The 45,366-nt window shown below is 69.3% G+C and carries 36 protein-coding genes; 13 read left to right on the top strand and 23 right to left on the bottom strand.

From position 1 onward, the window contains the following. Positions 1-193 precede the first annotated feature (193 nt). From MLGJGCBP_RS35490 to MLGJGCBP_RS35435, 12 genes are all read right to left on the bottom strand, one after another. On the bottom strand, positions 194-1,828 hold the full coding sequence (locus MLGJGCBP_RS35490) for a solute symporter family protein (protein WP_160101649.1): 1,635 nt from the start codon (positions 1,826-1,828) through the stop codon (positions 194-196). After that, positions 1,825-2,187: a DUF485 domain-containing protein gene (locus tag MLGJGCBP_RS35485; protein ID WP_160101647.1), complete on the bottom strand. Its 363-nt coding sequence runs from the start codon at positions 2,185-2,187 to the stop codon at positions 1,825-1,827. The genes MLGJGCBP_RS35490 and MLGJGCBP_RS35485 overlap by 4 nt, the downstream gene beginning before the upstream one ends. Before the next feature lie 184 nt (positions 2,188-2,371). Next, complete coding sequence (locus tag MLGJGCBP_RS35480) at positions 2,372-4,129, bottom strand: sodium/solute symporter (RefSeq protein ID WP_160101645.1); 1,758 nt, start codon at positions 4,127-4,129, stop codon at positions 2,372-2,374. A 7-nt stretch (positions 4,130-4,136) separates the two neighbouring features. Beyond that, positions 4,137-4,496 (bottom strand): cofactor assembly of complex C subunit B, encoded by a 360-nt coding sequence (locus MLGJGCBP_RS35475; protein ID WP_160101643.1) that lies wholly within the window; start codon positions 4,494-4,496, stop codon positions 4,137-4,139. Further along, the gene (locus tag MLGJGCBP_RS35470; RefSeq protein ID WP_160101641.1) at positions 4,493-5,287 is read right to left on the bottom strand and encodes a LytR/AlgR family response regulator transcription factor; all 795 of its coding nucleotides are present in this window, start codon (positions 5,285-5,287) and stop codon (positions 4,493-4,495) included. The genes MLGJGCBP_RS35475 and MLGJGCBP_RS35470 overlap by 4 nt, the downstream gene beginning before the upstream one ends. 33 nt (positions 5,288-5,320) lie before the next feature. Further along, positions 5,321-6,529, bottom strand: a complete 1,209-nt coding sequence (locus MLGJGCBP_RS35465; protein ID WP_087556875.1) for a histidine kinase — start codon at positions 6,527-6,529, stop codon at positions 5,321-5,323. A gap of 85 nt (positions 6,530-6,614) precedes the next feature. After that, complete coding sequence (locus tag MLGJGCBP_RS35460) at positions 6,615-7,880, bottom strand: lipase family protein (protein ID WP_160101639.1); 1,266 nt, start codon at positions 7,878-7,880, stop codon at positions 6,615-6,617. After that, positions 7,877-9,493, bottom strand: a complete 1,617-nt coding sequence (locus MLGJGCBP_RS35455; protein WP_160101637.1) for a Na+/H+ antiporter — start codon at positions 9,491-9,493, stop codon at positions 7,877-7,879. Before MLGJGCBP_RS35455 ends, MLGJGCBP_RS35460 begins: the two co-directional genes overlap by 4 nt. Before the next feature lie 106 nt (positions 9,494-9,599). Continuing rightward, positions 9,600-9,791, bottom strand: coding sequence for an antitoxin (locus MLGJGCBP_RS35450; protein WP_015888853.1), 192 nt, complete (start codon positions 9,789-9,791; stop codon positions 9,600-9,602). A gap of 126 nt (positions 9,792-9,917) precedes the next feature. After that, positions 9,918-12,368, bottom strand: a complete 2,451-nt coding sequence (locus MLGJGCBP_RS35445) for an HAD-IC family P-type ATPase (RefSeq protein ID WP_160101635.1) — start codon at positions 12,366-12,368, stop codon at positions 9,918-9,920. 50 nt (positions 12,369-12,418) lie between these two features. Beyond that, positions 12,419-13,534, bottom strand: a complete 1,116-nt coding sequence (locus MLGJGCBP_RS35440; protein ID WP_442972135.1) for an MBL fold metallo-hydrolase — start codon at positions 13,532-13,534, stop codon at positions 12,419-12,421. A 44-nt stretch (positions 13,535-13,578) separates the two neighbouring features. After that, positions 13,579-14,310 carry an enoyl-CoA hydratase gene (locus tag MLGJGCBP_RS35435; RefSeq protein ID WP_005244016.1) on the bottom strand — a complete coding sequence of 244 codons (732 nt, stop codon included), beginning with the start codon at positions 14,308-14,310 and terminating at the stop codon, positions 13,579-13,581. A gap of 144 nt (positions 14,311-14,454) precedes the next feature. Here MLGJGCBP_RS35435 and MLGJGCBP_RS35430 point away from each other — a divergent pair, with 144 nt between their 5' ends. Beyond that, positions 14,455-15,552, top strand: a complete 1,098-nt coding sequence (locus MLGJGCBP_RS35430; RefSeq protein WP_160101633.1) for an NAD(P)-binding domain-containing protein — start codon at positions 14,455-14,457, stop codon at positions 15,550-15,552. On the opposite strand, the gene MLGJGCBP_RS35425 is transcribed toward MLGJGCBP_RS35430, so the two are convergent. Then, a complete protein-coding gene (locus MLGJGCBP_RS35425; RefSeq protein WP_160101631.1) occupies positions 15,545-16,645 on the bottom strand; it encodes a lipase family protein in 1,101 nt (366 codons plus the stop codon). The genes MLGJGCBP_RS35430 and MLGJGCBP_RS35425 overlap by 8 nt on opposite strands. A gap of 114 nt (positions 16,646-16,759) precedes the next feature. Between MLGJGCBP_RS35425 and MLGJGCBP_RS35420 the strand changes: the two genes are divergently transcribed. Then, a complete protein-coding gene (locus MLGJGCBP_RS35420; RefSeq protein ID WP_160101629.1) occupies positions 16,760-18,253 on the top strand; it encodes a phospholipase D-like domain-containing protein in 1,494 nt (497 codons plus the stop codon). Here MLGJGCBP_RS35420 and MLGJGCBP_RS35415 read toward each other — a convergent pair. Then, positions 18,226-18,900, bottom strand: a complete 675-nt coding sequence (locus MLGJGCBP_RS35415; protein WP_160101627.1) for a hemerythrin domain-containing protein — start codon at positions 18,898-18,900, stop codon at positions 18,226-18,228. The two genes, MLGJGCBP_RS35420 and MLGJGCBP_RS35415, sit on opposite strands and share 28 nt — an antisense overlap. 48 nt (positions 18,901-18,948) lie before the next feature. Here MLGJGCBP_RS35415 and MLGJGCBP_RS35410 point away from each other — a divergent pair, with 48 nt between their 5' ends. Then, positions 18,949-22,251, top strand: a complete 3,303-nt coding sequence (locus tag MLGJGCBP_RS35410; RefSeq protein ID WP_236581545.1) for a BTAD domain-containing putative transcriptional regulator — start codon at positions 18,949-18,951, stop codon at positions 22,249-22,251. Between the two features lie 57 nt (positions 22,252-22,308). Continuing rightward, entirely contained in the window at positions 22,309-24,426 is a 2,118-nt protein-coding gene (locus MLGJGCBP_RS35405) for an MMPL family transporter (RefSeq protein ID WP_160101625.1), read from the top strand. On the opposite strand, the gene MLGJGCBP_RS35400 is transcribed toward MLGJGCBP_RS35405, so the two are convergent. Together MLGJGCBP_RS35400 and MLGJGCBP_RS53340 are read right to left on the bottom strand one after the other, a co-directional pair. Beyond that, positions 24,386-24,757 (bottom strand): hypothetical protein, encoded by a 372-nt coding sequence (locus tag MLGJGCBP_RS35400; RefSeq protein WP_087556884.1) that lies wholly within the window; start codon positions 24,755-24,757, stop codon positions 24,386-24,388. The genes MLGJGCBP_RS35405 and MLGJGCBP_RS35400 overlap by 41 nt on opposite strands. A 4-nt stretch (positions 24,758-24,761) precedes the next feature. Beyond that, positions 24,762-24,890 (bottom strand): hypothetical protein, encoded by a 129-nt coding sequence (locus tag MLGJGCBP_RS53340; RefSeq protein WP_009478066.1) that lies wholly within the window; start codon positions 24,888-24,890, stop codon positions 24,762-24,764. A 151-nt stretch (positions 24,891-25,041) separates the two neighbouring features. Between MLGJGCBP_RS53340 and MLGJGCBP_RS35395 the strand changes: the two genes are divergently transcribed. Further along, positions 25,042-25,482 (top strand): cupin domain-containing protein, encoded by a 441-nt coding sequence (locus tag MLGJGCBP_RS35395; RefSeq protein ID WP_160101623.1) that lies wholly within the window; start codon positions 25,042-25,044, stop codon positions 25,480-25,482. Positions 25,483-25,540: 58 nt separating this feature from the next. On the opposite strand, the gene MLGJGCBP_RS35390 is transcribed toward MLGJGCBP_RS35395, so the two are convergent. Then, positions 25,541-26,389 (bottom strand): aldo/keto reductase, encoded by an 849-nt coding sequence (locus tag MLGJGCBP_RS35390; RefSeq protein WP_160101621.1) that lies wholly within the window; start codon positions 26,387-26,389, stop codon positions 25,541-25,543. Between the two features lie 139 nt (positions 26,390-26,528). Here MLGJGCBP_RS35390 and MLGJGCBP_RS35385 point away from each other — a divergent pair, with 139 nt between their 5' ends. Together MLGJGCBP_RS35385 and MLGJGCBP_RS35380 are read left to right on the top strand one after the other, a co-directional pair. Further along, on the top strand, positions 26,529-27,122 hold the full coding sequence (locus tag MLGJGCBP_RS35385; protein ID WP_087556886.1) for a class I SAM-dependent methyltransferase: 594 nt from the start codon (positions 26,529-26,531) through the stop codon (positions 27,120-27,122). A gap of 68 nt (positions 27,123-27,190) precedes the next feature. Continuing rightward, positions 27,191-28,831, top strand: a complete 1,641-nt coding sequence (locus tag MLGJGCBP_RS35380; RefSeq protein ID WP_160101619.1) for an ABC-F family ATP-binding cassette domain-containing protein — start codon at positions 27,191-27,193, stop codon at positions 28,829-28,831. Here MLGJGCBP_RS35380 and fdxA read toward each other — a convergent pair whose 3' ends face one another. Beyond that, a complete protein-coding gene (gene fdxA, locus MLGJGCBP_RS35375; RefSeq protein WP_005244047.1) occupies positions 28,832-29,158 on the bottom strand; it encodes a ferredoxin in 327 nt (108 codons plus the stop codon). A gap of 145 nt (positions 29,159-29,303) precedes the next feature. On the opposite strand from fdxA, the gene MLGJGCBP_RS35370 reads away from it, so the two are divergent. The 5 genes from MLGJGCBP_RS35370 to MLGJGCBP_RS35350 all read left to right on the top strand — a co-directional run bounded on the left by MLGJGCBP_RS35370 (position 29,304) and on the right by MLGJGCBP_RS35350 (position 35,544). Next, positions 29,304-29,609 carry a helix-turn-helix transcriptional regulator gene (locus MLGJGCBP_RS35370; RefSeq protein ID WP_160101617.1) on the top strand — a complete coding sequence of 102 codons (306 nt, stop codon included), beginning with the start codon at positions 29,304-29,306 and terminating at the stop codon, positions 29,607-29,609. Next, complete coding sequence (locus MLGJGCBP_RS35365) at positions 29,602-30,156, top strand: hypothetical protein (protein WP_160101615.1); 555 nt, start codon at positions 29,602-29,604, stop codon at positions 30,154-30,156. Before MLGJGCBP_RS35370 ends, MLGJGCBP_RS35365 begins: the two co-directional genes overlap by 8 nt. A 29-nt stretch (positions 30,157-30,185) precedes the next feature. Beyond that, positions 30,186-31,082: an ABC transporter ATP-binding protein gene (locus MLGJGCBP_RS35360; RefSeq protein WP_087556890.1), complete on the top strand. Its 897-nt coding sequence runs from the start codon at positions 30,186-30,188 to the stop codon at positions 31,080-31,082. After that, positions 31,079-32,272: an ABC transporter permease gene (locus tag MLGJGCBP_RS35355; protein WP_160101613.1), complete on the top strand. Its 1,194-nt coding sequence runs from the start codon at positions 31,079-31,081 to the stop codon at positions 32,270-32,272. Before MLGJGCBP_RS35360 ends, MLGJGCBP_RS35355 begins: the two co-directional genes overlap by 4 nt. 89 nt (positions 32,273-32,361) lie before the next feature. Next, positions 32,362-35,544, top strand: a complete 3,183-nt coding sequence (locus MLGJGCBP_RS35350) for a multicopper oxidase family protein (RefSeq protein ID WP_160101611.1) — start codon at positions 32,362-32,364, stop codon at positions 35,542-35,544. A 9-nt stretch (positions 35,545-35,553) separates the two neighbouring features. Here the strand turns inward: MLGJGCBP_RS35350 and MLGJGCBP_RS35345 are convergent, their stop codons facing one another. Genes MLGJGCBP_RS35345 through MLGJGCBP_RS35335 form a run of 3 tightly spaced genes read right to left on the bottom strand, consistent with a single transcriptional unit; the run spans position 35,554 to position 40,087 of the window. Then, complete coding sequence (locus MLGJGCBP_RS35345; protein WP_160101609.1) at positions 35,554-36,528, bottom strand: antibiotic biosynthesis monooxygenase; 975 nt, start codon at positions 36,526-36,528, stop codon at positions 35,554-35,556. A gap of 17 nt (positions 36,529-36,545) precedes the next feature. Beyond that, on the bottom strand, positions 36,546-39,263 hold the full coding sequence (locus MLGJGCBP_RS35340) for a molybdopterin-dependent oxidoreductase (RefSeq protein ID WP_160101607.1): 2,718 nt from the start codon (positions 39,261-39,263) through the stop codon (positions 36,546-36,548). After that, a complete protein-coding gene (locus tag MLGJGCBP_RS35335) occupies positions 39,260-40,087 on the bottom strand; it encodes an FAD binding domain-containing protein (RefSeq protein WP_160101605.1) in 828 nt (275 codons plus the stop codon). The genes MLGJGCBP_RS35340 and MLGJGCBP_RS35335 overlap by 4 nt, the downstream gene beginning before the upstream one ends. A gap of 180 nt (positions 40,088-40,267) precedes the next feature. Here MLGJGCBP_RS35335 and MLGJGCBP_RS35330 point away from each other — a divergent pair, with 180 nt between their 5' ends. Continuing rightward, complete coding sequence (locus MLGJGCBP_RS35330) at positions 40,268-41,761, top strand: acetyl-coenzyme A carboxylase carboxyl transferase subunits beta/alpha (protein WP_160101603.1); 1,494 nt, start codon at positions 40,268-40,270, stop codon at positions 41,759-41,761. Here MLGJGCBP_RS35330 and asnB read toward each other — a convergent pair. Continuing rightward, positions 41,758-43,599, bottom strand: coding sequence for an asparagine synthase (glutamine-hydrolyzing) (gene asnB / locus MLGJGCBP_RS35325; protein ID WP_160101601.1), 1,842 nt, complete (start codon positions 43,597-43,599; stop codon positions 41,758-41,760). The genes MLGJGCBP_RS35330 and asnB overlap by 4 nt on opposite strands. A gap of 173 nt (positions 43,600-43,772) precedes the next feature. After that, entirely contained in the window at positions 43,773-45,287 is a 1,515-nt protein-coding gene (locus MLGJGCBP_RS35320; protein ID WP_160101599.1) for an HNH endonuclease signature motif containing protein, read from the bottom strand. Positions 45,288-45,366: the final 79 nt, after the last annotated feature.

Raw genomic sequence — 45,366 nt, 5'->3', positions numbered from 1 at the left:
AGTCTGCCTCGACCCGGATCCGCTCCCGACCGAGACCGTTCGTCCTCGCTGACGCTGCGGGCGCTGCGTCCCGCCCCCGCGGCCCGGATCGACGCCGTCCACCCACAGGCCCCGAAACCAAAACACCCAGATGCCAGCACTTGACTACCCGCCCCTTTTCAGGGATGACAAGTACTCACGGGGCCGGAGGCCATTAGTGCGAAACGGCCTTCTCCACACCGACACCGGTGAGCGAGCGGACCTCCATCTCGGCCTGCTTGGCGGGATCCTCCGCCTTGCCGCGACCGAGGTAGGTGCCGACGATCCCGAGCACGAACGCCAGCGGGATGGACACGATGCCCGGGTTGGCGAGCGGGAAGAAGTCGAAGTCGGCGGTCGGGAACATCGACGACGGCTTACCGGACACGGCCGGGGAGAACACGATCAGCAGGAGGCAGCTGATCAGGCCGCCGTAGATGCTGAACAGGGCGCCGGTGGTGTTGAACTTCTTCCAGAACAGCGAGTACAGCAGCGTCGGCAGGTTGGCCGAGGCGGCCACCGCGAAGGCGAGCGCCACCAGGAACGCGATGTTCTGGCCCATGGCGAGGATGCCGAGGACGATCGACACGAGGCCGATCACGACGACCGTGATCCGGGAGACCCGCACCTGGGACTCCTCCGACGCATGTCCGCGCTTGATGACGCTGGCGTAGATGTCGTGAGCGAACGACGCCGACGCCGTGATCGCCAGCCCCGCCACCACGGCGAGGATCGTCGCGAATGCCACCGCGGAGATGATGGCGAGGAAGATGGTGCCGCCCAGTTCGAATGCGAGCAGCGGTGCCGCCGCGTTCTCCTTGCCGGGTGCGGCGAGGATGACGTCGGGGCCGACCATCTTGGCGGCGCCGTAGCCGAGGACGAGCGTGAACAGGTAGAACGCGCCGATCAGTCCGATCGCCCAGGTCACCGAGCGGCGGGCCTCCTTGGCGGTGGGGACGGTGTAGAACCGCATGAGCACGTGCGGCAGGCCTGCGGTGCCGAGGACCAGTGCGATGCCGAGCGAGATGAAGTCGAGCTTGCTCATCGCGCTGATGCCGTACTTGGCGCCGGGGGCGAGGATGTCGCGACCCGCGATCGCCTCGTTCGTGGAGCCGGCGACCGTCGCCTGCGCGTCCGCGAGCAGCTGGGAGAAGTTGCCGCGCACCGCGAACAGGACGAGGAAGAACATGATGCCTGCGCCCGCGACCAGCAGCACGGCCTTGACCATCTGCACGTAGGTGGTGCCCTTCATGCCGCCGACCAGCACATAGACGATCATCAGCACACCGACGACCGCGACGACGATCGCCTGACCGACCTTGCCGTCGATGTTCAGCAGCAGCGCGACGAGCCCGCCCGCGCCCGCCATCTGCGCGAGCAGATAGAACAGCGACACCACGAGCGTGGACAGCGCCGCCGCCATCCGCACCGGACGCTGCTTGAGCCGGAAGCTCAGCACGTCCGCCATCGTGAACCGGCCGGTGTTGCGCAGCAGTTCCGCGACCAGCAGCAGCGCCACCAGCCAGGCGACGAGGAAGCCGACGGAGTACAGGAAGCCGTCGTAGCCGTACACCGCGATGGCGCCGGCGATGCCGAGGAACGACGCCGCCGACAGGTAGTCGCCTGCGATGGCGAAACCGTTTTGCGGTCCGGAGAACTGGCCGCCGCCGGTGTAGAAGTCCGAGGCCTTCTTGGTGGTGCGGCTCGCGCGGATCACGATGGTCATCGTGATCACGACGAACGCCACGAAGATGGCGATGTTGAGGAGCGGGTTGCCGACGTCGGTGGCTGCGGCGAGTGTGGTGGTCACTGGAGCGGTCCTTCCAGCTCTTCGCGGATGGCGGCGGAGCGGGGATCGAGTTCCCGGTTGGCGAACTTGACGTACAGCGCGGTGATCACGAACGTGGTCACGAACTGGCCGAGACCGAGGACGATGCCCAGGTTGACGTTGCCGATCACCTTGGTGGCCATGAATTCGGGGGCGTACGTGGCGAGCAGGACGTAGGCCGTGTACCAGGCGAGGAAGAATGCCGTCATCGGGAAGACGAAACTGCGCAGGCGGTGCCGCAATTCCTGGAACTCCGGGCTCGCCTGCATGTCTACGAAGGCTTGCGCATCAGGGGTGCGCCGCTTCTGCGGTGCGCCCTCACTGAGGTCGGCTGTGGTCACTGCAGACTCCTTGGTCGTGTGAAGTGAACTGAGTGCCGACGTTAGTGAGAGGTGAGTCACAGAAACAGGCTGTGGCGGCTGTCACACGGCGAGCTGCCGGACTGTGCGGCGAACGGTCACCCGACCGCGACGAGCGGCTCCGCCACCCGTGCGCCTTTCTGGTTGTTCGAGCTACCAAAAAGGCTCACGGGGAGCGGAGCTCCCCCTCGCGGTCGGAGCCCACATCGAGCCGCTCGGGGGCATGCATGCGGGTGAAGATCCGGCTGAGGTCGACGGGTATGTGGCGCTTCGTCGCCTTGCTGACCAGCACCATCGTGACGAAGGCCAGTGGGACGCTGACGGCCGCCGGGTAGGCGACCATCGCCGCGGGCCAGCCGTTCCAGACGTCGACGGTGAGGCCGCCGAACACCGACATCCCGGCCGCGCACCCGGCGACGAGCCCGCCCGTCACCATCCCGGCACCGGCCCCGACTGCGGTGAGTCCACGCCACCAGATGCCGAGGACGAGCAGCGGGCAGAGGGTCGACGCCGCGACCGCGAACACCAGCCCCACCGTGCGCGACAGGTCCAGCGACGTCACCGCCAGCGACAGCGCGAGCGGCACCGCCCCGGCGAGGACGGCGGCGATCCGGAAGTCCCGGATCCGGCCGCGCAGCACGTCGGTGCTGAGTACCCCCGCGATGCTGACGAGCAGGCCGGACGACGTGGACAGGAACGCGGCGATCGCCCCGGACGCCACCAGCGCGGCGAGGAGTTGCCCGGCCCACCCGGAGAAGACGGAGCCGGGCAGCAGCAGGACCGCGGCGTCGGACGTGCCGGTGATGAGCAGTTGCGGCACGTACAGCCGCGCGAACACCCCGAGCAGCGTCGGGAAGAGGTAGAACACGCCGAGCAACCCGACCACGGCCAGCGACGTCAGCCGGGCGGCCCGCCCGTCGGGGTTGGTATAGAACCGGACCAGCACGTGCGGCAGCCCGAGGGTGCCGAGGAAGGTGGCGAGGATCAGCGAGTACACCTGGTACATGGGGTGTTCGCCACCGAATCCCCAGCCGGGGGCGATCCAGTCGGAGTTGTCGGCGGGTGCGCCCGCGACCACGGGGACGGGCGCCCCGGCTTCGAGGGTCATCGTCGTGCCCTCGCCGAGGTGGTGTTCGCCCGGTTCGAGCCGGACGTCACCGGTCGCCTCGACGCCGTCGATGGTCCCCGACCCGCCGACCGTCACCGGTTCGGACACCTGGACGACGACGTCGGTGGTGATGTCGACGGTGGTCTGCTCGCCGACCGTGGGTGGTGCGGCGGCACCCAGTTCGTGGTGATCGTTGAAGAAGTACACCGACAGCACCAGCGCCGGGATCGCGACCGCGGTGAGTTTCAGCCAGTACTGGAACGCCTGGACGAACGTGATGGACCGCATGCCGCCGCCGACGACGTTGGCGATGACGATGACCCCGACGACGACTGCCCCGACCCAGCTGGGCACACCGAGCAGGATGTTCAGGGTCAGTCCTGCGCCCTGGAATTGCGGGACGAGGTACAGGGCGCAGACGGCGGCGACGACGAGCATCGACAGGGTGCGGAGCCGGCGGGAGCCGAGCCGGAACTCGGCGAAGTCGGGCACCGTGTAGGCGCCGGACCGTCGCAGCGGTGCGGCGACGAACAGCAGCAGACCGAGGTAGCCGGCGGTGAACCCGATCGGGTACCAGAGGGCGTCCGCGCCGTATTTCGCGATCAGGCCCGCGACGCCGAGAAAGGATGCGGCGGACAGGTACTCGCCGGAGATGGCGGCGGCGTTCCACCGCGGTCCGACGCTGCGGGACGCGACGAGGAAGTCTGAGGTGGTGCGCGCCAACCGCACTCCGTAGATGCCGATGGCCACCGTCGCGACCGCGGCGGCCGCGAGACCTGCCAGGGTCAGCCAGGGAATGGATTGGTCGGTGGGCACGGGACGCTCAGTCGTCCACCAGGTCGGTGAATTCCTGCTCGTTGCGCTCGGCCTGCCGCACGTAGATCCAGCCGGTGGTCAGCAACACCGGATACACGAGCGCGCCGAGGACCACCCACGGCAGCCGGATTCCCAGCACTGCCACGTTCGACAACGCCGGGAACAGGAACATCACGAGCGGTACCGCGCACAGCAGGCACGCCGCGAGAAGCGCCAGCCGGATCGCGAGCACGAGTTGGGTGCGGACGAGGCCGCGGATCATCGCGTCCCCGACTGCGGTCTGTTCCTGCACTTCGACGCGGGTGCGGACGATGCGCGCCCCGCGACGCTGGGCGAGGACGACCCGCACCCGCTCGGGCGAACTCATCGCGCCGTCCACGTCTGTTTCGGCGCCCGGACCAGCCGGTCCTTGAGCATCCGGGTGTGTCTGCGGCTGACCGGCAGTTCGACGGGCGGGTTGTCGCCATGGGCGCGGAGGCACACGACCAGACCGGTGCCGACGGTCCGGATCCCGGTGACCCGCGGCAGCGCGACGAGGTACGAGCGGTGCACCCGCAGGAACCCGGCGTCCGCCCAGCGCGTCTCCAGCGCCGAGATGGGGATGCGGACGAGGTGGGAGCCGTCCGCGGTGTGCAGGCGCGCGTAGTCGCCGTCCGCTTCGACCCATTCCACGGAGGACCGGTGCACGAGGGTGGTGATGCCGCCGAGTTCGACGGGGATCACCTCGTCGGTGGGGGCGGGAGGCCCGGCTTCGAGGCGCCTGCGACGCCCCTCGACGATGCGGCGCACGGACTCCGCCAGCCGCTCCTCGCGCAGCGGTTTGAGGAGGTAGTCCACGGCACCGAGGTCGAAGGCTGCGACGGCCCGGTCGTCGTGGGCGGTCACGAATACTACCTGCGGCGGGGACGCGAAGTTCGCGAGGATCCCGGCCAGCTCGAGACCGTCGAGTCCGGGCATGTTGATGTCGAGGAAGACGGCGTCGATCTCGCCGTCCCGGAGGATGCGCAGCGCCGTGGTGGCGTCGCCCGCGGTCCGGATGTCGCCGACCGCGTCCTGGGCGCGCAGCAGGAACGCCAACTCGTCGAGGGCGGGTTTCTCGTCGTCGACGGCCAGCACGGTGAGGGGTGCGTCCGGAGACCTGTCGTCAGTGTGGTTCACAACGAGAGCAATCGTCGCACGGACGCTTCCCGGTCACGTCGAGATCCCCCGCCGGAACTTCGGGACGCGCATGCTCACCTTGGTGCCTGCGCCGGGCGCGGTCTCCACCACCAGTCCGTAGTCGTTTCCGAACGCGGCGCGCAGGCGGTCGTCGACGTTGGCGAGCCCGACGTGCGCCGCCTCCTTGACCCCGGAGGATTCGGCCACCGAGTCCAGCGACCCCGACCGCAGCAGTTCAGGGTCCATGCCGACGCCGTCGTCCTCGACGCTGATCACGCAGTCGGTGCCCTCGTCGGCGGCGACGATGCTGACGGTGCCGCCGTCCGGTTTGGCGGCGATGCCGTGCCGGACCGCGTTCTCGACCAGCGGTTGCAGCGCGAGGAACGGCAGCACCACGTTCAGCACTTCGGGCGCTACCTGCAATTTCACGGCGAGGGCGTCGCCGAACCGGGCGCGTTCGAGGGTGAGGTACCGGTCGATGTTGCGCAGTTCGTCGGCCAGCTGGGTGAACTCCCCCGCCGACCGGAACGAGTACCGGGTGAAGTCGGCGAATTCGAGGATCAGTTCCCGGGCGCGGTCGGGGTCGGTGCGGACGAACGACGCCACCGTGTTCAGCGCGTTGTAGATGAAATGGGGGCTGATCTGCGCGCGCAGCGCCCGGACCTCGGCGCGGTCGAGGCGGGCGCGGGACGCGTCGAGGTCGGCGAGTTCGATCTGGCTGCACGCGTATCGGGCGACCTCGGTGACGGCGCCGAGCATGCCCGGCCCGGGGTCTTCGGTGGTGACGATGCCGAGCACACCGACCACCCCGGTGGCCTCGATGAGCAGCGGCTGGGCGATCAGCGCGCGGACCGCGTTGTCACCCGCACCCCGGACGAGGCCGCCGTAGGCCACGAGCACCCGGCGTTCCCCGTCGACCGCGCGGGCCGCCGCGTCGCGTAGTTGTTCGGTCATCGCCTCGTGCGGTCCGCTCCACGCGAGCAGGTCACCGGCGGCGTCGAAGACGCCCAGCGCCTGCGCGCCGGTCAGCTGACGCAGATGCGGTGCGGCCTCGTCCGCCGACGTCTCGTCGAGGCCCCGCCGCAACGGGCGCGCCGCCAGCGACGCGGTGTGGAGGGTCGTGTGGACGGCCCGCTCGGTGGGCGTCGTCAACTCGCGCCGGGCGCGCAGCCACACGGCGGTGAACGTGACGAGAGGAACGAGGACGAGCAACGCCACCACGGCGACGACGGATCCCGTCATTCGCCGGTGTCCGGTCGGGCGATCAGCTCCGTCGCCTCCGGTGGGGCGAGGCACAGCGCCCGCAGCCGTTCGAGATCCGCCTTCTTCACGGTGTTCCCCCCTCGGCGCACGTGTCCGGCGCGGGCACGCCGGCGAAGCGGTCGGCGATCCACTGCACCGCCCCCGGGACGGACCGCCCGTCCGCGTGCCCCTCCCCGGGCCGGGTGTCGAACTCGATCACGTCGCCGAGCGCGCACGCGTTGTCGACGGCCTGCGAAGTCCATTGCGGCAGAATGAGGTTGTCCCGATCCCCCACCACGACGAGCATCGGTCCGCCCGCACCGGTCTTCGGCAGCGCGATGTCCTGCAGCCACCCCCGCATGCGCTCGGCGTCGGCGGGCGTCCGCGGTCCCGTGTCGGCCGGGGTGAGCCGGGTTGCCACCGTCCACTTCTCCTGGAGTTTCGCGGCGACGCAGGACAGCGTGACGTCGGGGGTGGCGGCGAGGGCGCCGCGCATGTAGTCGTCCGGGTTCAGTTCCGGATGGATCACCTGCAGTCCCTCGAGGAGGTACGGCAGGAACATCTTCTGCGGCAACGACAGTGGTTCGACGGTCCCGTCGGCGACGATCCCCGACAGGTCGGCAGCGGGTGACAGGTTCGCCGCGCCGACGAACTCGAGGCCGTCGCCGTAGTCGCCGGCGTGCTCGGCCGCGGACCACGACGCCTGCCCGCCCTGCGACACTCCGATCGCCGCCCAGCGCGTCGACGCATCCGGCACCACGGTGCGCGCCGCCCGGACCGCGTCGATCAGGTCGTAGGCGGCGGTGTCCGGTTCGAGGTAGGGGTGCGGGCCGTCGGTGCCGAGGCCCTGGTAATCGGTGACGGTCACGACGTACCCCCGCTGCAGCAGCGGCCGGACGAGGTTCGTGGTGCCCAGCAGGGTCGGCGACGACGAGGGGGCGCATTCGTCGGTGACGCCCGTGGTGCCGTGCCCGACCGTCACGACGGGCCTGCCGCCGTCCGGTGCGGGACCGCCGGGAGTGAACACCGTGCCCACCACCTCCGCGCCGCCGCCGTCGACGCCGGACGTCGACCGGTACACGACGCGGGTGGCCGTGGCGCCGAGGGCGGTGATCGCCGGGTCGATGTCGGGCACCGGCTGCTGACTGATCAGCGCGCCCCGCTGGTCGCCCGTCGGCGCCGGGGCAACGGGTGGAGAAACAGGTGAGGCTACCGAGGTCGTGGGGGGCGGGGCCGGGGAGGCCGCGTCCGTGGCGCAGGCGGTCAGCGTGAGGGGAACGGTCAGCGCCAGGGCACCGGCCAGCGCGACCACGGCGGTTCGCACCGGACGCACACCCACCTCGCACCTCATTCGCGACGTCTCCGCACCCGCTCCTCGGCTGCGGCCTCCTCCACATCGAGTCCTTCCAACACGCTACGCATCACTTCGTCGTCGAGTGTGCCCGCATCGCGGGCGGCGATGAGCGCCTCCCGTTGCGCGCGCAGGGCGGCGCGGCGGTAGTGGTCGAACAGTGCGCCTGCCCGCTGCTTCTCGGCGGCGTCCTCCGCCTCCTCGGCCTGCAGCCGGGCCCGCATCGACCGCCGCACCCGGTCGAGGATGTCGGTGACCGCCGCGCGGTCGACTCCCGTGGGCGGGTTCGCGGCGAATTCGACGAGCGCCCGTTCACCCGCGTCGCGGGAGATCGCGCGGGCCAGGGTCACCTGTTCCTCCTCCCGCCTGCGTTCGTCGGGATCCGCCAGATCGAGCATCCGGATCAGCAGCGGCATGGTGGCGCCCTGGATCAGCAGGGTGCCGACGGCCACGACGAACGCGATCGCCTGGATCACCTCGCGCCCCGGGAACGGCTGCCCGCTCGCGACCACCACGGGCACACCGGACGCGGCGGCGAGCGTGACCACCCCGCGCATTCCCGCCCAGGACACGACGACGCTCTCCCGCCACCCCAGTTCCACCGATCCGCCCGGCGTCCTGATCGCCAGCCCGAGGCGGCGGCGGAGCCAGTGCAGCAGGATCCACGCCGGGCGGATCGCCATGACCACGGCGAGAACCGCGAAGCCGTAGAAGAAGATGTGGTGCACCGGCAGGCCCTGGTCCCGGACGTCGTCGATGACGAACCTCAGTTGCAGCCCCATGTAGGCGAACACGAACATCTCGAGCAGGAGGTCGACGCTCTCCCACAGCGACCGCTCCTGGATTCGGGTGGCGACGGACGCGTCGGTGGCCTTGTGCCCCATCAGGAACCCTGCGGCGACGACGGACAGCACCCCGGACGCGTGCATCTCCTCGGCCGCGAGGTACGCGGCGAACGGGAGCATCAGCCCCAGCACCGTTTCCAGCGGCGAGTCGTACATTCGGTGCCGCACCCACTCGACGATCTTTGCGAGCACCAGTCCGATCAGCACCCCGCCGACCACCTCGTAGGCGAAGAACACCACGGGGGGCACGGGAATCTCCGCCCCGACGACGGCGGACACGGCGACGGCGAACAGGGTCAGCGCGGTCGCGTCGTTGACGAGTCCCTCACCGGTGAGGATCGCGATCACCCGGTTCGGCAAACCCAGTCTTCGGCCGACCGCGACGGCGCTGACCGCGTCCGTGGGCGCGACCACGGCGCCGAGGACCAGCGCCGCGCCGAGCGTGAATTCGGGAACCAGCCAGTTGGCGAAGAAGCCCACGCCCACCGCGGTCGCCAGGACGGTGAAGATCCCCAGCCGCAGAATCGGTGCGAGGTGGCGCCGGAACGTGGCCACCGAGAACTTGAGCGCCGCGGAGTACAGCAGCGGTGGCAGCACCACCCCGAGGATGGCTTCCGGGTCCAGTTCGAGCCGCGGCATCCCGGGGATGAACGACGCCACCGACCCGATGGTGACGAGGACGAGCGGCGCCTGCAGATCGCGGCGCTTCGCGAAACTCGTCACGGCGATGGCCACGATGATGACGAGAAGCACGAGGACGCCGTTCACGACACCGATTCTGCCGCGCCCGCCCGCGATGCGCGGGTCATCGCCGAAGACACGTGCGGGCCCCGGTCCGAGAACCGGGGCCCGCACGGGTGTGTCTGGGAAGGGTTCACTCCTTCGGGGGAACAGCCTTCTTCGCCGCGTCGGCGGCCTTGTCGATCTTGTCGCTGTACTTGCCCCCGGTCTTGCTGTCCGCCACGTCGGCGGCCTTGTCGATGGCGCCGTGAACCTTGTCCGCGTTCTGCGAAGCGGCTTCCTTCCCCTTGCCCAGCAGGCCCTTCAGTGTGTCGACGAAACTCATCGTTCTTCCTCCTCCGGTGCATGCGCACGCAGTGTCCGCGCGAGTCCGATCACTCGCCGTGCCCCCAGTCTCACAGCATTGACTCGGCGACGCCAACCGTTCGGATCGCCGCGAGCAGTACTCCGGTCAGTGCACGCCCGGAAGATCTTCCGGCGCCGCGAAGAGGCGGCGATGCTCGCCGTGCAGGCGGCCCGTGACCCACCATCCGATTTCGACGAGAACCACTCCCACGAGCCCGCACACGAGCGCGGAGGTGGTGGCGCCCACGTTGGTCGGATCGAGTTTGAAGAACTCCCGCGTGAACGGCAGCGCGAACAGGATGAGGTATCCCGCCACGGATCCGAAGATCAGCACCAGCTTCCACCACACGTACGGCCGGGCGACCACGGCCAGCACCCATAGGGCGATCATGATGAGGGTGATGAGCGCCGACGTGCCCGCCTGAATCTTCTGCGTCTCCGTCTGATCCGGGCCCGCGTACACGAGGAGGTACGAAATGAACGTCGTGACACCGATGATCACCCCGGACGGCACGGCGAGACGCATCACGCGCGGCACGAACCCGGAGCGCGCCCGCTCGTTGTTCGGGGCCAGCGACAGGATGAACGCGGGAATGCCGATGGTGAACCAGGCGGCGATCGTCACGTGCCGCGGCAGGAACGGATACGGCACCGGCTCGAAGTGGAAGATCTGTGACAGTACACCGGTAATTCCGATGAGGAACGCCAGCAGCACCGAGTACACGGTCTTGGTGAGGAACAGATTCGAGACGCGTTCGATGTTGCCGATCACCCGGCGGCCCTCGCCCACCACGTACGGCAGGGTGGCGAACTTGTTGTCCAGCAACACGATCTGCGCGACCGCGCGGGTGGCGGGGCTGCCCGATCCCATCGACACGCCGATGTCGGCGTCCTTGAGGGCCAGCACGTCGTTGACGCCGTCGCCCGTCATCGCGACGGTGTGACCGCGAGACTGCAGCGCCCCCACCATCTCCCGCTTCTGGTCGGGGCGCACCCTGCCGAACGTCGTGGCCGTTTCCAGGGTCTCGGCGAGGGCGTCGCGGTCGGCGGGCAGTTCGCGTGCGTCGACGGGACGATCGCCGCCGGGCAGTCCGAGCGATCCGGCCACCGCGCCGACCGACACGGCGTTGTCCCCGGAGATGACCTTCACGGTCACGTTCTGGCTCGCGAAGTACTCGAGGGTGCCGCGGGCGTCGGGACGCACCCGCTGTTCCAGGATCACCAGCGCGCGCGGCGTGATCGCACCCGGCGCGGTGGGGTGGTCGACCGGGACGTCGCAACTGCCGAGCAGGAGCACCCGCAGTCCCGAGGAGCCGACTTCCTCCGCCTGCCGGGCCATGTCGCTGCCGGGGTCGAGCAGCACGTCGGGTGCGCCGAGGACCCAGTTGCCGTGGGCACCGTAGGACTGGCCGCTCCATTTCTTGGCCGAGGAGAACGGGGCCTCCGCGGTGGCGTCGCCCCAGCCGGGAGCGTCGGGAAAGGCCTCCGCGATCGCGAGGACGCTGGCGTTCGGACGGGGGTCGGACGCGGCCATCGCGGCGAGTGCCGCGCGGGAGGGTTCGGCGTCGGACGGGTCGGCGCAGCGCAGTTCGGACAGCCGCATGCCGTTCTCGGTGAGGGTGCCGGTCTTGTCGGCGCACACCACGTCGACGCGGGCGAGGCCTTCGATGGCAGGCAACTCCTGCACGAGGCACTGCCGTTGACCGAGCCGGATCACCCCGACCGCGAACGCGATCGACGTCATCAGCACCAGGCCCTCGGGCACCATCGGCACCAGCGCGGCCACCATCCCGTTGAGCGCGGGCCGGATCGACTCGCCGCTCGAGAACAATTGGTTGTAGATGATCAGCAGACCCGCCGGAATCATCAGGTACGTGATGAATTTCAGAATCTTGTCGATGCCGCTGCGCAACTCCGAGTGCACGAGCGTGAACTTGCTGGCCTCGTCCGCGAGTTTCGCGGCGTAGGCGTCGCCTCCGACCTTCGTGGCCCGGTAACAGCCGCTGCCCGACGCGACGAAACTTCCCGACAGCACCTGCTGACCCATGTCCTTGTGCACGGGATCGGCCTCGCCAGTGAGGAGGGACTCGTCGATGTCGAGGGTCGCCGCCTCCACCACGACCCCGTCGACGACGATCTGGTCGCCTGCGCCGAGTTCGATGATGTCGTCGAGCACGACCTCCCGGGGTGCCATCGCGACGGCCACGCCGTCGCGGCGGACCACCGGTTTGGTCTGGCTGACGATCGCCAGTTTGTCGAGGGTCCGCTTGGCGCGCACTTCCTGGATGATGCCGATCCCGCTGTTGGCGATGATCAGCAGGCCGAACATGCCGTCGACGATCGAACCGGTGGACAGCACGATGATCAGCAGCACCCCGAGGATCGCGTTGATCCGGGTGAACACGTTGGCGCGCACGATGTCGCGCACCGACCGGCTGGCCCGGTCCGGGACGTCGTTGGTCTTGCCCGCCGCCACCCGCTCCGCGACCTGGGCGGCCGTCAGCCCCTCCACTGCGACGACTGCAACGCTGTCGGTGCCCGTTTCGTCGTATGCCATGGTCAAAGGCTACGCAACCGGGCTCGGCTCGGAGGGGATGCGCGCCGGGTTCAGCCGAGTGCGGTCCACCACGGGGTCTGGGCGGCCGGTTTCAGTGCGTCGACGCGCTGTCCGGGCATCGGCACGGCCACCGGGGTGCCCGCCTCCTGCGCGGCCGCGAGCAGCCGGACGATCGGCTCGGACCAACTGTGGAACGCGAGGTTGAACGTGGCCCAGTGCACGGGCACCAGCAGTCCGCGGGTCGCGTCGCCGGCGTTGAGGTCGGCGTGGGTCTGCACCGCCTCCTCGGGATTCATGTGGATGTCCGCCCACCGAGTGTCGTAGGCGCCGACGGGCAGCAGCGTGAGGTCGAACGGTCCGTAGCGGCGGCCCAGGTCGGCGAACCGCGTCGTGTATCCGCTGTCGCCGCCGAAGAACACCTTCCGGCTCGGGCCTGCGAGCACCCACGACGCCCACTGGGTGGTGTTGCGCACCAGGCCCCGGCCGGAGAAGTGCCGGGCCTCGGTGCACGTGAGGGTGAGTTCGCCGAGCGTCGTCGACTCGTCCCAGTCGAGTTCCACGATCCGCTCCTCCGGCACCCGCCAGTGACGCAGGTGCGCACCGAGCCCGACCGGCACGACGAACGGCGCCTTCTGGGTGGCGGCGAGTTGCTGCACGGTGGCCATGTCGAGATGGTCGTAGTGGTCGTGCGAGATGACGATGGCGTCGAGGACGGGCAGGTCGGAAAGCGGCACCGGGGTCGGGTGCATGCGGGACGGACCGATGAAGGCGGAAGGCGACACCCGGCGGCTCCACACCGGGTCGGCCAGCACCCGGTAGCCGTCGACCTCGACGAGCACACTCGAATGGCCGTACCAGGTGACCGCGACGTCGGCGGCCTCGACGGGCGCGAGGGGCGTCGCCAGCGGGATCGGCCTACGTGGGCGTCCCGCCTTGCCCCGCGTGATCAGCGCCTTGAGGATCCCGGTCTCCGAACTGGACAGCATCATGTTGCTCGGATCGGTGTTGTGGAACTGACGGTTGCGGTACCGCGGCGACGTCGCGGCGTACGGGCGCACCTTGGCCCGCGACGCACCCATCTGGGACGGAAGCCCCCACGCGGCGCGGGTCAGCCACCCGAGGGCGGCGGTGGCCAGAACAGTCGTCACGGCGTTCTTCGCTTTCACCCCGACAACTGTAACCACGCGTGCGGGAAAGGTGCGCCCGACGGCTACTGACCGCGGAACACCGGGGGACGCTTCTCGGCGCGGGCGGCCCGCGCCTCCTGCGCGTCGTAGCTCTTCCACGCCGCGTGCAACGCCGCGAGCTGCTCGGGCGGCGGCGGGCTCTGGGTGCCGTCGTCGTTGAGCACCATCTTGAGGTGTTGCAGCGACAGCGGCGCCAGGCGCGCGATCGAGTGCGCCCACTGCTGCGCGACGGCGAGGTCGCCGCGCTTGTTGGCGAGGCCGTGCGCCAGCGCCTCGTCGGCCCCGACCTCTTCCGCGCCGAGCAGGATCGTTCGTGCCGGTCCGCCGCCGATCAGGGCGGCCAGCCGGTGCACGGTCCACCGGTCCACGGAGATCCCGAGCTTGGCGGCGGGGATGGCGAAGCGGGCCTCGGGCGCGACGACGCGCAGGTCCGCGGCGAGCGCCAGCTGGCTGCCCGCGCCGATCGCGGGACCGTTGATCGCGGCGATGACGGGGACGGGGACCGAGTCGATGGTGTGCAGCATCTCGAGCAGGGTGTCGGTGAACCCGTCGGCGTACACGTCGCCCGACAGGTCGGCGCCCGCGCAGAACGCGCTGCCCTGCCCTGTGAGGACGATCACCCGCGCGCCGTCGGTGACGGACTTCTCCGTCTCCTCGCGCAGCAGTTCGCAGATCTCGGTGTTCAACGCATTGCGACGGTCGGGTCGTTGCAGTTCGAGGGTGAAGACGTCGCCGTCACGACTCGTCCCGATCATGTCCACTCGCTTTCTTCGTGATTGCTGTCCACTGACGAATTCTCCCCTGCCCACCCGACTGGACGTCTGTCACCCAACCACAGCGGGATCGGCCGGAACACACGAGGCTCTGCGGTAGTTGTGAGGGTGGAGGTGAGGACCGACATGAACAGTGAAGTGGACGTCGCCGTGATCGGCGCGGGGCAGGCGGGACTGTCAGCTGCCTACTATCTGCGCAGGTTCGGGGTGGAACCGGAGTCCGGTTTCGTGGTGCTCGATCACGCACCGGGACCCGGTGGTGCGTGGCAGTTCCGGTGGCCGTCCCTGACGCTGAGCACCGTCAACGGTGTCCACGACCTTCCCGGGCTCGGCTTCGCCGCGACGGTCGGATTGGACCCGGACGACCCCGAAGCCGCGCTGGTGCACGCGTCGAGCGCGGTTCCCCAGTACTTCGCGACGTACGAGAAACAGTTCGAGTTGCCGGTGCACCGCCCCGTGCACACCCGGGTGGTGTGCGCCCGCGACGAGCGTCTGCGCATCGAGACCGACAGCGGAGTGGTGTCGGCCCGCGGTCTGATCAACGCGACGGGAACGTGGGAACGCCCCTTCATTCCCCGCTACCCCGGCGCGGAGGCGTTCACCGGCCGCCAGGTGCACACCAAGGACTACTCCTCGGCGCAGGACTTCGCGGGACAGCACGTCCTCGTCGTCGGCGGCGGCATCTCGGCGGTGCAGTTGCTCGACGAGATCTCCCGGGTCACGACCACCACGTGGGTGACGCGCCGCCCGCCGGAATTCCGGGACGAGCCGTTCACACCCGAGATCGGCCGCGCCGCCGTCGCACTGGTCGAGGACCGGGTTCGCCGCGGGCTGCCGCCGGGCTCGGTGGTGTCGGTGACGGGACTGCCCGTGACGCCCGCGATCCGCGCCGCCCGCGAACGCGGCGTGCTGGCGCGGCACCCGATGTTCGACGAGATCACCGCGGACGGTGTCCGCTGGGCCGACGGGCACGAGGCGAAGGTCGATGTGATCCTGTGGTGCACGGGTTTTCGCAGTTCACTCGATCACCTCGCACCGCTGCGGCTCCGCGGACCGGGCGGCGGCATCACGATGACGGGACGCCTCGCCACCCAGGTGGCGTCGGATCCGCGGATCCATCTCGTCGGCTACGGACCATCATCGTCGACGATCGGCGCCAACCGGGCCGGGCAGGCCGCGGCCCGCGAACTCACCCGCCACCTCGGGCTGCCCGCCCCTACCTGATCAGCGAGGCGATGAACGAGGCCTGGTCGGGGCCGGCCTGGTACATGCTCCCGAAGTGGCCACCCGAATACACCCGGTAGTCGAGATCCGTTCCGGCCCTGCGCATCTCGGAGACGAGCTTCTCCGTGAGCGGCAGCGGCACCGACGCGTCGGTGACGCCCTGCACGAGCAGCAGCGGTCGGTCGTAGCCCGCGACCGGGACCTCGAGGTATTCGCGCAACGCGTCCTGCAGCGCGGGCACGTCGAGTGCCCGCGACAGCATCTGCGCCACCGACACGGTGCCGGTCATGGCCGCGAACTGCCGGAACGGCACTTCGGGGGCCGCGTCGACGAACTGCTTCCCGACCGGGGTCAGGTAGCTGTCGACGTCCAGTTCCGGGTACGCGTCGCGGACTCCCGCGATCAGGTACGACATGTACACGGTGAGGCCGGCGAGGCCCTGCGGCGGAAACGAGGGGCCGCTCCAGTTCGACACCATCTCGATGTTCGACGGCACCCCGTTGGCGACGGCCCCGCGGTAGTCGAGTTCCGGCGCGTACGACGTGGCGACGTGTGCGGCGAACACCGCGGCCTGACCGCCCTGGGACAGTCCGACGGCCATCCACGTGGAGGAGAGGTCGGCGTCGATCTCCCTGGCGGCGCGCACGGAGTCGACGACGCTGCGGCCTGCGACCTTCCCGTCGAGGTAGGGCGGCACCCCGGGGGTGCCCAGGCCCACGTAGTCGGTGGCGGCCACGGCGTAGCCGAGTTGCAGCCAGCTGCTCACGTAGTCCGAGGATTGCGGGTCGACGCCCGTCACGGACGGTGCGTCGGCGTCGGAGTCCCCCACCGTTCCGTGCGCCCACGCGATGACGGGCCATCCCCCGGCGGGCGGCGTCCCGGGAGGCACGAACACCATCCCGGTGCATGGGGCGATGCCGTGCCGGTCGGTGGTGAGGTATGTCATCCGGTACGCACTTCCGGTCCCACGGAGCCAGAGTTCGGCCGGCAACTCGGACGAGGCGACGACGGCGCCGGCGGTCGATCCGGCCCGCAGCGGATCCGCACCGACAGTTGGTGCCCACAGCACGCTGACCAGTGCGAGCAACGCCACGATGCGCCACCATCTCCGCACCTCTCAACGGTAGCTGCGCGGGGGTGGCGCAGTACTGTAAATCGTCCACTCGCGGGGAAGTGGGACACACGAGACCGGGAGAGCAGAAGAGACATGAGTGACGACGGCCCGATCCTGACTCCGGGCGACACTTGCTGGCAGGTTGCCCACGCCGATCGTCTCGCGTGCATCGTCGACGCGGCGGACTACTTCCGCCACGCCAAGTCCGCGATGCTGCAGGCGCGCAGGCGCATCATCCTCATCGGCTGGGACTTCGACACGAGGATCCAGTTCGAACCGGACGAGAAGACGCTCGACGGGCCCAATCAGCTCGGCCGGTTCCTGGCCTGGCTGACCCGCGAACGTCCGGATCTCGAGATCTACCTGCTCAAATGGAACATCGGGGCGTTCACCGCGATCGGACGCGGGATGACCCCGATCTTCGTGGTCAACTGGGTGACGGACCGCCGCCTGCACTTCGAACTCGACGCCGCCCACCCGATCGGCTCGGCGCACCACCAGAAGATCGTCGTCATCGACGACGCGCTCGCGTTCTGCGGCGGCATCGACATGACCGTCGACCGGTGGGACACCCCCGAACATCGGGACCGCAACCATTACCGGACGCAGCCGAACGGCAAGCGGTACGGGCCGTGGCACGACGCGACGACCGCCGTCGACGGGGACGCGGCGAAGGCCATCGGCGAACTGGCCCGCGCCCGGTGGAAGGCGGCCACCGGGCAGGATCTGGGGCCGGTCGACGAGATCGCGGGACGGACGCCGTGGCCGGAGGGCCTGGAGCCGGCGATGCGGGCCGTCGACGTGGGCGTCGCACGCACGCTGCCCGAGCTCGACGACCGGGACGAGGTCCGGGAGATCGAGGCCCTGTACCTGGCCGCGATCGCCGGCGCCGAACGGTCGCTGTACATCGAGAGTCAGTACCTGGCGTCGCGCACCCTCGCCGAGGCGATCGCCGCACGACTCCGCGAACCGGACGGGCCGGAGATCGTGCTGGTGCTGCCGCGCAACGCCGACGGCTGGCTCGAGCAGAAGGCGATGGACGGCGCCCGCCGCCGGTTACTGCACCTGCTCTGGCGGGCCGACACCGGGAACCGGCTGGGCGTCTACTACCCCGTCACGGCGGGCGGTGAGCCGATCTACGTCCACGCCAAGGTGCTGGTGATGGACGACCGTCTCCTGCGGGTGGGTTCGTCGAACCTGAACAACCGGTCGATGGGGTTCGACTCCGAATGCGATCTGGCGGTCGAGGTCACCGCGGACACGGCGAACGGTGACGAACTGCGGGAGACCATCCTCGGCATTCGCCGTCAGCTCGTCTGCGAGCACCTGGGTGTCCCGGCCCGGTTGTTCGACGACACGCTGTCCGAGACGTCGTCGCTCCTGGGCACCGTCGAGGCGCTGCGCGGCGGTGGCCGGACATTGGAGAAGTTCGAGCCGGACACGGTCGAGGACGAAGACAGCCCGCTCGCCGAGAACGAACTGATGGATCCCGAACGCACACCGCCGAACTTCTGGGAGCGGACCAGCCGAGGCCGGTTGCGGCGCAGGGTGATCCGACGTCAGAAGGCGGCCGGTTCGGTACGGTAGATGCGCCGGTAGTCCTTGCGGAACGCCCGCCGCCCCAGTATCGACCAGGCCACCCTGGCCGCGAAGGGCATCTCCGACAGGAACATTCGGCGCTCCTCGGGGGTCGCCCCCTGGAGGATGTAGCCGAGGAACACCAGCAGCCGGTCCTTGGGGATCGACGCGCGGCCACGGTCACCCATCTCCTGCCACTCGGCGAGTGTCATGAACTGCTCCGCCATCGGGAGGATGTGCCGCTCCTCCTCACCGAGGTGCTCCCCCAGCGCCGTGGACAGCGCGGTCAGCGTCTTCGCCAGCGGTTCGCCGTCCGCCGCGCCCGCCGCGAACGCGGCGCCCTGCGACTGCGCCAGCGACAGCAGCTCGGAGATGCGCTCGTGCTGCTCCTCCATCCGCAGCACCAGCGCCGCGTCGGTGGGCGCGCGGTCGAGTAGCTTCGGCCACAGCAGGTCGTCCTCACTCGAATGATGGTGGTGGAGGGCGGTGGCGAGTTCCTCGAAGAACGCGACCACCTCCCCGGCCCGGGCGGTGTCGCCGGCGGGAACTCCGCGGACGAGTGCGGGCAGCGCGGCGAACTGGCGGCGGAAGCAGTTGTGGACCACCACCATCTCGCGGGTGTCGGGGCGGGTCGGGTGAGCAGTCGGAGTTGTCATGCGATCAAGGGTCGGTTCGGCGTCTTGGAGAGCACTTGGAGGCCACTAGTGCCTACGCTTGGCACGATGGTGCGGATTCGAGTACTCGGGACGCTCGAGGCGGAGGACGAATCGGGGGCGGTGGACCTCGGCGGCCCCCGCCAGCGGGCCGTGCTCGCCCTGCTGCTCGTCGCGCGCGGCGAGGTGGTTCCGGTGGATCGGCTCGTCGACGACCTCTGGCATGGCACTCCCCCGGCGCGGGCCGTCGGTGCACTTCAGGCATACATTTCCAATCTGCGGCGGGCACTCGAGCCGCGCCGTGCGCCACGGGCGGACTCCACTGTCCTGGTGAGCCGCGCCCCCGGTTACGCGCTCACCCTCCCACCGTCCGCTGTCGATGCGTGGGAATTCGAGGCTCTGGTCCGCTCGGCCGCGGGCACGGGGCGGGCCGACCTGGAGCGGGCGCTGGGCCTGTGGCGGGGGCCTGCGTTCGCCGAGGTGGCCGGTGAGCACTGGGCACTCGCCGAGATCGCCCGGCTCGAGGAACTCCGGGTGGTAGCGCGCGAAGGGGCGGTGGCCGCCGCCGTCGCGTCCGGCGACGCCGCGGGCGCGGTACTCGACGCGCAGTCCCTCACCCGGGACCATCCGCTCCGGGAAGAGGGGTGGCGGTTGCTCGCCCTGGCGTTGCACCGCAGCGGGCGACAGGCCGACGCCCTCGCCGCATTGCGGGAGGCTCGTGCCCGGCTGGCGGACGAACTCGGCCTCGACCCCGGTCCCGGTCTGACCGAACTCGAACACGGGATCCTCACGGGCACCGTCCCGTCCGCACCCGTCGCCGCCCCCGCCCCGGTGCCCGTCGACACCGCCCCGGCCCCCTGGTTCCTCGGCCGCTCCGCGGAATTGGCGACCCTGACCGAGCTGATGAGCGATCCCGGCACCCCGGTGGTCCTCCTGGGCGGCGACGCCGGATCGGGGAAGTCGTCCCTGCTGCGCCGGTTCCGTCGAACCCTGCACGCCGCGGGGTGGCAGGTGGCGGTGGGCCGCTGCCCCGAGGTGGACGGCGCCCCTCCCGCCTGGGCGTGGGTGGAGATCCTGCGGGCGCTGCGCGAGACCGTCGACCCCGGCGCCGAGGCGGACGCGCTGGCACCCCTGCTCGCCGACGACCGTTCGCACGCGGCGCGGCCGGACGACCCGAGCGGACGGTTCCTGCTGCACCGTGCGGTCGCCGACTACCTCGGGACCGTCCGCGATCACGGCCCGCTCGCCGTCGTCCTCGACGACGTCCACCGCGCCGACGAGGACACCCTGTCGATCCTCGTGCGGCTCGCCCAGCAGCGGTCGCCGATCCTGCTGATCCTCGCGTTCCGCCCGGACGAGGTCGACGCGAACCTGGAGAACTGTTTCGCCGATCTCGCGTCGCTGCAACCGACGCGCATCCGCCTCGGCGGACTCGGACCCGAGGACTCGGCGGAGCTGATCCGGCACGTGTCGGGCCGCGACCCCGACCCCGGCATCCTCCGCGCGCTTGCCGACCGGACCGGTGGAAATCCGTTCTACCTGCAGGAGAGTGCCCGGCTCCTGGACAGTGAGGGCGAATTGGTGGCCACGTCGGAAGTGCCCGAGGGGGTCCGGGACGTTCTCCGCAGGCGGATCGCCCGCCTCCCCGAACTGACCGTGTCCGTCCTGCGACTGGCCGCGGTCGTGGGTCGCGAATCCGACATCGACGTCCTCACCAGGGCCGCCGAAGTTGACGAGGACGCCGTGTTCGACGCACTCGAATCGGGGGTGATCGCCGGACTGCTCGGCGAGCCGCGCTCCGGGACCGTCCGCTTCACGCACGCCCTCGTCCGCGACACCCTCTATTCCGACCTCACCCGGCTGCGCAGGAGCCGCTGGCACGCCCGGGTCGGGTCGGCGCTCGAGGCGTTGCGGCCGCACGACGTCGCGGCGCTCGCGCACCATTTCACCGAGGCGCTGTCCGCCGCGACCGCACGGCAGGCCCTCGACCACAACGTCGCGGCCGCGGCGCAGGCGGCCGACCGCTACGCCCACGACGCGGAGATCGGCTTCCTGGACGACGCCCTCCGCGCGGCCGACCGGTTGCCGCCGGACGACGCGGCGTCCGTGGACGAGCGCGTCGACATCCTCACCGAGCTGAGCCGCACCCAACTCGCCGCGGGCATCGGACTGGACGGGGCCCGTTCGCGGAAGCGGGCCCTCGCGCTCGCCCGGGACGCGGGCCGCACCGATCTGGCGATCCGGGTGCTCGCGTTCGTCGACACCCCGACACCGTGGATCAACCGGCGCTACGGCGAAGTCGACACGGCCGTCGTGGACCTGATCGAGGCGCTGCTGCGGGACGAGGAACCGGAGCCGGCGGTGCGGTGCCGGCTGCTGGTCACGCTCGTCCACGAGATCGGGGCAGAGGATCACGAGCGCACCGGGTCCGCGGTCCGGGAGGCCGAGGTCCTCGCCCGCGGCCTGGACGATCCGGTGCTTCTCGGGCTGGTGCTCTGCGCCGTCCACGCGGGAACCGGCTCGCCGACCAGCACACTCGGCGACCACGTCATCGGCGACGAACTGCTCCGGATCGGCGACCGGACGCAGCTACCGGTGTTCACCATGCTCGGCCATCACCTGCTGGCCGAGATCGCGTCCGGCAACGGCGACATCCCGGCGATCGAACATCACATGGGCCTGCAGTCGGAACTGGCGGACCGGTACCGGTTCCAGCAGGCGCAGGCAACCGGGCAGATGAACCGTGCGATGGTCGCGCACCTCACCGGCGACCTGGCCTCGGCGGAACGCCACTACGAGCGCGGCCACGAGTTGATGGTCCGGGCCGGCCTCGACGCGGACAGCGTCTTCGCCCTCGCGGTGTTCACGCTGCGGCTCACCGAGGGCCGGGCCGGCGAATTCGAGGCCGTCATCGCGACGGTCGACAGTGCCGCCACGGACGTGCTCGCCGATCTGCACGCCCTCGCCCTTCTCGGCAACGGCAAACCGGAGCAGGCGCGTCAGGTCCGGCGTCACCTCCGCCCCGTCCGCCGCGACTTCTTCCATTCCCTCATGATGTCGCTGCGCGGCCTCGTCGTCGCCGGGCTGGGCGAGCGGGACGAGGCGGCGTCCGTGCGCGCGGAACTGAGCCCGTACAGCGGGCAGATCGGGGGCGGCGACACGGCGGCGTTCGCGGTCGGGCCCGTCGACACCATCCTCGGCGACCTCGAGATGCTGCTCGGCAGGCCCGAGGCGGCGCGCACGCACTACGCCGCGGCGCTCGCACTGGCCGAACGCTGCGGCTGCCCGGCCTGGATCGACGCCGCCCGCACCCGGGTGACCACCCACCCAAGCGAGTTCCAAGTGGGTCACTAGCGGACGGGCGCACAGTCGGAGGCGACAGAACCATCCGGCTTTCCTGGAGGCTCCCCCATGAGTTCCCTGCTCGCCCGCCTCGGCGCGGCCGCCGCGACCCGTCCCTGGCGGGTGATCGCCGCGTGGCTGACGCTGCTCGTCCTGGTGTTCGCCGCCGCATCCGCGTTCGGCGGCACCAACCACGACGACTACAACGTGCCCGGTCTGCCGTCGCAGCAGGGGACGAATCTGCTGAGCGAACGATTCCCGGAGATGTCGGGGGCGGACGCCCGGGTGGTCGTTCACTCCGACACGGGCCCGCTCGCCCCCGGCATCCTCATCGATCTCGGCACCAGGCTGGCGGACGTGAACGGCGTGAGTGCCGTATCGCCACCCCGCCTGTCCCAGGACTCCGACACGGCGGTGATCAGCCTCAACTACCGCATCCCGGTCACCGACTTCCAGGGCAGCGAGGGCGTCGACGCCCTCGAGTCCGCGGTCGCCGGCACCTGGGCGCAGGGGATGCAGGTGGAACTGGGCGGGCAGGTGCCCGAGAACATCTCCAAGCCGTCGGGCACCGCCGAGGCGGTGGGAATGATCCTGGCGCTGATCATCCTGGTGTTCGCGTTCGGTTCCGTGGTCGCCGCGGGACTGCCCCTGGCCGTGGCACTCGTCGGCGTGGGCATCGGGTCCGGCCTCATCACGATCATGGCCGGGTTCACCGGTATCAGCACCATCGCACCGACCATCGCGACGATGGTCGGCATCGGCGTCGGGATCGACTACGCACTGCTGCTCGTCACCCGGTACACCGAGGGCCTGCGGTCCGGGATGCCGGTCCGGGACGCCGTCGCGGCCGCCAACTCCACAGCCGGGACGTCGGTGATCTTCGCCGGGACCACCGTCCTCGTCTCGCTGTTCGGGTTGCGGCTGTCGGGACTGCCGATGTACGCGTCGTTCGGCTACGCCACGTTCGCGATGGTCGGCATCGTCATGCTCACCTCCGTCACGCTGGTGCCCGCACTGTGCGGGCTGGCGGGCACGCGGGTGCTCGGCAAACGGTCCCGTGCCCGGGCCGAACGTCGGACGACGTCGCCGCTGACCGAACGGTGGGCGATCCGGGTGAGCCGCCGCCCATGGCTGTGGGCGCTGACGGCGCTCGGCGTGCTGCTGCTCCTGGCCGCGCCGGTGCTGGGCATGCGGACGTGGCCGCAGGACGCGGGCAGCGCACCGGCCGCCAACACGATCCGTCAGGCCTACGACCTGATCGACTCCGAATTCGGGCCCGGCGCCAACGGACCACTGATGGTGGCGGTCGACCTGAACGAGGTTCCGGCAGCCGAGCTTCCGTCGATCGCACGTGACCTCGCGGCCGAACCCGGGGTGGCGTCCGTGACGCCCGTCCTGACGAACACCGATTCGACGGCCGCGCTGATCTCGGTGCAGCCGACCACCGGACCCAGCGATCCCCGCAGCACCGAACTGCTCGAACGGATCCGGTCCGACGCCGCCGACGGCGTCCACGTCACCGGACTCACCGCCGTGTTCGCCGACATCTCGGCCCGTCTCGCCGAACGGCTGTGGCTGGTGATCGCGTTCGTCGTCGCGCTGTCGGTGGTGCTGCTCACGTTCGTGTTCCGCGCGCCGGTGGTCGCGGTGAAGGCGGCCGCCATGAACCTGCTGTCGGTGGCCGCGGCCTACGGCGTCATGGTGATGGTGTTCCAATGGGGCTGGGGTGCAGAGCTACTCGGCCTCCCCCATGCGCTTCCGGTGTCGAGTTGGGTGCCGATCCTCATGTTCACCATCCTGTTCGGACTGTCGATGGACTACGAGGTGTTCCTGCTCTCCCGGGTCCGCGAACGCTGGCTCGCCACGGGCGACTCGCACCGGAGCGTCGTCGAGGGACTGGCGTCGACGGGCCGGGTGATCACGAGTGCGGCGGCGATCATGGTCGCGGTGTTCGCCGGGTTCGCGCTCGACGGCGACGTCACCGTGAAGATGATGGGCGTCGGCCTCGCGTCCGCGGTCCTCATCGACGCGACGATCGTGCGGATGGTGCTGGTGCCCGCGACGATGTACCTGCTGGGCGACGCCAACTGGTGGCGGCCGGGCGGACGTCGCGACGCGGCAGCCGGCGGGGACGGGGGCGGGGCTGCTACGCCCGCAGGCGCTCCACTTCCGCTTCGAGCGCGATGACCCGCCGATACAGGGCCTGGATGCTCGCCATGCACACCCCGTTCGCGTCCACCATGGCGATGCGACGGTCGTTCGAACCGAGCCCGAAGGCGGTGGCGAAATCCTGCGCCATCGGGCCCAGGTGCCGCACCGACTCGTGATCGAAACCGTAGGTCCAGACGCTGACCGGCATCTCGGCGAGGCGGTCGAGCACCTCGCTCGCACTGGCGGGCGGCGCCTGGACGGCCACCCCGCGTTTGCGGGTCAGCAGCGAATGAAACCACGCCAGCGGGTGGCGGGTACGGGCCGCTGTTCGCGCCCGCACCCGCCCCCGACGGGTGTCGACCCACACGGAGTCAGTCCGGGAGTTCGCCGACATCGTGCTTGATCGTCGCGTCGCTGAGAAGCAGGCCGACCCCGAGGGCCATGACGCCGATCCCGAGTCCGATTGCGGCTCCGCCCAATCCGAGCATGATTCCGAGCATGTTGTCTCCTGTCGTCGATGGTGTACGGGATGTCGTGCCCCCGCTTTCTGAACACCTACGACTCTCGCCGCTCCGGGCCTTCGAGATAAGACACCTCAGGGGTGGTGCAACCACACCCCCGGACGCGGCGCCGGGCGGCACAATGGCGGCCATGACGGAATTACCGGAGTGGGCCCGCACCCTCGATCTCGCCCCGCACCCCGAAGGCGGCTGGTACCGCGAGACGTGGCGCAGTGACGTCACGATCCCGGAGGAGAGCCTGCCGGACGACTATCCGGGGCCGCGGTCGGCGGGCACCGCGATCCTGTTCCTGCTGATGCCCGGACAGCAGTCGGCGTGGCACAGCGTGCGCAGCGCCGAGATCTGGCTGTACCACCGGGGCAGCCCCCTGCTGCTCGAACTCGGCGGCGACGGAAGCGAACCCGCTTCCCCCGACGCGCTGATCCTCGGCGCGGACGTCGCGGCGGGCCAGCAACCGCAACTGCTCGTCCCGCCGCGGCACTGGCAGCGCGCGAAGCCCGAGGGCGACGAACCGACCCTCGTCAGTTGCGTCGTCACCCCGGGCTTCGACTTCGCGGACTTCCAGCTGTAGGCGCTTCGCGCTCGTGCGCCTTTCTGGTAGCTGGAGCAACCAGAAAGGCGCACGGGTGCTACGCGCCGAACGTGTACGGGTCGGGTCCGAGGCGGCCGTCGGCCCGGGTCAACGAACCGATCGTGTTGATCTCGTCGGGGGTCAGTTCGAAGTCGAAGACGTCGAAGTTGGCGACGATACGCTCCGGCGTCACCGACTTGGGGATGACGACGTTCCCGATCTGCAGGTGCCAGCGGATGATCACCTGTGCGGTCGTCTTACCGTGCGCGGCAGCGATCTTCGCGATGGACTCGTCGTCGAGGACGGTGCCCTGCCCCAGCGGGCTCCATGCCTCGGTCGCGATGCCCTTGCCGGTGTGGAAGGCACGCAGGTCGGCCTGGTTGAACCGCGGGTGCAGTTCCACCTGGTTGAGCGCGGGCACCTCGCCCGTCTCGGCGATCAGACGGTCGAGGGTCTCCGGGGTGAAATTGGAGACACCGATCGACCGCGCACGCCCGTCGGCCTTGATCTTCTGGAAGGCCTTGAACGTGTCCACGTAACGGTCCGCGGACGGCACCGGCCAGTGGATGAGGTACAGGTCGACGTAGTCGAGACCGAGCCGGCTCAGGCTGTCGTCGAACGCGCGGAGCGTGGAGTCGTAACCCTGGTCGCTGTTCCACAGCTTGGTGGTGACGAACAACTCGTCACGGGCGACGCCGGAGTCCGCGAGCGCGCGGCCCACTCCGGTCTCGTTCTCGTAGACCTTGGCGGTGTCGATGCTGCGGTACCCGGCCTTCAGGGCCTCGGCGACCGCGGCGTAGCTCTCGTCGTCCGGCACCTGCCACACGCCGAAGCCGAGGGCAGGAATGCTGTTCCCGTCGTTGAGCGTGACCGTAGGTACAGGACTCTGTGCAGTGTTGAAACCCATGGGACTGTCCAACCGGGCACCCGGACCCAATGTTCCCGCCCGTCTCAGAATGTGGACTTTCGCGTGTCGTTTCGGTATCACCGGGTAATCCGACGGCATCGGCGTTCAGGTGGTGACGCGCCCGGTGAAAGGGGCGGACATGGGCCTCGGGTACACATTGGCCTATCGGTTCAAGATCACGCCCTGGGTGAAGGCGGGCCGGGTCTTCGGGAACCAGATCGAGACATTGATCGATCCCTTCGACGCACCACCGGGCGAGGTCCTCGACATCGGATGCGGCACCGGCGACCACGCCATCGAACTGGCCCGGCGGGGCTGGCAGGTGACGGGGATCGACACCGTCCAGCTGGCCCTCGACAAGGCGCGGTCCAAGGCCCGGAAGGCGGGCGTCGACGTGCGGTTCATGCACGCGGACGCCACCGACCTCGAGCACGCCGTCGGTCGCGGGTACCACCTGATCCTGGACGTGGGGTGCTACCACGGGCTCAGCGACCACGCCCGGGTCGCGTACGCCGAGAACGTCACGACCGTGGCCGAACCGCACGCCACGCTGCTGATGTTCGCGTTCGGGCCGGGACATCGCGGCCCGCTGCCGCGGGGTGTGTCCCGCTCCGACGTGGAGCGCACGTTCGAGAAGTGGAAACTCGTGTCGGACGTCGACGCCGACACGACCGGTATGCCGGGACCGCTCAAGAAGGCCGACCCCCGCTGGTTCCGGCTCGTCAAGCGCTGACGCGCCCGTGAGTACTTGTTAACCGCCCGCGGTTAACAAGTACTCACGGGTCCTGGGACAATCGTCAGGTGACTGCAACACTGCGCATCAGCGGACTGTCGGCTTTGCGCGGTGAGCGCACCCTGTTCTCCGACCTCGACCTGACCGTCGCCCCCGGCGACGTGACCGGACTGGTGGGGGCGAACGGTGCAGGCAAGTCGACGCTGCTGACCACCCTCGCGGGGATCGGGTCCGCGGACGTCGAGGGCAGCATCGTGCTCAGCCCGCCCGACGCCGCCGTCGGCTACCTCGCTCAGGAACCGGACCGGATCGCCGGCGAGACCGTGCTCGATTTCCTGGGCCGCAGGACGGGCGTCACCGAGGCCGAGCACACCATGAACGCGGCCGCCGAAACGCTCGGCGAGTCGGACGAGGACCTCTACTCCCCCGCGCTGGAACGCTGGCTGGCGCTGGGCGGCGCCGACCTCGCCGAGCGCGCGGAGAAGGTCGTGTGCGAACTCGGGCTGGGGGTGCCGCTCGACGCACACATGACGTCGCTGTCCGGTGGGCAGGCGGCGCGGGCCGGGTTGGCGTCGCTGCTGCTGTCCCGGTACGACGTGCTGCTGCTCGACGAGCCGACCAACGACCTCGACCTGGTGGGGCTCGAGCAGCTCGAGCGCTTCGTCGGCGAGAGTCGCGCGGCGATGGTGGTGGTGAGTCACGATCGAGAATTCCTGGCGCGCACCGTGACCGGCATCGTGGAACTCGACCTCGCGCAGCAGCAGATCGCGGTCTACGACGGCAGCTACGACTCGTATCTCGCCGAACGGGAGATCGCACGCAGGCATGCCCGGGAGGCGTACGAGGAGTACGCCGGAACCCGGTCGGATCTCGAGGACCGCGCGCAGATGCAGCGGAACTGGATGGAGCACGGCGTCCGCAACGCCCGCCGCAAGGCGAAGGACAACGACAAGATCGGCAAGGGGCTGCGCACCGAGTCCACCGAGAAGCAGGCCGCGAAGGCCCGGCAGACGCAACGCCGGATCGAGCGGCTGGAGGTGGTCGAGGAGCCGCGCAAGGAGTGGGAACTGCGGATGGAGATCGCCGCCGCCCCCCGCAGCGGATCGGTGGTGGCGACGGCGAACGGTGCCACCGTCGCGTGGGGTGGGGACCGCGAGTTCACGTTCGGCCCGGTCACCACTCAGGTGGACTGGGGTGATCGGATCATCGTCACCGGCGCCAACGGCTCCGGGAAGACGACCCTGCTGAAGGTGCTCCTCGGCAAGATCGCCCTGGACGCGGGCACCGCCTCACTCGGTTCGGGTGTGGCGATCGGCGAGATCGATCAGGCCCGCGGCCTGTTCGAGGGTGCCGAGAAGGTGTCCGACGCGTTCGCGGCGCAGGTCCCGGACTGGCCGGACGCCGACGTGCGGACGCTGCTCGCGAAGTTCGGGCTCAAGGGACAACACGTGCTGCGGCCCGCGGCGTCGCTGTCGCCCGGCGAACGCACCCGCGCCGCCCTCGCCCTGCTGCAGGCGCGGGGCGTGAACCTGCTGGTGCTCGACGAGCCCACCAACCACCTGGACCTTCCGGCGATCGAACAGCTCGAGCAGGCGATGGAGAACTTCGACGGCACGCTGCTGCTCGTCACCCACGACCGGCGGATGCTGGATTCGACGCGCAGCACCCGCCGCTGGCGGATGGACGGCGGCAGGCTGTCCGAGGAGTAGTCAGTCGCCCTCGGCCATGGGCGGCAGCGCCTTGACGAACGGCGGGTCGTAGTCGACCTTCCCGAGCTTCGCGGCGCCACCGGGGGATCCCAGGTCGTCGAAGAAGTCGGCGTTCGCCTTGGTGTACTCGACCCACTGGTCCGGGACGTCGTCCTCGTAGAAGATCGCCTCGACGGGGCAGACGGGCTCACAGGCACCGCAGTCGACGCATTCGTCGGGGTGGATGTAGAGCATCCGACCGCCTTCGTAGATGCAGTCGACGGGACATTCTTCGATGCATGCCTTGTCCAGAACGTCGACACAGGGCTCCGCGATGGTGTACGTCACGTCTGTAATCCTGTCCTTTCTTGGCGTCCTGCGCGAATCGCCTCCACTCTGCCACTCAATTCCCCACGGTCAACCTGTCATTTCGGCGCCCACATACCGTTGCCCATGGTTGACAAACTGTTGGGTTTTCACAACACTTTGTTGCATGAGTCCAGTGCGGCGCGGGGACTCCCTGCCCATCTACAACCGCATCGGCGTGCTGCGTGCCGAACGCGGGATGAGCCGGGCTCAGCTGGCGGGACTGATCGACGTCAATCCCCAGACCGTCGGTGCGCTCGAACGGGGCGACCACTACCCCAGCCTCGACCTGGCGTTCCGGATCTCGTGGGTGTTCGAACTCCCGGTGGAAGCCATATTCTCCCGCACCGAGTTCGGGCCCCTGTCCACCGAGCTGTACCGCACCGGCCGACCGCCGTCCACGACAGGAAGCGGGGAGAGTTCCCATGCCTGAGACCAATCTGATCGAGAGGTACCAGGGGTTCCGGACGCGCAGATTCCTCCAGAACGAGAGTCGTTACCGCACGTGGCTACCGAGGTGGCGGACGCGCAGCCGCCGACGAATCCTGGTGGTCGCCCTCGCGGTGACGTTCGTGTTCATGACCGCCGTCGGGATCGTGTGTCATGTCGACATGACCGTCGGACCCCTGCTCTGGCTGCCCGCGTGCCTGTTGTTCTTCCCGCTGTGGACGATGCTGCAGATCGTGTCCGGGCGACAGGGGGACGCGCCGCGCGACGCTCTCGACGAGTGGGAGATCCAGCAACGCAACAGTGCCCGCTCGATCGGACTCACGGTCACTCAGCTACTGACGCTCCTCCCGGCGATGTACCTGATCTTCGTCGGCGCGCTGGAGGCCGATCACAGCAACGTGCCGTACGCCGCCGGACTGCTCGTCGTCACCGCGCTGATGGTCGGGGGTTGCACGCCGGCCATGATCCTCGGCTGGACCCGACCCGACCCCGAACCCGACGACCTGGCCTCGGACGACCTGGCCTCGTAGGAACATCCGCCTCCAGATGGGAAGGACCCATGTCTCAGACCCTCACGATCGACGGCATCTCCAAGCGGTACGGTGACGTCGTCGCACTCGACGACCTGTCCTTCGAGGTCCGCCCCGGTGAGATCTTCGGTTTCGTCGGCAGCAACGGCGCGGGCAAGACCACCACGATGCGCATCGCGCTGGGCGTCCTGTCCGCCGATTCCGGCGAGGTCCGGCTGGGCGGCAACCCGGTGGACCTAGACGTGCGGCGCACCATCGGCTACATGCCGGAGGAACGCGGGCTGTACCCGAAGATGAAGGTGGGCAAGCAACTCGCCTACCTCGCCGAACTTCACGGCCTTCCCCGCTCCGCGGCGCGGGACGCCGTCGCACGCTGGACCGAACGTCTCGGCATCGCGGACCGTGTCGGCGACACCGTCGACGCACTCTCGCTCGGCAATCAGCAACGCGTCCAACTGGCCGCCGCGCTGGTCCACGATCCCGCGGTGCTGGTTCTCGACGAACCCTTCTCCGGGCTCGACCCCGTCGCGGTGGACGTCATGAGCGACGTACTGGTGGAGAAGGCGAACACCGGAGTGCCGGTGATCTTCTCGAGCCATCAACTCGAACTCGTCCAGCGCCTGTGCCACCGCGTCGGGATCATCAGCCACGGCCGGATGCGTGCGGTCGGCACCGTCGACGAACTGCGCGGCGGCGGCAACGCCCAACTGGAAGTCCACGCACCGGAGGCGCCGGTCGGCTGGGCCCATCACCTGGCCGGAGTCACCACGATCAGTCACCTCGACGGCCGCACCCTGCTGTCGCTCGACGCCCACGTGGACGACCAGCTGGTGCTGCACACGGCCCTGAAAACCGGACCGGTGCACGAGTTCTCGCTGCACAGGCCCACCCTGACCGATCTGTTCCGAGAGGTGGTCACCGCATGAGTGCCCCGCTGAGCCCCGCCCGCGCGATCGGCCTCGTCGCCCGCCGCGAATTCCTGACCCAGGTGGCGAAGAAGAGCTTCGTCATCAGCAACGTGATCATCCTGCTGGCTATCGTGGGTGGCATCGTCGCGTACTCGCTGTTCTCGGGCGGCGACGAAGACCGCGCCACCATCGGACTCGTCGGCGACCAGTCGCTCGCGCCGGTTCTCGTGGCCACCGGTGACGCGACCGGAACCCCGGTCGACGTCGTCCCGGCCGCCGACGAACAGGCCGCGCGGGACCAGGTGGACAGCGGCGACCTCGACGTCGCGCTGATTCCCGGCACCGGCGGATCGGTGACGGCCGTCACCGAATCCGAGCTGGGTTCCGGGCTTCGCACCGTGATCGATGCGGCCGTCATGCAGCAGGCCCAGGCCGGCGCCCTCGCCGCGCAGGGTGTGGACCCCGCGGAACTCGCCGCCGCGACCGGCCGGGCGGTCGTCACCGTCGACGCGCTCGACCCGCCCGACCCGGAAAAGGGCCAGCGCGTGGCCCTCTCCGTCGCCGTGGTCGTCCTGCTGTACATGCAGATCATGATGTTCGGCATGTACGTGGCGATGGGTGTGGTCGAGGAGAAGTCGAGCCGCGTCGTGGAACTGCTCCTGTCGACGCTGCGACCGCTGCAACTGCTCTGGGGCAAGGTGATCGGCATCGGCGCGGTCGGACTCGTCCAGCTGACCGCCTACGGTGTGGCCGGGGTCGCGACCGGACTCGCGACCGGCGTGCTCACCGTGACCGGGACGGCGATCGGGGTGCTGGCCGGGACGCTCGGCTGGTTCGTGCTCGGATTCGCGTTCTTCGCCGTCCTGTACGCCGCGGCCGGGTCGATGGTGTCGCGGCAGGAGGATGTCAACGCCACCGCGTCGCCGCTGATGGTCCTGATCGTCATCATGTTCTTCAGCGCCTTCTCCTCGGTGAGCAACCCGGACGGCACCCTGAGCAACGTCCTCAGCTGGATTCCGCCGTTCTCGGCGATCCTGATGCCGCTGCGCATCGCCGCCGGGGTGGCGTCCCCGGTCCAGGTCGTCGTCACCATCGCCCTGATGCTCGCGGTGACCGCCGCACTCAGCGTGCTGGCCGCGAGGATCTACCAGCGCTCCATCCTGCGGATCGGCAAGGTCGTGTCCTGGAAGGAGGCGCTCGGGAGGTAACGAATCCCCGGCGCCCGCCGAAGTTCCCCGGGTAGTCTTCGAACCGTCGATCGATGCTGCTCAGCTGCCGTTTCGGAACGGGGAACACCATGGTCGTCCGCCGCAGGAAGCCGCTCGTCGCCATCGCCGTCGCCGTGGTCGTGTCCATGACGTCGGCGCTGACGGCGTGCACGTCCGACGAGCCGACCTCCTCGGCCGGTGGCAACGCCGGGCCCGACGGCTCCCCCGTCGCGTATGAGGAACCGGTCAAACTGTCGAGCGAGAACGGTGTGCTCGAAGTCCGGCTGTCCGCCCACCAGGGCACCGTCGACCTCGACACCGTCCCGGAACCGGTGTCCAACTTCCTGGTCTTCGGATACGAGGTTCTGCAGGGCACGAGTTCGAACGGCTCGACCACGGGCGACGACGTCTATCCGGCGCCGACGTTGCGCGTCGATCCCGGCGAGCGCCTGATCATCCACTACGACAACGATCTGCGGGACCTGACGATCGAGGACTTCTACGATCCCGCGTTCACGCCGGCGGGCGGTGACGTCCCGATCTATCCGCCGGCCCTCGAGTCCGCGCCGCTGAACCTGCACACCCACGGTCTGCACGTGAGCCCGGACGGCAACGCCGACAACGTGCTGCTCGACATCCCTGCCGGGATGGGCAACGTCTACGACTACGCGGTGCCGAAGGACATGCCGAACGGAATGTACTGGTACCACAGTCACCGTCACACGCTGACCGCGCAGCAGACGTACGCGGGGCTCGCGGGTCTGCTGGAGATCGGGCGGCCCGACGGCAACCTTCCCCTGGTGACGCAGAACGACGTTCCCATCCGCGACATGGCGCTGCAGTACAACTTCGTCTTCGACCGCAAAGGAAATGGGCACCAGCTGAACGACCCCAACTGGCCGCAGTTCGTGAGCACCCTGAAGCCCCCGGAGGGATCGCAACTCGCCGACGGCACGTACTCGCCGAGCCTCGCCCCGGTGAACTTCGCCGACACGACGGAGGGTGCCCAGTACGTCACCAACTGGTACGCCGGGCCGCTGTCCCCGGCGAATCACCGCGGGCAGAACCAGTTCGTGCCGGGCAATCTGCAGAGTTTCCGCAGTGCTTCGACGACCGTGCCCGCCGATCCGTCACTACCGGACAACGAGCGCGACGTGCAGTACACGATCAACGGGCAGTTCCAGCCGGAGCTGAAACTGAAGCCGGGCCAGACGGAGATCTGGGTACTGGCCAACATCAGCGATTTCGCGTACATGCCGCTCCGGCTCACCGAGACCGCGACGGGCAAGCATCCCCAGTTCTCGATCGTCGGCCAGGACGGCAACCCCTTCACCCAGGTGCAGCGGCCGGTCGGCGGTGACGGCACCCGGCTCGTCATCCCGCCGGGGTCGCGGTACGCGATCGCCGTGACCATGCCGGACACCGGCGACCTGGTGCTCGACATGCCACCGCTGGACGGGGCGAAACCCGTCACCAATCCCGGGGTGCTCTACACGAACAACGGCACCGACAATCCGCCCGCCGAACTGGGCACCGTGACAGTCGACCCGTCGGTCATCAGCTACGCCGACGGCTTCTTCACCTTCCCCACCCAGACTCTCGTCCACGTCACCCCCGACAGCGGGGAAGGCCGGACCACGCCGTTCGAACCCGGCCAGAACCTCGACGCCTACACGTCGTTCGTGGACACGTCGGTGATGACGCCCGACGTGAAGCGGACCCTCACGGTGTCGGGCGGGTTCGGCAACGAGAAGGCCAGCAACAGCGACCCGAAGGCGTTCACGTACGAGTTCGACGACAACACGTTCCCGAACATCCCCTTGATCCAGCCGCGGCTCAATTCGGTCGAGGAATGGACGATCACGAACCTCAACAACGACGAGCATCCGATGCACATCCACGTCAATGACTTCCAGGTGATGGAAATCGTCGATCCGGTCGCGGGCACCAGGACCGGGGTGCAGCCGTGGGGTGAGGACAACGTCAACGTGCCCGCGCCCGTCACGGACGCGAACGAGACCGCGCTGGAGCCCGCATCGGTGACACTGCGCACCAAATTCACCGAGTACACAGGCACTTTCGTGATCCACTGCCACCGCCTCAACCACGAGGACAACGGGCTGATGGCCACCGTCAACGTGATTCCCGAGGTGTCGACGTACGCGGTGGCGGTGCCGGGAACGCCGGGCACACCCGCCACCGTGCAGGTCCACGACGGCAACGGCGACAAGGTGATCGCCGCCGTCACCCCGTTCCCAGCCTTCGAGGGCACCCCGACGGTGGCGATGGCCGACGTCAACGGCGACATGATTCTCGACCTCGTCGCCGGCACCGGTGCAGGTGTGGCGCCCGAGGTCGTCGCGTACGACGGCAACGATGTCGGCTCCGGACCGTTCACCGCGGAGTTGACCCGATTCGCCCCGTTCGACGCCGGTTTCCGCGGGGGTGTGAACGTCGCGGGCGCGGACATCGACGGAAACGCGCTGGCCGACAACATCATCGTCGGCACCGGGCCGGGCACCGAGTCGCAGGTGAAGGTGTTCTCGTCCACCCTGCCCACGGAGAAGGGCACCGCACCCGAGACCTTCTCGACGTTCACGCCGTACCCCGGGTCGCAGTCCGGGGTCACCGTCGCCACCGGTCTGGTCGACACCGCGTCGGGCCGGGCGAGCATCGTCACCGCTCCGGGGCCGGGAGAAGCGCCTCGCGTGAAGACGTTCCGGTACGACCTGTTCGAGCCGACCGCCGCGGCGCAGGCCGACGGCACCGCGGACGAGCACGCCGGCCACCCCGGCGGCCCGCGGACGACATCGGAGTTCCTGGCCTTCGACGAGAACTACCTCGGCGGTGTCTCCCTCTCGACGGGCTGGGTGGCGGGCGCCGAGGGCGGAGCAAAGAGCATCGTCACCGGCATGCTCGGTGGCGACGGCACGGTCCGTGTGTGGTCGAGCGGGTCACGCCTCGAAGGCGAGCCGGGCATGTACCTGGAGAGCCCGAACCATCACTCCGACGGCGCCGTCGCCTTCACCCAGATCGCCTCGTTCGCGCCGTTCGCCGGCGGCACTCCCGGCGCCGGCGTGCAGGTGGCCACGACCAGCACCACCACGGGCGCCGACCTGCTCGTCAGCGGCGGCGGGCCCGGCGGCGCCGAGGTGCGCAAGTTCGGGCTGGGGCGCCCGGACCCGCAGTCCACGACGCTGGTGCCGCTACCCCTGGGTGCGCTCCCCGCGCTCCCCGCGGCGCACGGGTCCGTGCCGCTCGGCGGCCGGTAGGAGCCGGGGTCAGGGCAGGGTCCAGAACTGGGTGGTCACCAGATAGAAGACGACGACCCAGAACACCATGGCCCCGGCGACGACGGCGAGCCCTCGACGGTTCGTCTTCGCTTCGGGAACACCCGGCGCCGGCCGCAGCCAGTGCCCCAGTATCCGGTTCACGTAGTACGGCATCGTCACGAAGCTCATGATGAAGCTGGACAGCAGATTTCCGACGAGCAGGCCGAGCCACAGCGGCATCTGCAGCGGCGACAGCGCGAGGGTGAGGATCACGACCGTCGGATAGAGGCCGACCCACACCGCAATCGACGTCTTGGTCTCGGACGGTGGCGGCGCCTCGTGGCCGTTCTCGTCGAACGCGAACCAACTGCCGAACGAGTTGTCGATGGTGCGCAATTCGAAGTCGTGGAACTTCTCCCCTTCCGCGAGCAGTTCCTGCCGTTTCGCCGAGGTGAGCCACGTGTCGAGGTCGGCGGCGTTGTCGTAGCGGTACAGCGCGGTCCACTCGTCCTGGACACCTTCGACGGGGCGGAACAGTTCGCTCCCGCGGAAACCGTCGAACCTGCTCTCCTCCAAGCGCAGTCGGTCCTGCCACGCGAGGAAGTCGTCGACGTGTTCCGGGCGGACACGGTGCGTCACGACGACCGTCACCAGCGGATCCGCCTCCCGCACGCCGCCACCGGTGATGACCTGCTGCGTGGCGGGACCGTCGAAGTACGGTTGCCCCTGATCCAGCCGCTCCTGCCGGGTGGCGCTGTTGATCCACGCCTGCACGTGGGCGACAGAATCGAAGCGGTAGACCACGACCCAGTCGGGTTGCACGGCAGTGGGTGCGGAGATCTCGGCGCCCAGAAACCCGGGGTAGCGGGACGCCGCCGCGTTCATGTCCCGCTGCCAGGCCTCGAAGGCCTCCTCGGAACCGGCACGCACCTTCTGGCCGATGATGACCGTCGCGGCGTTGCCGGTGACCTTCTCGGTGTCCATCGCCTACTCCTCACCGCTCAGGTCGTCGGAACCGATCGGCTCTCGCCGATGCGGCTGTAGATGCGCTCGGGGGTGAGCGGCAACTCGCGGAAACGCACACCCGTCGCGTCTTCCAGCGCGTTGGCCAGCGCAGGCGCCACCGGGTTGATGCAGCACTCCGCCATTCCCTTCGCACGCATCGGCCCGACGGAATCCGAAGAATCGACCAGCAGCACTTCGGTCCGGGGAATGTCGGCGAAGGTGGGGATGCGGTAGTTGCGCAGGTTGGGGTTGGTCATCACACCGTTGTCGTCGACGTGGAAGTTCTCGGTCAGCACGAATCCGATGCCCTGGGCGACGCCGCCCTCGATCTGGCCGCGCACCTGCACCGGGTTGATGATGACCCCGGCGTCCGTGGCCTGGACGCTGTCGAGGATGCGGATCTCGCCCGTCACCCGGTGGACGGCGATGCGGAAACCGTGAGCGTTGGAGACGACGCTGCGCGGCGACCCGTACGCCTTGCGCGCCTCCGTGAACCGGATGCCGCGGGGGCGGGCGGCGTCGAGGAGTTCGGTCAACGGCACGCGTGTGCCGTCGCAGAGCACCGCGTCGTCGTCCATCGAGCAGGACGCGACGTCGACCCCGGTGTGCGCGGCGGCGAACGCCAGGATGCGGGTGCGCAGCGCTTCCGACGCCTGCGACACGGCGTTGCCCGCGACGAACAGGCCCGCACTGGCGAACGCACCCGTGTCGAAACCCGTGCGGTCGGTGTCGGACTGCACGAGACGCACCCGCGACGGCGTGGTGCCGAGCTGGGTGGCCGCGATCTGCACGTGCGCCGTCGACGTCCCCTCACCGAATTCGACGGTGCCGACGGCGAGTTCGTACACGCCGTCGTCACCGAGCGTCGCCCACGCTTCCGAGATGTGTTCGGTCGGGGGCGCGGTCTCGTGAAGCCCACACGCGGTGCCCACGCCGACGAGCCAATCCTCGCCCGGCACCTGCCCGTTCCCGGTCCGTCCCAGTGCGGCGTCCACGAGGTCGATGCACTGCCCGAGCCCGTCCTCCCCGAACACGACGTCGTCGGGTCCGTCGTCGATCGCCACCAGCGAGTCACCGGGGCGGACGATGTTGCGGCGCCGCAACTCGACAGGGTCGATGCCCAGCGCGACCGCCAGCTCCGTGATGGCGGACTCGACCGCGAACGCGGGCTGCGTCATGCCGTACCCGCGCAGCGCCCCGCTGGGCACGGTGTTGGTGTAGACGGAATATGCGTCGAACTTCTTGTTGAGGCACCGGTACGTCGAGATCGCGGCGCCGGCGGCGAACAACGTCTCGCCGCCGTGGTTGCCGTACGCGCCCGTGTTCGACACGTTGCGCACCTGGAACGCCGTGAGCGTGCCGTCGGCCCGGGCGCCGAGCTTGACCGTCAGCTTCATCGGGTGCCGCGGCGACGCCGTCGTGAACTCCTCTTCCCGGGTGAACTCGAGGGACACCGGCCTGCCTGTGTCGAGGGTGGCGAGCGCGACCAGATCCTCCGTGATCACCTCCTGCTTGCCGCCGAACGCGCCACCGACCCGCTCGCAGAACACCCGCAACTGGTCGGGGCGCAGATCGAACAGGTGAGCCAGCTTGACCTTCGCGATCGACGGCGATTGCGAACTCGTACGCACGTGCAGGCGGCCGTCCTCCATCCAGGCGATCGACCCGTGCGTCTCGAGATGCGCATGCTGCACCCGCGGCGTGAAGTACGTGCCCTCGTGGATCACGTCCGCCTCGGCGAACCCGGCCTCGACGTCCCCCACCTCACCGTGCAGTTCGAGCAGGATGTTGCGCACCGGGTCCTGGACGAACGGGTCGTCCGAACCGTGCAATTGCGGTGCGCCGTCGGCCATCGCCTCCTCCGGGTCGAACACGGCGGGCAGCACGTCGTATTCGACGACTACCCTGCGGCAGCCCTCCTCCGCGGCACCGACCGTGTCTGCCACCACCGCGACCACCCGCTGTCCGGCGAACCGGACCGTGTCGTCGAGGATGTACGTGTCGTCGGGGTCGACGAGGTGATCGGTGTGGATCGCGGTCGTGAACAGCTTCCGGGGGACGTCCTCCCACATGTACACGCGGTGCACGCCGGGGACGGCGAGCGCCGCCGTCTTGTCGATCGACACGATGCGGGCATGGGCGTGCGGCGAATGCAGCACCTTCATGTGCAGCAGGCCCTCGATCTCCGTGTCCATCGTGAATCGGGCGCGGCCCGTGACGACGTCGGTGGCCGCGGGCGCCCCGACGCTGGTGCCGACGGCCCGGCCCGGTTCGGCGACCTCGATCGCGGCGACACCGTTCACCGCGTCCTCGATCGCCCGGTAGCCGGTGCAGCGGCACAGATTGCCCTTCAACGCGCGGGGCAGGTCGGCCTTCTGCGCATCGGTGAACGTCGCCGACGTCATGATCATCCCCGCGGTGCAGAAGCCGCACTGGAACCCGGGGGCGTCCCGGAACTGCCGCTGCAGCGGATGCAGGTCGTCCGGCGAACCGAGGCCCTCGATGGTGGTCACCTCCCGTCCCTCGGCCCGGAACGCCGGTGTGATGCAGCTGTGCACGGGATCGCCGTCGAGCCACACCGTGCACGCTCCGCAATCGCCTGCGTCGCAACCCTTCTTGACGCCGTGATGGCCGAGCGAACGGACGAACGTCCGCAGGCACTGCCCGGGGTGCGGCTCCTCGTCGAACGTCCTGCCGTTGACGGTGTACGTCATCGTCGCCCTCCTGCCGCGAGTTCGGTCCGGATCTCCTCGGCGTAATACTTCGCGAGGTGACGACGGTGGTCGGGGGTGCCGTTGGGGTCGTCGAACCACACGTCCTCGGGTAACGCGTCGATGTTCTGCTGCAGCGTCCCGGCGTCGGGCACGGTGTCGAACGCGAATCGGATCGGACGGGTGGTGCCCGCCGTGATCGTGAGCAGCAGGCCGTCGGCGTCGGACGACCGGGTGCCGATCATGAACAGCGTCGACCGGCCCAGGTGTGTCAGTGTGAAGCGGCGGTGCGCGTGACGCTTGCGCAGGGCGCCGACCGGGATGTCGATGCGCCGCAGGATCTCACCCGGCGCGAGGACGTTCTCGTGGTTGCCCGTGACGAAGTCGGCGGCGTCCACGGTGCGTTCGGACCCGTCGGCCGCCCACAGTGTGTACGTCGCCTCGAGTGCGACGGCCATCGTGATCATCGGGCCCGCAGGCAGCGACATGCAGATGTTGCCGCCCACCGTCGCCGAATTCCAGACCTTGAACGACGCCAGGAACGCCTCACAACTCGTGGCGAACAGCGAGCCGGCGAGCCAGTCGTCCGGCGGCGCAAAGGCATACAGGTCACGGACCGTGCACGTCGCCCCGATCTCCAGACCCGCATCGTTCGGCACCAGCGAATCCCAGCCGAGCGCCGTCAGATCGACGAGCCTGCGCAGGCCGGGTTGCGGCTCGGAGAACAACCACGTTCCCCCGGCCAGCCACGCGTCGCCGTCCCGCCACTGCGCGCCCGGGCGGTCGGGTGGTCGCCGCACGACATCGGTGATGGTGTTGAGGTCCATATGACTGCTCCACTCGGGAAAAGTGTCGTCGTTCTCGTACCCGGCCTGCGTCAACTCACCTGACTCTAGACACCGCAGTAGCCCTCTCGGCGTTTTTTGCCCTGTTCCACCCGGGGCGAGCGACCGTCACCCGTCGTAGCAGACATCTACCGGCCCGGCCCGACCGCTACTCTCAGGTCCATGGCTGCCAAGATCTCCGCCCACGACGTGCTCGAGTTGGTACTGGACGCAGGCAGCTTCGTCTCCTGGGACACCACTCCTGTCGACGCGCGCCCGAACGAGAAGTACCGGTCCGACCTGCAGAAGGCGGCCGAGAAGTCGGGCGTCGACGAATCGGTGATCACCGGCGTAGGTACCGTCCGCGGTCGCCCGGTCGCGGTCATCGCGTGCGAGTTCGCGTTTCTGGCCGGTTCGATCGGCGTGGCCGCCGCCGAGCGGATCGTCTCCGCCATCGAACGCGCCACCAACGAGGGTCTCCCCCTCCTCGCGTCCCCGACGTCGGGCGGCACCCGCATGCAGGAGGGCACCGTCGCATTCGTGCAGATGGTGAAGATCGCGGCGGCCGTCGCCACCCACAAGGCCGCCCATCTCCCCTACCTCGTGTATCTGAGGAACCCGACCACCGGCGGCGTGTTCGCGTCCTGGGGTTCCCTCGGGCACATCACGGTGGCCGAACCGGGTGCACTCGTCGGGTTCCTCGGGCCCCGCGTCTACGAGGCGCTGTACGGCGAGAAGTTCCCCGAAGGCGTGCAGACGTCCGAGAACCTGTACCGCAACGGCGTCATCGACGGCGTCGTGCCCGCCACCCGCCTGCGCAGGCTCGTGCACCGTGCGTTGCGGGTGCTGATCGATCCGCCGACGCCACCCGCCGCGACCGAACCGGTGCCGGACGTCGACATCCCCGACGTTCCCGCATGGCAGTCGGTGATGCTGTCGCGGCGCGCCGACCGGCCCGGCATCCGCCACCTGCTGCGCCACGCGGCCACCGAGCAGGTGCCCCTCAGCGGCACCGGTCAGGGCGAGACCGAGGGGACGGTGCTGTTGTCGCTGGCCCGTTTCCGCGGCGCGCCGTGCGTGCTGCTGGGCCAGGACCGCGCCGGCCAGTCGGCGCTGAACACGATGGGGCCCGCCGCCCTCCGCGAGGCACGCCGCGGCATGCGGTTGGCCGAGGAGTTGCAGATCCCCCTCGTCCTGGTGATCGACACTCTCGGTGCGGCGTTGTCGCAGGAGGCCGAGGAACGCGGGCTGGCCCCCGAGATCGCGCGCTGCATCTCCGACCTCGTGACGTTGAAGACGCCGACCGTGTCCGTTCTGCTCGGTCAGGGCACGGGCGGCGGGGCGCTGGCGTTCCTGCCCGCCGACCGTGTGCTCGCCGCGCAGAACGGGTGGCTGGCCCCGCTGCCTCCCGAGGGCGCGAGCGCCATCGTCCACCGCGACACCACCCACGCACCCGAGATGGCCGCCGCCCAGGGCATCCGTTCCCTCGACCTGCTGCGGGACGGCGTCATCGACGCCATCATTCCCGAGCATCCGGACGCCGCCGACGAGGCCGTCGACTTCTCCAAGCGGGTCGGCGAGGCCATCTCCCGGGAACTCCGCGCCCTGACCGGGGTCCCGGAGAGCGAGCGCTTCGCGGCCCGGCTCGCCCGCTACCGGAACCTCGGCCTGAACTAGGACAGTTTGATGGTCGGCTTGTACATGTCCATCCACAGTGCGAGGTCGAGGGTGCGTTCGAGTCCGCGACGCGACACCTGAGTGATCTGCGGGGTGTCGACGGACACCGCCCGCGACAGCCAGTCCGCGCTGACCAGGCCGAACACCGGGTGCGAGGGGTCACCGAGCAGGTCTTTGCCGTGCTGCTGCAACGCCACCGCGTACTTCGGGTCCTGGGTGGACGGGTACGGCGACTTCACCCGGTCGATCACCGACTGCGGCAGCACATCCCTGGTCGCGGCCCGCAGCAGGGACTTCTCCTTGCCGTCGAACGTCTTCAGCGACCACGGCGTGTTGTACACGTACTCGACCAGCCGGTGATCGCAGAACGGCACGCGCACCTCGAGTCCGACGGCCATGCTCGCGCGGTCCTTGCGGTCGAGGAGCACGCGGACGAACCGCGTCAGATGCAGGTAGCAGATCTTGCGCATCCGCCATTCGAAGTCGGATTTGCCGTCCAGCCGGTCGATCCCGGATATCGCCGCATCGTACGAATCCTGCACGTAGTCGTCGATGTGCAGGCCCGCCGTCACGTCCGGGGTGAAGATGTTGCTCTCGTCGCCGAAGTGCTCGGCGAACTGCACGAGCCACGGGAAGGTGCTCGCCTGTTGCGCCTTCGGGTCGAAGAACTGCTTGTAGCCGCCGAACACCTCGTCGGCCGACTCGCCGGACAGCGCCACCGTGGAATGCTGACGGATCGCCTTGAACAGCAGATACAGCGACGCGTCCATGTCGCCGAGGCCCATCGGGATGTCGCGTGCCCGGATGACCTTCGCACGCACCGCGGGATCGGCGAGGTCGTCGGAGTCGAGAACGATGTCCTGGTGCGCGGTCCCCGACCTGCGGGCCACGTCGTGCACGTACGGGGTGTCCGGAGTGCCCCGCAGTTCGTCGGCGACGAAATGTTCGGTCTGCCCGACGAAGTCGACGGCGAACGTGCGGACCGTCTCCCCCACCTCGGCGAGTTGCTCGGCGGCGATGCCCGTCATCGCCGAGGAGTCGAGACCACCGGACAACAGCGTGCAGCGCGGCACGTCGGCGACCAGTTGCCTGCGCACAATGTCGTCGAGGAGTTCGCGGACGTGCGCGACGGACGTGTCCCGGTCGTCGGTGTGCGGCCGGGTCTGCAGGGTCCAGTACCGGTGCGTCCGCAGTCCGGTGCGCGAGACGGTGACCACCGTGCCCGGCTCCACCTCACGCATGCCCTCCCACACGGCGTGGCCCGGCGTCTTCACGAACGCGAACAGCTCACGGATCCCGTCCATCGTGACGGTCGGCTCGGCGATCGGATTGGCAAGGATCGCTTTGGGTTCCGAACCGAACAGCACACCGTCGGGGGTCTCGTAGTAGTAGAACGGCTTGATGCCCATGCGGTCGCGGATCATCACCAGGGTGTCGGTCCGCGAATCCCAGACAGCGAACGCGTACATGCCGTTGAGCCGCTCCGCGACGGCCTCGCCCCACTCCAGATATCCGTGGAGCACCACCTCGGTGTCGGAGTTCGTGGCGAACCGGTGACCGCGCCCGTACAGTTCCTCGCGCAGTTCACCGAAGTTGTACACCTCCCCGGAGTAGACCATTGCCACGGTCCCGCCGGGGGTGCCCACACTCATCGGCTGATGCCCGCCCGGCAGGTCGATGATCGCGAGCCGTCGATGCCCGAGCGCTGCATGTTCGACGACCCACGTGCCGCGATCGTCCGGCCCCCGGCAGTTCATCGTCTCGGCCATGGCATCCACGGTGGACTGCTCGACGCGTAGGTCGCGGTCGAACGAGATCCATCCGGTGATTCCGCACATGTGTTCCTCCGGCTGTCGCTGGCGCTCTTCCTTCGGCGCATGGTCAGTTGCGAGGCGGCGAACCGAGTCCGAACCGTAGCAATCACATTGACAGTTCTTTACTCTTGCTAACCACCTATATTCCACGGTAACCCCTTTCCGCGCACAGGCGGCGGGCCCGCAATCGCCGCCGGTCAGAACGGTGCGGGTTCGTCGGGTGCCGCGCGGGTGGCGGGTGGGCTGTTCGGCGGGTTCGACTCCTTCGATGGATCCGGTGGGTTCGACGGTTCCGACACGCTCGGTTTCCCACGCCGGCGTCGTGCCGCGTCCAGGTGCGCCTGCCGTCGGCGGCGCTCGGCCCGGATCCGGGCAGCGGTGTTCTGCGCACGGGTGCGGCGGCGGGACGCGGGGTCAGCGATGCGATCACGCCCACGCGCGCCCAGAATTCCCGAGGACCGCGGACGGTATCGGTGTCCGGTGGGCGCTATCAGCTCGATTCCACCCTCGGCGTCCACCTGCCAATGACCGGAATGTTTGAGCCTGTGATGGTTTCGGCAGTAGGCGGTGAGGTTCCCGGCCACCGTCGGACCTCCGGCGGCGGGATCGGAGTGGTCGAACGGCCGATGATGATCGAGGTCCGTGTTCCAGGCCGCGACATCGCAGTGCAACCATTCGCACCCGCCGACCAGCACCCGCAGCCAGGTTTCGAGAACGGTTCCGGGACGGTACGTGGTCGCCGCGGTGACGCTCGGTGGCCGCACCGTTTCGACGTCGGCGTCGACTGCGATCTCGCGTGCGTGTGCGGCGTCGACGATTCCGTAGCCATCGAGGTAGCCCGGTTCGTCGTGGCCCGCGAGGGTGGAGTTGAGCATGATCAGGTGCACGAGCGGCTTGCGCGCCGTGGGCACGATGCGCGAGTCCTGACTGCAATCGACCCGCTCGCATTCGCATTTCACGTACCCGGCACCGTCGACGAGGGCGGACAGTCCGTCGGCCCGTCGCTGTTCGTAGGTTCGAAGATCTTTCGGGCACACCGTATTTGCCAGTTCGCGCAGGCGTGCGTCGAATGCCCGGCCCTGCACGGCGGGGAGGGATCCGAGGATGCGGCACATGCCGTCCTCGGCGGCGCTGACTCCGACGAACCTGTCGGCCTGCGCTTTCTCCCGCTTGGCCCGCACCCCTGCGGGATCGAGCCTCGCGATGATGCGGTTGGCGGCGTTCGTCAGCCTGCGGCCGGTCAACCCGGTTCCACCGGAGCGCGGTGGGGCCAGAACCTGCTCGAGGAGTTGACGTTCGACCTCGCCGATGCGGTCATCGGTGACGTTTGCCGTCGCGTCCTCGATCAGGCGGACCCGGTACATGTCGAGGTCGCCGCGCGCCATGGCCTCGCGGGTCGCAGGCAACCGGGTGCGCAGCGACATTCCGAGGCCGATCAGACGGCCCGCCGCCGCTCGCCCCATGGTGAGTGCGGCACCGATCTCGGCCTCGACCACTTCGTGCGCGGTCGACGTCCACGCCCCGTCCGTCTCGATCTCGGCAGTGCGGCGCACGAACAGCTCCGCGATCACCGCCAGCTTCCGTTCGGCCACCACCGACTCACTGCGATGCAGGTCGGTCATCAACTCGACCAGACCTACGTCGGATTCCGCGTCGGCGAGACAGCAGACGGTCTCGCGAACCCCCCGATCCAATACCCCCGTATCGAACATGTGTGCCCCTCCTTACGTTTGTGTGGGCAGTTTTACCTCGATTCCGCCGAGATTGAGATAGATCATCGCCGTGAGTGAT

This window comes from Rhodococcus sp. T7 (assembly GCF_009872365.1).
Taxonomy (GTDB): Bacteria; Actinomycetota; Actinomycetes; order Mycobacteriales; family Mycobacteriaceae; genus Rhodococcus_F.
Note: the sequence above shows the minus strand (reverse complement) of the source record. Positions and strands in the feature narration are given on the sequence as shown.

What these genes read in the sequence shown, in the direction of transcription:
- MLGJGCBP_RS35345 (WP_160101609.1), bottom strand. Translation starts at nt 36,528, where the DNA reads ATGGACACCGAGAAGGTCACCGGCAACGCCGCGACGGTCATCATCGGC.
- MLGJGCBP_RS35385 (WP_087556886.1), top strand. Translation starts at nt 26,529, where the DNA reads ATGGGCCTCGGGTACACATTGGCCTATCGGTTCAAGATCACGCCCTGG.
- MLGJGCBP_RS35340 (WP_160101607.1), bottom strand. Translation starts at nt 39,263, where the DNA reads ATGACGTACACCGTCAACGGCAGGACGTTCGACGAGGAGCCGCACCCC.
- MLGJGCBP_RS35370 (WP_160101617.1), top strand. Translation starts at nt 29,304, where the DNA reads ATGAGTCCAGTGCGGCGCGGGGACTCCCTGCCCATCTACAACCGCATC.
- MLGJGCBP_RS35320 (WP_160101599.1), bottom strand. Translation starts at nt 45,287, where the DNA reads ATGTTCGATACGGGGGTATTGGATCGGGGGGTTCGCGAGACCGTCTGC.
- MLGJGCBP_RS35330 (WP_160101603.1), top strand. Translation starts at nt 40,268, where the DNA reads ATGGCTGCCAAGATCTCCGCCCACGACGTGCTCGAGTTGGTACTGGAC.
- asnB (WP_160101601.1), bottom strand. Translation starts at nt 43,599, where the DNA reads ATGTGCGGAATCACCGGATGGATCTCGTTCGACCGCGACCTACGCGTC.
- MLGJGCBP_RS35405 (WP_160101625.1), top strand. Translation starts at nt 22,309, where the DNA reads ATGAGTTCCCTGCTCGCCCGCCTCGGCGCGGCCGCCGCGACCCGTCCC.
- MLGJGCBP_RS35430 (WP_160101633.1), top strand. Translation starts at nt 14,455, where the DNA reads ATGAACAGTGAAGTGGACGTCGCCGTGATCGGCGCGGGGCAGGCGGGA.
- MLGJGCBP_RS35335 (WP_160101605.1), bottom strand. Translation starts at nt 40,087, where the DNA reads ATGGACCTCAACACCATCACCGATGTCGTGCGGCGACCACCCGACCGC.
- MLGJGCBP_RS35350 (WP_160101611.1), top strand. Translation starts at nt 32,362, where the DNA reads ATGGTCGTCCGCCGCAGGAAGCCGCTCGTCGCCATCGCCGTCGCCGTG.
- MLGJGCBP_RS35395 (WP_160101623.1), top strand. Translation starts at nt 25,042, where the DNA reads ATGACGGAATTACCGGAGTGGGCCCGCACCCTCGATCTCGCCCCGCAC.
- MLGJGCBP_RS35460 (WP_160101639.1), bottom strand. Translation starts at nt 7,880, where the DNA reads ATGAGGTGCGAGGTGGGTGTGCGTCCGGTGCGAACCGCCGTGGTCGCG.
- MLGJGCBP_RS35420 (WP_160101629.1), top strand. Translation starts at nt 16,760, where the DNA reads ATGAGTGACGACGGCCCGATCCTGACTCCGGGCGACACTTGCTGGCAG.
- MLGJGCBP_RS35360 (WP_087556890.1), top strand. Translation starts at nt 30,186, where the DNA reads ATGTCTCAGACCCTCACGATCGACGGCATCTCCAAGCGGTACGGTGAC.
- MLGJGCBP_RS35450 (WP_015888853.1), bottom strand. Translation starts at nt 9,791, where the DNA reads ATGAGTTTCGTCGACACACTGAAGGGCCTGCTGGGCAAGGGGAAGGAA.
- MLGJGCBP_RS35415 (WP_160101627.1), bottom strand. Translation starts at nt 18,900, where the DNA reads ATGACAACTCCGACTGCTCACCCGACCCGCCCCGACACCCGCGAGATG.
- MLGJGCBP_RS35445 (WP_160101635.1), bottom strand. Translation starts at nt 12,368, where the DNA reads ATGGCATACGACGAAACGGGCACCGACAGCGTTGCAGTCGTCGCAGTG.
- MLGJGCBP_RS35390 (WP_160101621.1), bottom strand. Translation starts at nt 26,389, where the DNA reads ATGGGTTTCAACACTGCACAGAGTCCTGTACCTACGGTCACGCTCAAC.
- MLGJGCBP_RS35355 (WP_160101613.1), top strand. Translation starts at nt 31,079, where the DNA reads ATGAGTGCCCCGCTGAGCCCCGCCCGCGCGATCGGCCTCGTCGCCCGC.
- MLGJGCBP_RS35435 (WP_005244016.1), bottom strand. Translation starts at nt 14,310, where the DNA reads ATGATCGGGACGAGTCGTGACGGCGACGTCTTCACCCTCGAACTGCAA.
- MLGJGCBP_RS35475 (WP_160101643.1), bottom strand. Translation starts at nt 4,496, where the DNA reads ATGAGTTCGCCCGAGCGGGTGCGGGTCGTCCTCGCCCAGCGTCGCGGG.
- MLGJGCBP_RS35465 (WP_087556875.1), bottom strand. Translation starts at nt 6,529, where the DNA reads ATGACGGGATCCGTCGTCGCCGTGGTGGCGTTGCTCGTCCTCGTTCCT.
- MLGJGCBP_RS35365 (WP_160101615.1), top strand. Translation starts at nt 29,602, where the DNA reads ATGCCTGAGACCAATCTGATCGAGAGGTACCAGGGGTTCCGGACGCGC.
- MLGJGCBP_RS53340 (WP_009478066.1), bottom strand. Translation starts at nt 24,890, where the DNA reads ATGCTCGGAATCATGCTCGGATTGGGCGGAGCCGCAATCGGACTCGGG.